Origin of the sequence: Algoriphagus aquimarinus (assembly GCF_007997215.1) — a bacterium.
GTDB classification, from domain to species: Bacteria; Bacteroidota; Bacteroidia; order Cytophagales; family Cyclobacteriaceae; genus Algoriphagus; species Algoriphagus aquimarinus_A.
Window position 1 is genome coordinate 57,672 of record NZ_VORW01000013.1, and the last position, 57,671, is coordinate 115,342.

Annotated in this window: 54 protein-coding genes (2 of these 54 cut by a window edge); 20 read left to right on the forward strand and 34 right to left on the reverse strand. The window is 40.7% G+C overall.

Annotated features, from left to right (window positions below; genetic code table 11):
* From ESV85_RS15855 to ESV85_RS15905, 11 genes are all read right to left on the reverse strand, one after another.
* Window positions 1-265, reverse strand: the 5' end (the start) of a protein-coding gene (locus tag ESV85_RS15855) for a YceI family protein (protein WP_223276020.1). 278 nt of this gene lie to the left of the window's left edge; the window shows 265 of its 543 coding nt (coding positions 1-265); it begins with the start codon at window positions 263-265; the stop codon falls past the left edge of the window.
* Between the two features lie 2 nt (window positions 266-267).
* Window positions 268-1,197, reverse strand: a complete 930-nt coding sequence (locus ESV85_RS15860) for a DUF5777 family beta-barrel protein (RefSeq protein ID WP_146919298.1) — start codon at window positions 1,195-1,197, stop codon at window positions 268-270.
* A 24-nt stretch (window positions 1,198-1,221) separates the two neighbouring features.
* A complete protein-coding gene (locus ESV85_RS15865; RefSeq protein WP_223276022.1) occupies window positions 1,222-1,671 on the reverse strand; it encodes a Rieske 2Fe-2S domain-containing protein in 450 nt (149 codons plus the stop codon).
* A 92-nt stretch (window positions 1,672-1,763) separates the two neighbouring features.
* A complete protein-coding gene (locus ESV85_RS15870; protein ID WP_146919300.1) occupies window positions 1,764-2,474 on the reverse strand; it encodes a VIT family protein in 711 nt (236 codons plus the stop codon).
* A 93-nt stretch (window positions 2,475-2,567) separates the two neighbouring features.
* Window positions 2,568-4,829, reverse strand: a complete 2,262-nt coding sequence (locus tag ESV85_RS15875; RefSeq protein ID WP_146919302.1) for a lipid-A-disaccharide synthase N-terminal domain-containing protein — start codon at window positions 4,827-4,829, stop codon at window positions 2,568-2,570.
* Window positions 4,822-5,574, reverse strand: a complete 753-nt coding sequence (locus tag ESV85_RS15880; protein ID WP_146919304.1) for a glycosyltransferase — start codon at window positions 5,572-5,574, stop codon at window positions 4,822-4,824. The genes ESV85_RS15875 and ESV85_RS15880 overlap by 8 nt, the downstream gene beginning before the upstream one ends.
* A gap of 79 nt (window positions 5,575-5,653) precedes the next feature.
* Window positions 5,654-6,424 carry a hypothetical protein gene (locus tag ESV85_RS15885; protein ID WP_146919306.1) on the reverse strand — a complete coding sequence of 257 codons (771 nt, stop codon included), beginning with the start codon at window positions 6,422-6,424 and terminating at the stop codon, window positions 5,654-5,656.
* Window positions 6,425-6,449: 25 nt separating this feature from the next.
* Window positions 6,450-8,885 carry a TonB-dependent receptor domain-containing protein gene (locus ESV85_RS15890; protein WP_223276023.1) on the reverse strand — a complete coding sequence of 812 codons (2,436 nt, stop codon included), beginning with the start codon at window positions 8,883-8,885 and terminating at the stop codon, window positions 6,450-6,452.
* Window positions 8,848-9,309 (reverse strand): PepSY-like domain-containing protein, encoded by a 462-nt coding sequence (locus tag ESV85_RS15895; protein WP_146919310.1) that lies wholly within the window; start codon window positions 9,307-9,309, stop codon window positions 8,848-8,850. The genes ESV85_RS15890 and ESV85_RS15895 overlap by 38 nt, the downstream gene beginning before the upstream one ends.
* A 59-nt stretch (window positions 9,310-9,368) precedes the next feature.
* Complete coding sequence (locus ESV85_RS15900; protein ID WP_146919312.1) at window positions 9,369-10,658, reverse strand: sensor histidine kinase; 1,290 nt, start codon at window positions 10,656-10,658, stop codon at window positions 9,369-9,371.
* A complete protein-coding gene (locus ESV85_RS15905) occupies window positions 10,655-11,329 on the reverse strand; it encodes a response regulator transcription factor (protein WP_146919314.1) in 675 nt (224 codons plus the stop codon). Before ESV85_RS15905 ends, ESV85_RS15900 begins: the two co-directional genes overlap by 4 nt.
* A 446-nt stretch (window positions 11,330-11,775) precedes the next feature.
* On the opposite strand from ESV85_RS15905, the gene ESV85_RS15910 reads away from it, so the two are divergent.
* Window positions 11,776-12,558, forward strand: a complete 783-nt coding sequence (locus ESV85_RS15910; RefSeq protein ID WP_146919316.1) for a glycerophosphodiester phosphodiesterase — start codon at window positions 11,776-11,778, stop codon at window positions 12,556-12,558.
* Between the two features lie 9 nt (window positions 12,559-12,567).
* On the opposite strand, the gene ESV85_RS15915 is transcribed toward ESV85_RS15910, so the two are convergent.
* Window positions 12,568-13,578, reverse strand: a complete 1,011-nt coding sequence (locus tag ESV85_RS15915) for a cytochrome d ubiquinol oxidase subunit II (RefSeq protein WP_146919318.1) — start codon at window positions 13,576-13,578, stop codon at window positions 12,568-12,570.
* Between the two features lie 11 nt (window positions 13,579-13,589).
* Window positions 13,590-14,930 carry a cytochrome ubiquinol oxidase subunit I gene (locus ESV85_RS15920; protein WP_146919320.1) on the reverse strand — a complete coding sequence of 447 codons (1,341 nt, stop codon included), beginning with the start codon at window positions 14,928-14,930 and terminating at the stop codon, window positions 13,590-13,592.
* Window positions 14,931-15,302: 372 nt separating this feature from the next.
* On the opposite strand from ESV85_RS15920, the gene ESV85_RS15925 reads away from it, so the two are divergent.
* Window positions 15,303-16,175 carry a geranylgeranylglycerol-phosphate geranylgeranyltransferase gene (locus ESV85_RS15925; RefSeq protein ID WP_223276024.1) on the forward strand — a complete coding sequence of 291 codons (873 nt, stop codon included), beginning with the start codon at window positions 15,303-15,305 and terminating at the stop codon, window positions 16,173-16,175.
* Window positions 16,176-16,251: 76 nt separating this feature from the next.
* Here ESV85_RS15925 and ESV85_RS15930 read toward each other — a convergent pair whose 3' ends face one another.
* Entirely contained in the window at window positions 16,252-16,971 is a 720-nt protein-coding gene (locus ESV85_RS15930; RefSeq protein ID WP_146919322.1) for a hypothetical protein, read from the reverse strand.
* Between the two features lie 326 nt (window positions 16,972-17,297).
* Here ESV85_RS15930 and proB point away from each other — a divergent pair, with 326 nt between their 5' ends.
* The 3 genes from proB (at window position 17,298) to purN (ending at window position 20,458) form a co-directional block, all read left to right on the forward strand.
* Window positions 17,298-18,380: a glutamate 5-kinase gene (gene proB / locus ESV85_RS15935; RefSeq protein ID WP_146919323.1), complete on the forward strand. Its 1,083-nt coding sequence runs from the start codon at window positions 17,298-17,300 to the stop codon at window positions 18,378-18,380.
* Window positions 18,373-19,614 (forward strand): glutamate-5-semialdehyde dehydrogenase, encoded by a 1,242-nt coding sequence (locus tag ESV85_RS15940; RefSeq protein ID WP_146919325.1) that lies wholly within the window; start codon window positions 18,373-18,375, stop codon window positions 19,612-19,614. Before proB ends, ESV85_RS15940 begins: the two co-directional genes overlap by 8 nt.
* A 286-nt stretch (window positions 19,615-19,900) precedes the next feature.
* A complete protein-coding gene (gene purN / locus ESV85_RS15945) occupies window positions 19,901-20,458 on the forward strand; it encodes a phosphoribosylglycinamide formyltransferase (protein WP_146919327.1) in 558 nt (185 codons plus the stop codon).
* Between the two features lie 57 nt (window positions 20,459-20,515).
* Here the strand turns inward: purN and ESV85_RS15950 are convergent, their stop codons facing one another.
* Entirely contained in the window at window positions 20,516-21,688 is a 1,173-nt protein-coding gene (locus tag ESV85_RS15950) for a dicarboxylate/amino acid:cation symporter (protein WP_146919329.1), read from the reverse strand.
* A 158-nt stretch (window positions 21,689-21,846) separates the two neighbouring features.
* Here ESV85_RS15950 and ESV85_RS15955 point away from each other — a divergent pair, with 158 nt between their 5' ends.
* Together ESV85_RS15955 and ESV85_RS15960 are read left to right on the forward strand one after the other, a co-directional pair.
* Entirely contained in the window at window positions 21,847-22,386 is a 540-nt protein-coding gene (locus ESV85_RS15955; protein WP_146919330.1) for a DUF4924 family protein, read from the forward strand.
* 123 nt (window positions 22,387-22,509) lie between these two features.
* Complete coding sequence (locus tag ESV85_RS15960; RefSeq protein ID WP_146919332.1) at window positions 22,510-23,220, forward strand: endonuclease/exonuclease/phosphatase family protein; 711 nt, start codon at window positions 22,510-22,512, stop codon at window positions 23,218-23,220.
* A 34-nt stretch (window positions 23,221-23,254) separates the two neighbouring features.
* On the opposite strand, the gene ESV85_RS15965 is transcribed toward ESV85_RS15960, so the two are convergent.
* Window positions 23,255-25,183, reverse strand: coding sequence for an IGHMBP2 family helicase (locus tag ESV85_RS15965; RefSeq protein WP_146919334.1), 1,929 nt, complete (start codon window positions 25,181-25,183; stop codon window positions 23,255-23,257).
* A gap of 63 nt (window positions 25,184-25,246) precedes the next feature.
* Here ESV85_RS15965 and ESV85_RS15970 point away from each other — a divergent pair, with 63 nt between their 5' ends.
* Both ESV85_RS15970 and ESV85_RS15975 read left to right on the forward strand, forming a co-directional pair.
* Window positions 25,247-25,852 (forward strand): ACP phosphodiesterase, encoded by a 606-nt coding sequence (locus ESV85_RS15970; RefSeq protein ID WP_146919336.1) that lies wholly within the window; start codon window positions 25,247-25,249, stop codon window positions 25,850-25,852.
* Window positions 25,839-26,294, forward strand: a complete 456-nt coding sequence (locus ESV85_RS15975; protein ID WP_146919338.1) for a hypothetical protein — start codon at window positions 25,839-25,841, stop codon at window positions 26,292-26,294. The genes ESV85_RS15970 and ESV85_RS15975 overlap by 14 nt, the downstream gene beginning before the upstream one ends.
* A 264-nt stretch (window positions 26,295-26,558) precedes the next feature.
* Here the strand turns inward: ESV85_RS15975 and ESV85_RS15980 are convergent, their stop codons facing one another.
* From ESV85_RS15980 to ESV85_RS16000, 5 genes are all read right to left on the reverse strand, one after another.
* Entirely contained in the window at window positions 26,559-27,098 is a 540-nt protein-coding gene (locus tag ESV85_RS15980) for an inorganic diphosphatase (protein ID WP_092899840.1), read from the reverse strand.
* 90 nt (window positions 27,099-27,188) lie between these two features.
* Entirely contained in the window at window positions 27,189-28,274 is a 1,086-nt protein-coding gene (locus ESV85_RS15985) for a hybrid sensor histidine kinase/response regulator (protein WP_146919340.1), read from the reverse strand.
* Entirely contained in the window at window positions 28,267-30,369 is a 2,103-nt protein-coding gene (locus ESV85_RS15990) for a 7TM diverse intracellular signaling domain-containing protein (protein WP_146919342.1), read from the reverse strand. Before ESV85_RS15990 ends, ESV85_RS15985 begins: the two co-directional genes overlap by 8 nt.
* Entirely contained in the window at window positions 30,366-31,052 is a 687-nt protein-coding gene (locus ESV85_RS15995) for a hypothetical protein (protein WP_146919344.1), read from the reverse strand. Before ESV85_RS15995 ends, ESV85_RS15990 begins: the two co-directional genes overlap by 4 nt.
* 4 nt (window positions 31,053-31,056) lie before the next feature.
* Window positions 31,057-33,324, reverse strand: a complete 2,268-nt coding sequence (locus ESV85_RS16000) for an Rv1355c family protein (RefSeq protein ID WP_146919346.1) — start codon at window positions 33,322-33,324, stop codon at window positions 31,057-31,059.
* A gap of 210 nt (window positions 33,325-33,534) precedes the next feature.
* Between ESV85_RS16000 and ESV85_RS16005 the strand changes: the two genes are divergently transcribed.
* Entirely contained in the window at window positions 33,535-34,008 is a 474-nt protein-coding gene (locus ESV85_RS16005) for a response regulator (protein WP_146919348.1), read from the forward strand.
* Window position 34,009: 1 nt separating this feature from the next.
* On the opposite strand, the gene ESV85_RS16010 is transcribed toward ESV85_RS16005, so the two are convergent.
* Genes ESV85_RS16010 through ESV85_RS16020 form a run of 3 tightly spaced genes read right to left on the reverse strand, consistent with a single transcriptional unit; the run spans window position 34,010 to window position 37,207 of the window.
* Window positions 34,010-35,221, reverse strand: a complete 1,212-nt coding sequence (locus tag ESV85_RS16010; RefSeq protein ID WP_146919350.1) for an alanine dehydrogenase — start codon at window positions 35,219-35,221, stop codon at window positions 34,010-34,012.
* Complete coding sequence (tsaE, locus tag ESV85_RS16015; protein WP_191322032.1) at window positions 35,211-35,642, reverse strand: tRNA (adenosine(37)-N6)-threonylcarbamoyltransferase complex ATPase subunit type 1 TsaE; 432 nt, start codon at window positions 35,640-35,642, stop codon at window positions 35,211-35,213. The genes ESV85_RS16010 and tsaE overlap by 11 nt, the downstream gene beginning before the upstream one ends.
* A gap of 8 nt (window positions 35,643-35,650) precedes the next feature.
* Complete coding sequence (locus tag ESV85_RS16020) at window positions 35,651-37,207, reverse strand: bifunctional response regulator/alkaline phosphatase family protein (protein ID WP_146919354.1); 1,557 nt, start codon at window positions 37,205-37,207, stop codon at window positions 35,651-35,653.
* A 59-nt stretch (window positions 37,208-37,266) separates the two neighbouring features.
* On the opposite strand from ESV85_RS16020, the gene ESV85_RS16025 reads away from it, so the two are divergent.
* From ESV85_RS16025 to ESV85_RS16050, 6 genes are read left to right on the forward strand one after another with little or no spacing between them, the layout of a single operon-like run.
* Window positions 37,267-38,499 (forward strand): HD domain-containing protein, encoded by a 1,233-nt coding sequence (locus tag ESV85_RS16025; RefSeq protein WP_146919356.1) that lies wholly within the window; start codon window positions 37,267-37,269, stop codon window positions 38,497-38,499.
* A gap of 17 nt (window positions 38,500-38,516) precedes the next feature.
* Window positions 38,517-39,539, forward strand: coding sequence for a UDP-3-O-(3-hydroxymyristoyl)glucosamine N-acyltransferase (lpxD, locus tag ESV85_RS16030; RefSeq protein ID WP_146919358.1), 1,023 nt, complete (start codon window positions 38,517-38,519; stop codon window positions 39,537-39,539).
* 39 nt (window positions 39,540-39,578) lie between these two features.
* Window positions 39,579-40,973, forward strand: a complete 1,395-nt coding sequence (locus ESV85_RS16035; protein ID WP_146919360.1) for a bifunctional UDP-3-O-[3-hydroxymyristoyl] N-acetylglucosamine deacetylase/3-hydroxyacyl-ACP dehydratase — start codon at window positions 39,579-39,581, stop codon at window positions 40,971-40,973.
* Complete coding sequence (gene lpxA / locus ESV85_RS16040; protein WP_146919362.1) at window positions 40,970-41,749, forward strand: acyl-ACP--UDP-N-acetylglucosamine O-acyltransferase; 780 nt, start codon at window positions 40,970-40,972, stop codon at window positions 41,747-41,749. Before ESV85_RS16035 ends, lpxA begins: the two co-directional genes overlap by 4 nt.
* A gap of 2 nt (window positions 41,750-41,751) precedes the next feature.
* On the forward strand, window positions 41,752-42,372 hold the full coding sequence (locus ESV85_RS16045; RefSeq protein WP_146919364.1) for an ATP-binding cassette domain-containing protein: 621 nt from the start codon (window positions 41,752-41,754) through the stop codon (window positions 42,370-42,372).
* Between the two features lie 59 nt (window positions 42,373-42,431).
* Window positions 42,432-42,908: a hypothetical protein gene (locus ESV85_RS16050; protein ID WP_146919366.1), complete on the forward strand. Its 477-nt coding sequence runs from the start codon at window positions 42,432-42,434 to the stop codon at window positions 42,906-42,908.
* A 55-nt stretch (window positions 42,909-42,963) separates the two neighbouring features.
* On the opposite strand, the gene ESV85_RS16055 is transcribed toward ESV85_RS16050, so the two are convergent.
* Window positions 42,964-45,351, reverse strand: a complete 2,388-nt coding sequence (locus ESV85_RS16055; protein ID WP_146919368.1) for an endonuclease MutS2 — start codon at window positions 45,349-45,351, stop codon at window positions 42,964-42,966.
* Complete coding sequence (locus ESV85_RS16060; RefSeq protein ID WP_146919369.1) at window positions 45,351-45,701, reverse strand: DUF4296 domain-containing protein; 351 nt, start codon at window positions 45,699-45,701, stop codon at window positions 45,351-45,353. Before ESV85_RS16060 ends, ESV85_RS16055 begins: the two co-directional genes overlap by 1 nt.
* 106 nt (window positions 45,702-45,807) lie before the next feature.
* Between ESV85_RS16060 and ESV85_RS16065 the strand changes: the two genes are divergently transcribed.
* The 4 genes from ESV85_RS16065 to hemN all read left to right on the forward strand — a co-directional run bounded on the left by ESV85_RS16065 (window position 45,808) and on the right by hemN (window position 50,080).
* Window positions 45,808-46,686 (forward strand): DUF58 domain-containing protein, encoded by an 879-nt coding sequence (locus ESV85_RS16065; RefSeq protein ID WP_092899874.1) that lies wholly within the window; start codon window positions 45,808-45,810, stop codon window positions 46,684-46,686.
* The gene (locus ESV85_RS16070; protein ID WP_146919371.1) at window positions 46,679-47,575 is read left to right on the forward strand and encodes a hypothetical protein; all 897 of its coding nucleotides are present in this window, start codon (window positions 46,679-46,681) and stop codon (window positions 47,573-47,575) included. The genes ESV85_RS16065 and ESV85_RS16070 overlap by 8 nt, the downstream gene beginning before the upstream one ends.
* A complete protein-coding gene (locus tag ESV85_RS16075; RefSeq protein ID WP_146919373.1) occupies window positions 47,556-48,599 on the forward strand; it encodes a vWA domain-containing protein in 1,044 nt (347 codons plus the stop codon). Before ESV85_RS16070 ends, ESV85_RS16075 begins: the two co-directional genes overlap by 20 nt.
* A 122-nt stretch (window positions 48,600-48,721) precedes the next feature.
* Window positions 48,722-50,080 carry an oxygen-independent coproporphyrinogen III oxidase gene (gene hemN / locus ESV85_RS16080; RefSeq protein ID WP_146919375.1) on the forward strand — a complete coding sequence of 453 codons (1,359 nt, stop codon included), beginning with the start codon at window positions 48,722-48,724 and terminating at the stop codon, window positions 50,078-50,080.
* On the opposite strand, the gene ESV85_RS16085 is transcribed toward hemN, so the two are convergent.
* The 8 genes in view from ESV85_RS16085 to ESV85_RS16120 are tightly spaced (at most 55 nt apart) and all read right to left on the reverse strand, a layout consistent with a single transcriptional unit that may run on beyond the window.
* Window positions 50,077-50,778, reverse strand: coding sequence for a sulfite exporter TauE/SafE family protein (locus tag ESV85_RS16085; protein ID WP_146919377.1), 702 nt, complete (start codon window positions 50,776-50,778; stop codon window positions 50,077-50,079). The genes hemN and ESV85_RS16085 overlap by 4 nt on opposite strands.
* Complete coding sequence (locus tag ESV85_RS16090) at window positions 50,779-51,204, reverse strand: FixH family protein (protein WP_146919379.1); 426 nt, start codon at window positions 51,202-51,204, stop codon at window positions 50,779-50,781.
* 25 nt (window positions 51,205-51,229) lie between these two features.
* A complete protein-coding gene (gene ccoG / locus ESV85_RS16095; RefSeq protein ID WP_146919381.1) occupies window positions 51,230-52,642 on the reverse strand; it encodes a cytochrome c oxidase accessory protein CcoG in 1,413 nt (470 codons plus the stop codon).
* A 55-nt stretch (window positions 52,643-52,697) separates the two neighbouring features.
* Window positions 52,698-53,633, reverse strand: a complete 936-nt coding sequence (locus ESV85_RS16100; protein ID WP_146919383.1) for a cbb3-type cytochrome c oxidase N-terminal domain-containing protein — start codon at window positions 53,631-53,633, stop codon at window positions 52,698-52,700.
* Window positions 53,630-53,815, reverse strand: a complete 186-nt coding sequence (locus tag ESV85_RS16105) for a cbb3-type cytochrome c oxidase subunit 3 (protein WP_146919385.1) — start codon at window positions 53,813-53,815, stop codon at window positions 53,630-53,632. Before ESV85_RS16105 ends, ESV85_RS16100 begins: the two co-directional genes overlap by 4 nt.
* A gap of 11 nt (window positions 53,816-53,826) precedes the next feature.
* A complete protein-coding gene (gene ccoN / locus ESV85_RS16110) occupies window positions 53,827-55,956 on the reverse strand; it encodes a cytochrome-c oxidase, cbb3-type subunit I (protein WP_146919387.1) in 2,130 nt (709 codons plus the stop codon).
* Window positions 55,949-56,140 (reverse strand): cbb3-type cytochrome oxidase assembly protein CcoS, encoded by a 192-nt coding sequence (gene ccoS / locus ESV85_RS16115; protein ID WP_146919389.1) that lies wholly within the window; start codon window positions 56,138-56,140, stop codon window positions 55,949-55,951. The genes ccoN and ccoS overlap by 8 nt, the downstream gene beginning before the upstream one ends.
* A 1-nt stretch (window position 56,141) precedes the next feature.
* Window positions 56,142-57,671 carry the 3' portion of a heavy metal translocating P-type ATPase gene (locus ESV85_RS16120; RefSeq protein WP_146919391.1) on the reverse strand. 900 nt of this gene lie beyond the right edge of the window, so only the last 1,530 of its 2,430 coding nucleotides appear in the window; its start codon lies off the right edge, out of view; the stop codon is at window positions 56,142-56,144.

Consider the following 57,671-nt stretch of genomic DNA (forward strand, 5'->3'; position numbering starts at 1 on the left):
ATTTCTCACTTTCCAGGTAGTTTTCATTGAAATGCTCCTGCATTAGCTTGTTTGGAAACTGGAAATCAGTGATCCGCATCTGAACAGCCATTTCATTGGTTTCCGCATTGATGATAGCGGCGGTTTTTGAATTATCAGCTTGAATATTTTCCAGGAGAGTTTCTGAAAAGAATGACACACTTCCCTTAGTGGTGGAGAATATATGCTGCGCAAACAGGCTAAGGCTAGAACAGCTCAGCAGGAGTATTAGGGCTAGTTTTTTCATTTTTATTTCTTTTTGTTATCACGACTCAAACTGAAAGTCCTGGCGATATTAAATCCATAAAATATATCTGCATTTTCCCAGGTACCCGTATTCAATGCTATAAAATGCCTGTCCACCATTCCTCTGGCATTGGTGAAATGTAGCTGGAAAACGTGCCCCCCTGTATCAATATCCACTCCCAGAGAAAGTGAGTTATGATAGGGATAAGGAGTCCCTGTTGCGAGTTGATAGGCGTTCCGATCTGTGAAATTGTAGTAGTATTCCGCAGACAAGGTGACTCTATTGCTTACTTTATACCTTCCACCCATTCCCAAGGAAAAGAGGTCATTGTCCATGTAAGGATTCTCCACCTTGTTGATATGCAAAAAGGTTGGAACCAATTGCATGGAAATCTTCTCACTGAATTTTCTTCCGATCAGCAGTTGGCTGGTGTAGGTAAGTCTCTCCGAATTCTTGTAGAATTTCATTTGACTTTCCGAATTCATCACATAGCCCGTAGCCATGGTATTCAGGTCCATACTTCCATAGGCGGAAAGTGTAAACGGGAAAACATTTGACTGTCTGAGCAATTTGTATTTGGTATAGAAGTCGTAGGTTTTCTCTTCCGAGCTTCTCCCCACTCCCACCAGCAGTCTATCCGTGATTCCATATTCTAAACCCAGACGAATTCTGGCTTCATCCAGCCCAAAGAAATTGGAAATAAAGCCACTGTTTACAGAGCCAAATCTATGGGAAATCCAAAAGTTCAGATGGTTTTTGGAAATAGTCTCCATCGTTTGTCCATTGACCAGACGTGTTGCTTTGAAGGTAGCCTGTGTATAGACTGTTTCCTTTGGCAATTCTTCATTCAACATCTGCAACAAGTCATCCTGCCCGTAGGCAGCATGGACACTAAATAGCACAATAACCAATGCTATAATTTTCTTTAACACGTTCATGTCAGTTTATCAAAAGGATCAAGCAAATACATGAAGTGAGGTTCCGGCCAACTCTGCGTTATAGGCTTTGATGCCTTTCTTTGCTTCAGAGTTAAGCCCTTTGCCTTCCAGGGTATATCTAGCACCATGTTCTGTGCAATAGAATTCATCGTTTTTATAGATCACTTTGGATTTATTTTCATGTGAGCATACTTGTGTAACTGCCGCAAAAGCATCAGTAGAAACTCGTGCTATCACGATCTTATTGACAACGAGATAGCTTCCTACATTCAATAGTTTAGCATTGGCAGCATCACTGAGATCCAGTGTAAAATCCACTCCACCGGAACCTGGTGTTCCAGCTGGTGGATCTCCAGCTTCATTGATACAGGAAGACATAGCGGATGCACCGCAATAAATTGCAAGTAAGGAGGCGCCCTTAAATCCCATAGATTTAAGGAATTCCATTCGTGAGATTTTCTCGGTCATGAGTTCTAGTAGTTAGGTTTAATTATAAGGGTAGATATAGCAAGTGAGTCAATACTCACTTGGGGTAATATAGATAGGAGTCAAGTAGCGTTTTATGCCAAATTCACTCCAAATAGGTATCCAATCAATGCAGTAATCCCCATGGCTACAGTTCCCCAGAAGGTGATTCGGAGTACAGGTTTGAAGATGGGTGAACCGCCGGTTTTGGCAGAAATAGCTCCCAGAAATGCTAAAAATAAAATCGCAGAACCGTAAAGATAGATTTCCATCTGCGCAATGGGCATGAATAAAACTACTACTAGCGGTAGAACCCCTCCGACTGTGAAAGAAGCTCCAGAGGCCATAGCTGCCTGAATCGGGTGAGCTTGGGAGACTTCATTGATTCCCAATTCATCCCTGACATGTGCTGCCAGCGCGTCTTTTTGAGTGAGTTCCAAGGCGACAAGTTGGGAAGTTTCCTTACTCAATCCCCGCTGTTCATAGATAGAAGCCAACCTCTGAAGTTCTATCTCGGGCATTTCTTCCAATTCCTCCTGTTCTCTCTTGATATCAGCAGTTTCTACGTCAGTCTGAGAGCTTACGCTTACATATTCTCCAGCGGCCATAGAAAGGGCTCCAGCTACAAGTCCGGCCAGGGTTGCCAAGATTATTGGGTCCCTCAGGTCAGAAGCTGCCGCCACTCCAATAGCCAAGCTAGATGTGGATAATATCCCGTCATTTGCACCCAGCACAGCAGCTCTTAGCCAATTGCTTCGTTGGACAAAATGCACTGCCAGATAATCGTCCTTTATTGCTGCTTTCATTTCTTGAATTTATTTCTTTTGACTTTATAACCAGCCTAATAATTACCCTTTGCCTGAATCTTAAGAATATCTTAAGCCTCTCTTAAGCTATCCTTAAGATCCCTTATGAAACCGGACAATTCTCCATCCATCTACTCGCTGCAACTCTTCCCAGCTACCCAAACTTTTTAGGTCTGGAAGCTCTTTTCTTTCCTTGGAAATCCATATCGAATTATCCGGGGCTTTTTCAACAATCCAGGTGGAATCTGATTGTAAATTGATCAAACCAGACTTCCAATTTTCATTTTGCTGAAACTGCGTTTCCCGGTTCAAACTTTCATCTCCATCATAAACTGATATCACTTTCAAATTCGAATTAAATAACACGGAAGGCAGACGCTTATTGTAAATGATGACTTCTTTCGTTGCTGGCTCATTTTGAATAATCCATTCAGTCACTCGATAGGTATCATTTGTCAAACCAGGATTTTGGCTCATAAAATAGGTAGACATACCTGTCAGCCCCATCGTGAATATAAAAGCAGAAATCACCGTACGATCCACTCTTCGGATATCAACCTTCTGCATGGCAGCTAGTAGAGAAACTGTAATAAACCAGATAAAGTAAAACTTGAAATTCAATGAGATCTTTGGATCTATCAGATGCAAAGAGACCAAAACAATCAGCAGAAGCACATGAAATCCCAACTGCCATCGCTCCCATGTTTTTTGCTGCGGATCAGTAAGCTTTTCCCAATAATAAATCGCCCCAATCGCCAACCCAGAATACACCGGCAAAATATAAAGCACCAGTTTGGACTGACTGAGGGAGAAAAATAGCAAGGGTAAAAGCACCCACATTACCAGCAAAGCACTTTGAGTGTTGAAATCAGCACGTTTGAGTGGGATTTTTCGCAGCAAGATCAATATCCAAGGGAAAGCTGTTCCCAGCAGAACCACTCCATAAAACCAGAAAGGTTGTCCGCGATGGAAGGTATCTGTGGCAAAACGATCTATGGTATGCTTGAACAGGAAGTAATTGAGAAAGCGGTCATCTTCTACGTGCAAGAAGACAAACCAACTCAATCCAAATCCCAGCATCAATGCTATTCCGGCCAGATGAAGCTTCATTGAGCCCATTTTCTGCTTCATCACTAGGCCTTGATAAATCCAGATCAAAAGAGGGACAATCAACACCACGGGGCCCTTGGTCAAAAAGCCTATTCCCAGAAAAACATAACATAGAATCAGCAGGTACCCTTTCCTTTTCTCCAAAAAGTCAAACCAGAAATATAAGGCCGCCAAGACGAATAGCGCCAGAAAGGTATCTGTGGTCAATGCCCTACTGCCAATAATCAACGCCGGAAATGAAGCATACAGCATGGCAGATAGGAAGGCCGGATTGGATCGCTTGAAGAAGATTAAGGCAAGCTTATACACAAGCCAAATCTGAAGAAGCACTGAAATCTGCAATAGAAACCTAGCCGAAAACGGAGAAATCCCTAGAACTTTATAGCTCAATGCAGTTAGCCAATAAGTCACTGGTGGCTTATGATAGTGGTAGATCCCCATGAGTTGGGGATGCAACCAATCGCCTGTTTGCACCATTTCTTTGGAGATTTGGGCATAGCGGGCTTCACTGGATTCGGTTACAGACCATGCTCCTAAGTTGAAAAACAACACCATGCCTACAAAAACCAACAACAAAGTCATTCTCATGCTTTTGATCCGATCGAGGAAACTGAGTTTTTCTTCATTTGCTGAACCAAAATGTATCATCAGATTTCTCACATACACCAAGATCCCAAACGCCTGACCAATGAAAAGCACAGAGTCTTTTCGAAGTATTGCGTATGAAGCGATCAGTACAGCACCTACCAGACTGATGTACCAAAAACTCAAAGGAAACTGGGATTCTTTGGTTCGCTCAGCATCGAGCCACTGTACCACAAACCTCGTCGTGAAAATAACCTGACCTAATGTGCCCCAGGTGAGCAGCATGCCACTGATCTCCGGATTGTGCACCAAACTGCGGAAGTCATAGTGCGCGTGTAAAACCAAGTACCCCAGAAACAATAAAGGAAGCAACATAAAACTCCAGCGAATCCATTTAGGGAAAATCTGCCAGGCGTTTTGAATTTTAAGGTTTCGGATATAGATAAAATACCCCACTAATTGACCTCCGACGATCACCAGATCCTGGCGAAATGTCCCATAAACCAACAGAAGAAAGGAAGCAACCAAACTGAGTTGCCAGAAAATCACTGGCGACAATACCTTCCCTGCTTTCTCAGACTTGACCAATTGTATTAGAAACCGGGCTGAAAACAGCCCCTGAGCTAGAAAGCCAACTCCCAGTAATACCCAACTATTCATTGATTACTGCTTTTGGACTTGTGATTGAATTCTCAGTAATGGTGTAGTCTACCTGGCGTTTCTTCAACCATCGAAGTGCTATCGTGTCTAGCAAGGGTGATAAAAGTCGATTCCATACATTAAACTTGGATTTACCGGTAATTCTAGGGAAATGTTTAACGGGGATTTCTATCACTTTTTTGCCTTGAATCAACGTCAGCGCAGGAAAGAATCTATGCATTCCCTTGAAAAAAGGCATATCCAAAGCCACCGACCTGCGCATAATTTTCAGCGGACATCCCGAATCATGAACACCGTCGTGCAGCATGGAATCCCGAAACCAATTAGCAAAAGTCGAAGACATTTTCTTCACAGCACTATCCTTCCGCCCTGTTCTCCTGCCCGTCAGCAGATCGTAGTCTGGGATCATCGCTTCCAGTTTGAGAAAATCCAAAGGGTCTGTCTGCAAATCAGCATCAATATAGCCCACCCATTCACTGGTAGATTTCTCGAAACCTGCCCGAATTGCTGCACTTAATCCTGCATTTTTCTCAAAAGAAATAAAATCAACATGCTCATAGTAAGCAGCAGCTTTTCTGATTTCACTTAAGCTCTTATCCGTAGAACCATCATTGACCAATAATAGATTAACCTCGAATTTTGACTGATTGATATACTCTTCAAAAGCTGGCAAAATCCTTACTATCCCTTCTTCTTCATTGAAAATGGGGATGACAATAGTGAGTCCGTTAGATTTTTTTTTCATTTGTTAAAACAATTTTACTGTTCGAAGCACATAAAAAGCTTGAATGGAATAACCTTTTTTTCCAGTGGGAAGGCTTTGGCTATTCAGTTTCATTTTCTGTTTGGTTTAAGATAATCGATCCTCTGTGAGAGATATAAATTAAAATACTAATGATAGCCAATGAGACAATTGAAGCATTCAATGTACCTAAATCCAAGCCTCCTTTTGCTAGTGGTTTAGTTAAAAAATCTCCGAATGTGGCACCAAAAGGTCTGGTAAATATAAACGCAACCCAAAAAAGGAATATCTGATTGATACGTGTAAATCGATGAAGTAAGATTACAACCAAAATGATAGCCGCAGTGACAAAAGCTCCATGGAGATAGCTCAGCCCCAAGCTGTCAGTCAGGAAATCACCAAAAGCGGTTCCGAGACTGTTGGAAAACAAGATAGCTATCCAGTAAAACAGTTCTTTTCCCCTCTGCTGAATTGGAAAGACAGCAAGTGACCCGAATTTTTTAAACCAGGCTAACAAAACTAAGATTAGCCCTGCGAATAAGATGATGCTACCAACGGTATATCCCAACTGCAGGCTTCTATCCATAAAGTCAGAAACCTCTGTACCTAGGGTAGTCGTGGAAATAATAACCAGCCAATAGTAAACAGGTATGTATTTCTGAGAAGATAACTGTATTAATAATACCACAAGAAAGAATCCCGCAGTAATAACTAGACCAGCGAGGTAGCCAAGATTCAGCGTCATCGAGAGGAAGTCGCCCAAAGTCTCTCCTAGTGTCGTAGCCACAATCTTCATCAGCCAGAAAAGGAGGGTGATTTCGGCTACCTTATTAAGGTTTTTATATACAGTCATGGCTAAATACTTATCGTTGCCCCTATCAAAACTTATAACTATAACCTACCCGAAACACCTGCGTCTCGTAATAATCGGCGCTAGTGTAGCTGAAGTCATTTCCTTCAATTGTCTTCTTGATCACCATCGTATTCAGCAAATCAGTGGCGTTGAAAAACAACTCACCATTTCCTTCCTGGATCACTTTTTTCAATCCCATGTCGAGGGTGAATCTTCCTTGAATTTTGCCCTGAGGAATAATATCCGGAGCCAAATAAATGGCTGTCAATTGCCCAGTGAAATTTTCGGCAAATTTGAATTTCGAATTCCATTTTGCATTGCCAGAGAAAATCTCCTGTTTGTCAGCAGTAAAGATATGTGGTTCTGGATAAAGATTCTGTACCGCAAATGCATCAATTTGATTGTGATATCCATTCAGATTTAGGTCAAAAGAATACCAATCATTTACATCCTGATCCCAGATCAATTCAAATCCAGTATTGTAGCTTTTCGCAGCATTCTGGAAGATGGCATAGATCAATTTGCTGTCTCCATAAGTAGAAGAAATTCTGGTGATCGTCCCATCTACCTGGCGATGGTAGACAGCGGAATACAGTGAGCCGGTACTCCAGCCCGTCTTCCATCCCAGTTCGTAGGAATTAGTAAACTGAGGTTTCAAGGCTGGATTACCCACCTTGATAATCTCCGCATCATCGTACTTCGGAAAGATCCGAATATCCACTTCATTGGGTCTATCTACTCTTCTATTGTAGGACGCAGTGATCTTATTCATCCCATTGATTTTGTAAGAAAATCGGGTATTAGGAAATGGCTGGAAGTAATTGTACCCATCACTTTTATAGGTCGGATGATTTGGGTTTACATCATAGTTTAGCTTGATGTATTCCAGTCTCAGCCCAATTTCCGCTTCTAGTTTTTTCGACTCAAACACGTAATTACCATATACTGCAGGAATGATTTCCTTGTAAGTTGCTGCTCCACCGGCCAGAGAATCAATCGGAGAATTTTCTCCTGGAAAAAACTGCATATTGGTTGGAATCCAACGTCTTCTAAACTTCAGTCCCGTTTCCAACCTACCAGTCTTCATAGGCTTCACATAGTCAAGCGTGACGTCCACCACATTCTCATCTGAGAGCAATTTGAAAGCATCTTTACCTGAAGAGGCTGGTAAAATATTGGTAAAGAAATACTGCTCATCCTCTCGATGAAAAGTATAATTTAACCCTGCTGAAAGGCTGTGACCAGGATCTGCAAAGTTATGTTTGAAAGCTGCCGTAGCCATCACAGTGGTCTTGAGCTCATCTTCTAAGAACTGCCAAAGCCTCAATCGCTCTGAATAATCTCTATTGAAAAAAGGCTGATCGCCTCTGTCAATGATCTTTTCACTTCCAAAAAGCCCTGAAATACTAAGTGAATTTGACTGGTCTATTGTCCAATCCATCCCTGCACGGGTGGTCAAAAAATTGGTGTTTCTGTTTCGTTTAAGTTGCTGATTGATGACTGTTCCATCATTATAAGTTCGGGTGACGAACTCATTTTTATTCAATGTCTGCGTATAGAGATTATCTGCCGAAAGGAATAAATTCACATCCTTCTTGCGATAATTCAATGCTAGCGAAGGATTGATTTTTGGCGTGCCTTGATATTGAGCTCTAATATCCGGGAGGTTTGCTTTTTTCTCCCAAAGTGCTCCTACACCAAGCGCGAGGCCAACTTTCCCGTTGAACCCCTCCTGCTTCTCTTTTTTCAGAATAATATTGATGATGCCTGCATTTCCATTTGCATCAAACTTTGCAGAGGGATTATTGATGATCTCTATTCTCTCCACTGCGGAGGAAGGAAGATTGTCCAAACCAGTTTGATTACCAAATCCAGTCAAAGCAGTCTGCTTCCCATCGATCAAAACTGCTACGCGGTCATTTCCTCGAATCTGAACTTTACCATCCTGGACGGTTACCCCAGGAAGATTGGACATAGCCTGAAGAACGGAGCCTCCACTCTGGCTAATATTCTGACCTAAATCATAGGTTTTCTTATCCATTTTGGCACTTACAGCTTCAGCCTGCCCCACTACTTCTATAGCAATCAAATCTTGGAAAGATGCAGTCATCTCAATCTCACCCAGATTCAGAAAGGCAGAACTTGATCCCACAAAAATAGCCTTGCTCACTGTCTCAAACCCAATGAAACTCGCTTCCAGTTCATAGTCTCCTGGAGCCACATCCACTAAGGTGAAAAGTCCCGATTCATCGGTAATAGCACCAGTCACAAAACTGGCGTCTTTGGCTGTTTTCAGCACTACATTAACATAGGACAAGTCCTCCTGAGAGGTCTTGTCCGTGATTTTTCCTGATACTTTTACTTTTGCTTCCTGAGCCAAAAGAGCCTGAGATAGCATTATAAAAGTGATCAGCAAATAGTTTTTAATCTTCATCATCTTCTTCGATTGCTTTCTTTTCAATTAGTTTACCATTGGCATCGAATACCAATTCCCACTCTTCCTCGCCTTTTTCCACCGCCAATTCATAGACGGTGCCATCAGCTTTTTCTGAAATCTCAGCTTCCTCGATTTCGTATCCGGCAAAATCCTTTGCTAAGGTTTGCTTGATAGCTTCAGGGATATCAGCTTTTTTAATTTCGTGTTCAGTTTCTTGCCAAGTTCCGTCAGCTAAAAAATTAGCAGAATATTCATTTCCTTCCAGTTTAAACTCGGCCTCCCATTCAGTAGCAGATTCCATGTCCCAGCTTACTTTTTTTGCAGCAGGGAATTTGTGAGAAAAAGCAGTTTTCACCGCATCAGGCACTTCTTCGTCGGAATGTTCCTGAGCACAGGCGCCTGTCGAAAGCAACAAGCCAATCGATACAATTGTTAGGTACTTGTTCATATGAAATTTGGGTTAAGTGAAAATGATTACCCAAAAGTTGCATGAGATTTAGAAGACATTTAGAATTTACGGAAGCGCACAGAAAAAATGTGGAAATGATCCAAAAAATCATAGTTGATTCCCCATCCATTTTGCTTGCAGATCTCTTTCGCTATGGCAAGACCCAACCCACTGTTGGTCGTCTCGGTGGTAGATATGGAAAATCGCTTGAAAAGAGACTCATCTTTCAGTCGCTCCACACCTGAATTCAAAAATGAAATTCCATTTTCGTCAATTCTAACAATGATATGGCTTGAAACAGGACTATGACGGATAGCATTGGAAAGCAAGTTATTGACAAGTGTTTCCGCTAAAAAAAGACTACACGTTACTCTCGCTATTCCACTGATTTCTTTTTTATAAGTCAATTCCCTCTCTGAAATATAATCCTGAAGCAACTCTTCACTTTTCTCGACTTTCTCAGAAAAATCTATTTCCGAAATATCAGAAAATTTACTGTTGTCGATTCTTGCCAACAGAAGCAAATTCTTGTTTACCCTTGTAAGCCTGGCAAGAGGAATCTGTATAGCATTTACAAGTTCTGATTGCGTCGCACTAAGTTTTTCATCCTGAAAAAGCATTTCCAATTTGGATTTCAGCAACGCAATTGGAGTTTGCAATTCATGTGAAGCATTTGCCACAAAGGCTTTTTGCTGATTATACGCGTTGATATTTTCAGCAATCAACTTACTGATGGTTTGATTCAGTTCTTCAAATTCCTCGATATCACTCGTTTCAAATTCCACCCCTTTACTCAAGCTCAAGTCAAATGATTTTAATTTTGTAAGTGTATTGTCAAATGGCTTCCAAACGCTCTTAGAAATCTTACGGTTGAGTTGGATAAAACCAAAAACCAGAATTCCATAGAGTAAAACAGTCACCAGACCAATCGCAAAAATAGTCTCGTAAGCTTCCTCCACGTTGGTTTCAATATTCAATAAATAAAACTTTTTATCAATTTCAATCACCGTTTGCAAACCGCGAAATCGATCCGATTCTTGTTCATATTCATTGTACTTCGTCACTTCATATGTACTATCTGGCCTAGCTATATTCTCTGTTATCGGCCTAATGGACGAGTTCGGCTGCAGCGTATTCCAGGTATTCAGAATCGTCTCTAGGTCGTGCCCAGACACATGAGCTTGCTCAAATCGGTTCTCGATCCGCTCCATAATGATCTCATGATGATCGTCAATCTCCGTCACCCAAATCCAATCCACCACCCAAAAATAAATTGGTATGCTTACCAACAAAATGATCATCGCATAGATGGTAAATGCCTTGAAAGGTTTATCGAGCAGTTTCGTCATATTTCCCACTTATAGCCAGTTCCGTAGATTGTTTTGAGGTAGCCAGCATACCCCTGCTCATTGAGCTTTTTCTTGAGGTTTTTCACATGGGCATAGACGAAGTCATGACTATCAAACATGTCCGCCAAATCCCCTGAAAGATGCTCAGCCAAGGCACTTTTTGATAAAACCCTGTTTTTATTACCTATAAAAAACAGTAATAAATCATATTCCTTTTTGGTCAAAAGAATGGGATTCCCTTCTATTTGAACAGTTTTCGAAAGTAAATCAATTTTTATCTCGTTTTGGATAATCAGGTTGGAAGGATCAAATTGTTTCCTGCGAATCACGGAATGAATTCTCGCAGCCAACTCCGAGTGGTGAAATGGCTTGGCCAAATAATCATCCGCACCGATATTCAAACCTTTTATTTTGTCCTCCAAGGTATCTTTGGCAGAAATGATAATCACGCCATCCTGCTTATTCTGACTGCGCAAATGCTCCAGAATGTCAAATCCATCCCCTCCAGGCAGCATTAGGTCCAGCAAAATGCAATCGTATTGATACAGACTCACTTTTTCTTTAGCTGTCGCAAAATCACCTGCAGTTTCACAGCGGTAATTTTCGCCAGAGAGATAGTGCACAATATCACTTGCCAACTCCATTTCGTCTTCGATCACCAAGATTTTCATAGGCCTCAAAGTAAGCATTGAATTTGGAAGGAATTTAGCAGAAATAAATATTCAATGATCAATTTTCAAATTCATCCCGATAATTATCGGGACAAGAAAGCTCCGGAAGAACGATTGATTTGTAGTAAAACAGGATGAAGAGATATTCTTTCCACCGAAAAGTCGCGAAGATCGCGGAGTTTGTCGCAGAGGATCTTTAAATAGAAACCTTTGCATAGTTCTTTGCGCCTTAGCGCCGTGGCGGGAGATTAATTTTCAATGTTCATATTCAATGATCAAGTAAAAGCCCTCCTTAATCCGTTGCGCCGCCGCGCCGTCGCGAGCAAATTCCCGCCGCATACGCACCTCAATGATTATGTTTTTGTGAATTCTGACAACAGGGACAGTTCATATCACTCGATTCTTTATTTTTGGAAAGCTAGTTGACATACTTTAAACCTTACCTCATGAAAACCATTCTATTCACTCTCCTTACTTTTTTGGTAGCCAGTTCTACCTCCTTTGCTCAGAAGTCTTTTCATAAGAATAAAGTAATCGCTCACCGTGGTGCCTGGAAAGCTCAGGCAAATCCACAGAATTCTATTGCTTCTCTCAAAGAAGCTGTGAAGCTAGGCTGTGAAGGTTCTGAGTTTGATGTCTGGATGACGTCCGATGGAGTTTTGGTGGTAAATCACGATGCGGATTTCGAAGGAATGGAAATCGAAACCTCTACCTACAAAGAGCTTTTGACCAAAAAACATGAAAATGGAGAGAAGCTCTCAACGGTAGAAGAATACCTAAAAGCAGGCAAAAAACAGAAAGGAACAAAGTTGATTTTCGAGATCAAGCCTTCCAAAATCTCTGTGGAGAGAAGTAAAGAAGTGGCTGAAAAGTCTGTACTAGCTGTGAAGAAAATGAAAGCACAGAAGTGGGTGGATTACATCACTTTCAGTTACGAAGGAGGTTTGAAAGCAATAGAAATGGATCCAAAAGCGAATGTGGCTTACCTCACAGGAGACAAAACACCTGCAGAACTGAAGGAAGCTGGATTCTTCGGCTTCGACTACAATATCAATTTGCTGAAAAAGAATCCTCAGTGGATCAAGGAAGCTAAAGAGCTTGGCTTGACAGTGAATGCCTGGACGGTAAATTCTGCTGAAGATTTGATTTGGTTTCTAGATCAAAATCCAGATTTCATCACTACTGATGAGCCCGAGTTACTTTTTAAAATTATTAAGGACCGGGAGTAAATTTGATTTTCAGAGTTCAGCTGGTCTTCGCTGAAAGCTATAAATAAGATAAAAGAGGGATGGAAGAATCAGCAAACTTCCGAGAAGCAACGCCCAACCCAATGTTTCGATTGGAAGTCCCATCGCGGCTGAGTTGAAAAGACTGAGGTTTTCACCTGATTTGACAATGATAAAATCAGGGAAGTAGTGATAGCCAAATGAGCCTAAAATCAGTGTAATCTGAAAACCAGCCAAGAGCCGACAAATGGTTTTATGTCCAGTTCGGAGATATTTCCAGAGAATGACTAGGCATACCGTAGCCAAAATCAAAAAGCTCAAGCTGACCCAATCGGTAAATCGCTCTTTGGTCAGACTCAATCCATCTATCTCCGCAGCAAGAAAAACCAGACCACCAGAAATGAAGGTCAGGAAAGTCAAAACCTTGGCTCGCTGAATAAACAGCGCCTTGATAGCTTCATCCTCCACCTCGCCTATTAAAAACACAGCTGCCAAAAATCCACAAATCGCCACAGTAAAAATCCCCACGGAAATACTGAATAAATGTAGCCAGGATCCTATGTAAGCAGAATAGAAATCCGGTGCATTTGGGTCTATTTGTCCCGAAACCATAGCTCCCGCAATCACCCCTAAGAAAAACGGCGTGATAAAACTGGAATAGGTGAAAATCAAATTATAAACCCGCTGCATGTCATCCTTCACCGCATCGTAATGACGAAAAATAAAGGCTGTTCCTCTACCGATAATCCCCAACAACATCAGCACAAGCGGAATATGCAAGTGCACAGAAAGCATGGTGTAAATAGGCGGAAATCCGACAAATAGAATCACAATCGCGATAATTAACCACATGTGATTTGCTTCCCAGATGGGCCCGATGGTAGAGTAAGTAATCGTCCGAACTTTCTCCCGCACAGCTCCGGGAGTAATCAACTCCACTATTCCAGCACCAAAATCAGCACCTCCAAGAAGCAAATACATCAGTATCGCAAGGCAGAGAAAAGCAATCACTACATACAGCATATCGGTAGAATTTAATGTTGGGTGGAAGATTGATTTACTATGGGCTGTTCGCCTTCCATGTTTGGCAGACTTTTGATTTGCCTATAGAGCAAAAAACTCACTATAGCCGAAAGAGAAACATAAACAGCAGTGAAAATCATAAAGGAAACCTGTATCCCGGGAATTGGAGTCAGCGCATCTTTTGTTTTCATAAAACCATAGATAATCCACGGTTGTCTACCCAATTCTGTCACTGTCCAGCCTGCCTCCACGGCCATGAATCCTAGTGGTGTAGCTAATACAAATAGCCAGAGAAACCAGCGTTTTTCCTGCCAGTATTCCTTTTTCCAAGTAGAAAAGAAATACAAAACACTCAAGCCCATCATAATCATACCCAAGCCAACCATGATCTGGAAGGCAAAATGAGTGATCATAACAGGTGGCTGCTCATCCTCTGGGAATTGATCCAGGCCTATCACTTCTTTTTCAAAATCACCGTGTGCCAAAAAACTCAGTGCGCCTGGGATTTTAATTCCATAATTCACTTCCTTATTCTCCACATCCGGAATTCCCCCTATCAAAAGAGAAGCACTTTTTGAAGTTTCAAAATGCGCTTCCATCGCAGCTAGCTTGGCGGGCTGTCGCACGGCAATATCCTTAGCAGAAATATCTCCGGAAATAGGCTGCAGCAAGGCAGCAATACCTCCATAAACTATCGCGATTCGAAAAGCCTTCCAGTGAAACACCTTGTTTTTGCCATTGATTAGCATCAGCGCGTGAATTCCCGCGACTGCAAATCCTGTAGCTGCAAAAGCAGCCAGTGACATATGCAGCGCCTGGGTAAACCAAGCGTCGTTGAAAAGTGCGGCGATTGGATCGATATTAATGTACTTCCCATCTACATAATCAAAACCTGTGGGGCTATTCATCCAGCCATTTGCAGCTACCACCAGAATACCGGAAGCCAAACCACTTAATCCGACTACAACTCCAGTAAACCAGTGAAACCACTTATTGAACCTATCCCAGCCATATAGATAAAAACCTAGCGCGATTGCCTCAATGAAAAAAGCTGTTCCTTCCAGCGAAAATGGCATTCCGAAAATCGGCCCGGCATAAAGCATAAACTCCGGCCAAAGCAATCCCAACTCAAAGGAAAGCATGGTACCGGAAACAGCACCGGTCACAAAGAAAATCGCAACGCCCCTGCTCCAGGCCTTGGTCAATTCTTTCTGATGATAATCGTTGGTTTTTAGGTATTTGTAGTGGGAAGTCGCCATAAAAAACGGCATCACCATCCCGATACAAGCAAAAATAATGTGGAAGGCCATAGAGAGGGCCATCTGTGAACGTGCTGCTATAAGATCATCCATTTATTCGATAGAAATTTAGGTCGTCGACTGTGCACTTATGAAGAGGTAAAAATAGCCCCAAAAGATCAGGAATAAAGGATAAATCCACTTTAATAGACTATAATCATCAAGCTCAGAATTCGATAAATAAGCTATTAGCACTTTAGTCATAATAGATCTCCGCCCCATCGGTCGATCAATGGTCAATTTTAATTTATAGCTTCACTTCGCTCAGCTTGACTGAATTAATCATCATCCTATAATAAAATTTTTCAGTAAACCACCTGCGCTCTCTGCGTGTCCTTCGTGCCCTCCGCGGTTAAAAAGCTCTTTAATTTCCACATACCTAGCTATTTCCCTAGATGTGAATGGAATTGAATCTATTTTTGACGTATGAACACCCTAACTGTGGACAGAACGATTTCCATCCGAGGACTTTTTCGGATCAGCAGACCAATCAATCTACTGATGGTGGGGTTCGCGCAGTTAATGACGGCTTATTTTTTGGTCAGAACCACCAATTCAGGCCTGCCAGTCTTCCAAGACTACAAGCTCTATTTGATCGTGATTTCTACGATTTTGATCACCGCAGCTGGCTACATGATTAATGATTATTACGATGTGAAAATCGACTATGTCAATCGACCGCAGAATGTAGTGGTAGGCAAAGGCATCAAGAGACGCGTCGTTATTTTACTTCACACCATTCTGAATTTCACGGCAATCGGCCTGGGATATCTTGTCAGCCCCACCATCGCTTTAATCAATTTCGGTGCGGCATTTTTACTTTGGGTGTATAGCAACCAACTTAAACGAGAGCCATTCATAGGAAATTTTACAGTAGCCTTACTCACAGGCGTTTCCATCTACCTGATTGGTTTTTACTTTCAAAAATCAGAGCTCCTAGTACTTACTTACTCCATTTTTGCTTTCTTCCTCAATCTTATTCGGGAGATCATCAAAGACATAGAAGATCGACAGGGAGATAGAAAACACGGTTGTCGGACATTGCCGATTGTAATCGGTTTTCGCAGAACAAAGGCAGTTATTTTCCTGATTGCTGGAGTGTTTGTTTGTGCTATTCTGATCGTAATGTTCAAGCTAGATCGTCCAATTATTTTCTATTATTTCGGAGGATTGGGAATATTTTTCATGTACTTCATGTACAGAATCTATGTGGCTGATCGCAAAGACCATTTCACACAATTAAGTGCAATTGCTAAAGTATTGATGTTGGTGGGGACGCTGAGCATGGGGCTTTTATAACTTCATTATTCTACATTCAGCATTCCACTATCATTATTGAACAGATCTATTAGGAGACAAACCCCTCTCCCATATTTCAACTTCGATCTTTTCTTAAGAGTATATAATAAAGAGTTAAGCGATTTGAAATGATTTTCCTTTCAAAGTCATAAGACTCTCCGTAAAGCGTATAGTCATTACTAATCGATGAAAAATTATGACTCCTAGTAAAGGAAAATCCCAGTCTCCAATACTCCAATGAGAATCCATATTGATAATTAGTATGGTATTTTTTTGGGATAGTCTCTACCGCATTCAATGCATCCACTATTTCTTGTGTCCAATCAATTCCATCAGGAATTTCTTCAAATTGAGGGGTTGAAGAAAAACTGATCACTGGAACTATTGCCCCAATCACATTGAATTTCAAACGATTTATATCGAAAACTTTAAACGAAGCTCCAATAGGTATCTCTAAGTTTTTACTCACAAAGGATGTTACCTTTCTAGAGTTAAAAGGTAACCCTTGAAGTGGCGCAGTCACAATTATTGTTGCATAAGATTTAAAGTACTGAGCTCCGATGGTTGCTTGAAAATTTTTACCAAGTGAATGGGCATATTGAACATAAGGCATCAATCTAGGTTCTTCAGCATACAAATTCCCTTCAAATACCGACAAAGTATCTATCTGAATGTAAGAGTTATTGAATTTCTCTTCGCTTGAAACTATTCCAAACCCTACTTTTAATTCCTGACTACAGGCCAATAAAGGAATCAGGAATACAAACACAAAAAACAACGAAAATCTATAAATCATAAATAAAAGAATTGAAAGACAATTAGATAGGTTTTACGCTAGCACCAATACTCAATATGAGCTAAGAATAGTGAGTATAAAAGAATACCAGCAATCTTAACTTTAAAAATTAAGCTAATGATTTTTTCAAAAGAACTAACCAAATAATATAATAGGTGTTTTGTTCATTTCATTCCCCCATAAAAAGAGTTGATTACTATTTCAGAGAATATTGAATGAAGAATGAGAAATAATGAATGAAGAAGTTCGCACCATAAACTGTACTTCCTCGTTCATTTTTAGCTATTCCACCCCATCTTGCCTATTTTCAGGCAAATTTTTCAATCATGCTAGACAGCAAATTACTTGTAATCAAGATCGGGTCAAATGTCCTGACTCAGGAAAACGGACTTCCTGATGTGGAGCGTATGGAGAAACTTGTGGCTCAAATCCAGTATTTGACTTCACTTGGAAAGAAAGTAGTGTTGGTGAGCTCAGGTGCAGTAGCGTTTGGGAGACAGGCCATTCCACTTCCAGAGAAACTCAATCCTGTGATCAAAAAGCAAATTTGGGCTTCAACAGGACAAATCCGCCTGATCAATCAATACCAAAACTTCTTCGAAAAGCATAAGCAGCCCGTTGCTCAGATCCTGGTGACCAAGGAGGATTTTCGTGACAGAAAGCATTTCCTGAACATGAAGAACTGTGTGCAAGCCTTGCTTTCACAGGGTATTTTACCCATCATCAATGAAAATGATACGGTCACGATCACCGAGTTGATGTTCACGGATAATGATGAACTGGCAAGCCTTGCCGCTGCGATGATCAATGCAGACACGATGATGTTACTGACAAATGTGGACGGGATTTTCACTGGAAACCCCTCTGATCCAAGTTCGGAACTCATAGAAAAAGTATCTTCCAGCATGCCAGAAGTGTCTAATTATATTTCTGCTTCCAAGTCATCCTTCGGGCGCGGTGGCATGCTCACTAAATACGCGATGGCCAAGAAATCGGCTGATCTCGGCATTCAAGTGATTATTGCCAATGGCAAGCGAGAGAATGTCTTGGAAGAGTTTGCTGACAAAAGCTTGCGATGCACTTGGTTTGAACCTCAAAAAGCAAAGCACGGCGCGAAGAAATGGCTAGCTCACGGCGAACAGTATTACGTGGGCGAAGTCACCATCAATGAGGGTGCAAAAAGCTCGCTAACTGCCGAAGTGATTCGTAGTCTCTTGCCGATAGGAATTATTAAACTCGAAGGAGAGTTCTCCAAGGGAGATATCTTGCTGATTCGCGATGAGTCAGGACACAAAATCGGTCTGGGTCGTGCGGAATATTCTTCCAAAGTAGCCAATGAAAGGATTGGCCAAAAGAACCAAAAAGCATTAATCCATTACGATTACCTATATATTTTCGATCATGACTGAGTACCAACATATATTTGAAGGAGTAAAAAAAGGAGCTAGAAAACTGACTGGACTCAGCAATGAGAAAGTCAATCAAGTCCTGCATAACCTGGCGATTTTAGCGGTGGAAAACACCTATTTTCTCCTAGAAGAAAACCAAAAAGATCTGGATCGAATGGATCAGGACAATCCTATGTACGATAGGCTTTTGCTGACAGAAGAGCGAATCCAAAATATCGCTGGGGAAATCATCCAAGTGAGCGCTTTACCAAGTCCTTTGCATCATGTGCTGGAGAGCAAAACCCTAGAAAACGGGCTTTCTCTTGAGAAAACTACTGTACCTCTCGGCGTGATTGGAATTATCTACGAGGCTAGGCCAAATGTAACTTTTGATGTATTCACTCTGGCTCTGAAATCCGGTAACGGACTGGTGTTGAAAGGCGGTTCTGATGCAGATTACTCCAATCGCGCGATCATGAGCTTGATTCATCAAGTCTTGGAGAATAATGATTTGCCTACTTCAGCATTCCAACTTTTGCCTGCCGATCGAGCAGCCACTAAAGCACTTTTGGAAGCAGTTGGCTTTGTGGATGTGATTATTCCACGTGGTTCTCAGGGATTGATCAATTTCGTGAGAGAAAATGCAAAAGTGCCTGTGATAGAAACAGGGGCAGGAATCGTGCATACTTATGTGGATGAATCTGCGGATTTGGAAAAGGCTAAGGAAATCATCTTCAATGCCAAAACCCGTAGGCCTAGCGTCTGCAACTCTCTTGATTGCCTCGTGATTCATGAAAGTCACTTACCTGTCTTAAATGACTTAATCCAACCTATGCTGGAAAGAAAGGTTCAGGTTTATGCGGATGAGAAAGCCTATGAAGCTTTGAATTCCAGTGAACTGATTTCAAAAGCTGATGAATCACATTTCGGAACAGAATTTCTCGGACTCAAACTAGCTATCAAAACCGTAGCAAATCTGGATGAGGCACTGGATCATATTGAAGCCTATTCGTCCAAGCATTCTGAGGCGATTGTAGCAGAAAATCAGGAAACCATTGATCGATTCCTGCTAGAAGTAGATGCTGCGGCTGTTTACGCAAATGCATCCACAGCATTCACGGACGGCGCACAATTCGGACTTGGAGCCGAAATCGGCATCAGCACTCAGAAACTCCACGCTCGTGGCCCAATGGCTCTAAAAGAACTATGTAGCTATAAGTGGATTGTGAGAGGAAATGGGCAGGTTAGAAGTTAGTTGTCAGTAATCAGTTTGCAATGATCAGTTTGCAGTTTGTCACCCTGAGCGGAGTCGAAGGGCCAACCCAAAATTCGCTGCGCCTCCCGTACAGCTGTCGGGAGCGCCGCCGCTAGAGACTTTAAAAACAAGCTGCACCTTCGCGCCTCCGGTAGCTATCGGGAGCGGGAGAATTCAGAATTTGAATTTTAAAACCTTCGAGGTTAGAAAAAAACCTCAAAGGTTATCTACCTATACGGGAGATATGCCTTAATTTCGCATCAACCCACCAAAATCGCATATTCCCTTGAAACGTCTCGCAATCTTAGCCTCTGGATCTGGCAGTAATGCTGAAAAGATCATAGAGCATTTTCAGAATTCCGAAATAGCAGAAATTGCACTTGTTGCCTCCAACAAGGCTGAAGCTTTTGTGCTGGAGCGGGCAAAGAAATTCGGCGTTCCTACTTTTACTTTTTCCCGAAAGGAAATGGACGCAGGTGTTTTACTGGAGAAATTACAGGAAGAAAACATCGATTGGGTGATTCTAGCAGGTTTTTTACTCAAAATCCCAGTTGAGTTGACGAGAGCTTTCCCTGATAGAATGGTGAATATTCATCCGGCACTTTTGCCAAAATACGGAGGAAAAGGAATGTATGGAAGCTTCGTCCATGAAGCTGTAAAAGCTGCTGGAGACGCCGAGACAGGCATCACCATTCATCTGGTCAATGAGAATTACGACGAAGGAAGAATAGTTTTCCAAGCCTCCACCCCAGTCACTTCAGAGGACACTCCAGAGTCCATCGCAGAAAAAGTGCATGCCTTGGAGCACAAGCACTTTCCTGAGGTGATTGAAGGATTGTTGTAATAACCGACTTACAAGTCCATAGCAAGGATTCTTTTCGGGATTTTTAAATCTGCGTTTTTACGCCGTCTTTTCCCGTGTAATTTTATCCACTACCAAAGCGATGGCGCCATCACCAGTCACGTTGCAAGCTGTGCCAAAACTATCCATGGCAATATAAAGAGCGATCATCAAACCGATCATTTCCTCACTGAATCCAAGCATGGATTGCAGTACTCCAATCGCCGCCATAATCGCTCCTCCAGGCACTCCAGGAGCAGCTACCATCGCGACACCCAGCATAAAAATAAATCCGACAAACATCCCAAAGTCATAAGGAACGCCTTCCAGAATCATCAAAGCCATGGCACATGCCGTGATTTTCATAATACTTCCAGAAAGGTGAATCGTAGCACAAAGCGGAATCACAAAACCAGCAACCTTTGGAGAAACTCCATTCTTTTCTGTCTGCTCCAAAGTAACCGGGATCGTCGCTGCAGAGGACTGCGTTCCCAATGCTGTGAAATAAGCCGGCATCATGGTAGCCAACAGTTTAAATGGGTTCTTCTTCACTATCGCACCTGTGATCACATACTGCAGGATCAACAGAAAAATATGCATCGCGAAGATCACCCCGATGATATTGAGGAATACAGAAAGGATAGAATAGACCTGTCCGCTGTAAGCCATATTTGCAAAAATCCCTAAAATAAAAATCGGCAAAAGTGGTACGATTACATTCTCGATCACCTGCATGATGATTGTCTCAAAATTCTTCACCACTTTTTTCAACATGGAATTTTCCTGATAGGAAAGTCCCAAGCCAATCACAAAAGCAAGTACCAAAGCTGACATCACATCGATCACAGCAGGGATAGTAATGCTGAAATAAGGAATTAGATCCTTTCCCCCCTCAGTGATTTCCGCAGCTTCATTCACATGAGAAGCTAATAAGGAAGGGAAAATAGTAGAGGAAGTGAAATAGCTCATAAACCCAGAGAATAACGTGGATCCATAAGCGATAGCTGCAGTGATGAGTAACATTTTACCAGCACCTTTTCCTAGGTCAGAAATGGCCGGCATAATCAGCCCAAGGATGATCAAAGGAATCACAAAGTTGAGGAATTGGCCAAAAAACGCATTGAACGTAGCAAAAATCCTGTTGATAGATTCTGGTAGGTAAAGGCCGAAAACTATACCCAAAACGATGGCTACAAAAACTTTGAAAAGAAGATTGGAGAATAATTGCTTCATATTTTAACTGGAATTCTGACTTTTTACAAGCTATTTACCCTTACTGGATATGATTTTGCTAAGATAGAAGGAAAGCAGTCTTTCAGCCTAAAGGCCGGCGAATTATTAACAGCTTTACTACTTCTTCCCTACCTTTGCCGATCTAAAACCCAGTACAAATGCAGTCAGTAGCCGAAAACAAGAAGTCAAACAACATTGCCGAATACATTATTTATATGTACCAAATGGAGGATTTGATCAGATCCTACCAAGGAAATGAAGATGAAATCAAAACCTTCGTAGTAGAGAAATATCCCGTTTCGGAGGAAGAAAAAAACAAAATAGCCGATTGGTATTTAGATCTTCTAGCTCAAATGAAGGATCAGGGTATTCTGGAAAAAGGACATCTGAATGAGCTGAATATGTTAGTTTCAGAACTTGCACAAATCCATTGGAACCTGCTCAAAACTGATCCTACCTACTTTGAAGCATATGGAAAGGCGAAGCCATTTATCATAGAAGCCGTGATGCAAGCTGAAGGACAAGATTTGGGAAATGAAATCCAGATCTGCCTCAATGGAGTTTACGGCTTACTGCTTTGCCGACTACTAGGTAGAAAAGTGTCTGATGAGCAACTGAAGTCTGCAGATTCCTACGGCGATATTCTTAGCACGCTGAACTATCATTATAAAGTGAAGAATACGATTTCGAAAAACTGATGAGAATTATCAATTCTCAATGTTCAATTGTCAATATTCAAAAATCTGTGACTCCATCACTTTATTGGGAAGAATTAGGTTGAAATAACTTGTCCGCCGTGGCGGATTGAAAAATTGAAAAATTTGAAAATTGTCACGTGGAATTGCAATGGTGCTTTTAGGAGAAAATTCAACTTTATAGATGAATTTGATGCTGATATCTATGTAATTCAAGAATGCGAGAATCCCTTAGAAACTGGCCATCTAGACTATATAGAATGGGCGAAAAATCACCTTTGGGTTGGAGACAGCAAACATAAAGGGCTTGGGATTTTCGTGAAAGGTGACATAAAACTAGAAAAACTTGAGTGGCCTACTATTTACAAAGACCATTCAGTAAAGCATTTTTTACCCTGTCTCATAAATGGAAACACACAGTTTATCGGCGTTTGGGCTCATTCTAACAAATCACCGAATTTTGGCTACATAGGTCAGTTTTGGAAATTCATCCAATTGCACAAATCAAAATTCAATGAGATTGTTATTGCTGGAGATTTTAACAGCAATGTAAAATGGGATCAATGGGATCGCTGGTGGAATCATTCAGATGTTATTCGAGAACTGAAGGAGACTAACATTGAAAGTTTATATCATACCTACTTCGAAGAACTACAGGGGAGCGAAGTACAACCCACATTTTTCCTTCAGAAAAATCTAAACAAACCCTACCACATTGATTACATTTTTGGTAGCCCAGCATTCAGAAACAACCTAGAAAAAATAGAGATGGGCAAAGTTGAGGACTGGATTAAACATAGTGATCACCTTCCCATGATTGCCGAGTTTTCAAGTTAGAATTTTTCAATCTTCAAATTTTTCAATCTTCAAATCACTCCAAAAACTCCCACACGCTTTTATACCCATCCTGCTCCTCGAAGTACTTCAGCAATTTATCAAAAAATGGATTTTGGGCAAGGGTGCTGCTATCTCCGATCAGCACCAATTTACGCTTCGCCCGGGTCAGGGCTACATTCATTCGCCGAGTATCAGCGAGGAATCCTATTTCCCCTTTCTCATTGGATCGAGTAAGGGAAATCATCATCAGATCCCGTTCCTGACCTTGGAAACCATCTACTGTATCGATGGTGATCTGTTCTTTTACTGCTTGCAAACTGGGATAATCTTCTGAATCAAAAATCAATCCTCGCAATCTCCGAACCTGAGCCCCATAGGGTGCGATCAGGCCAATCGTCCAATCATTTTGCAGGAAATTGTCTACGCCGATTCTCTCCACAAGATCATTCAGGTATTTCGCCGCAAAGAGCGCTTCTTCAGGATTGAAGGTACTTAAGCTCTCGAGCTCCTTCTGATCTGAATAGCCTGCACCCGCGGTATCTATCCATTCTAAGGCACTTTCTTCTGATGGGAAAACATGGGCTTTAGCACTTTCATCAGCTATCAGTTTCCCCTGGTAAAACTGCTCATTGGAAAAACCCATAATCACTTCAGGCATCCTGTATTGCACTTGCAGCATTTGGGCAGCTTGGGGTTTTCTGGCGATCACTTTCTCAAAAAGCGTCTCTGCAAGTCCATCTTTTGCGGCTTGATAAGACTTAATCGTAGGTGGAAGTTGGCAGTGATCGCCTGCAAATACGACTTTCTTTGCCTTCAAAATCGGAATCCAAGTTGCTGCTTCCAGTCCCTGCGCTGCTTCATCTATAAAGACCACATCAAACTCCATCCCTTTCAGATTGTAGGACGAAGCACCCACAAGTGTACAGGCAAAGACTTTTGTCTTCTGATAAATATCGTATTGTATGTATTCCTCCAGTGACTTGGACGCTTCACGCAGTCGGGAAACTTCCGCATACATCATCTTGCGCTGGACACGCTCCGCGTGCCCAAAATTGCGCTTGTATTGCTTGGCAATTTTCAGCTGCTGGTCAGTTTCTTTGCGAAGCTTCTTCAGATCTCTGTAGCTGGCATGAAAAGCTGTTTTGGCATCCAAGGTCTGATTCAAAATCTTCTCCTCCACACGTGCTGGATGGCCAAGACGCAACGTTTCAATTCCCCGATCTATCAGTTTTTCTACCAAAAGATCCACTGCAGCATTACTAGGAGCACAGACTAAAATCGATTCTCCGGCGATCACCGAATCTTGGATCGCTTCGATTAGGGTAGTTGTCTTTCCAGTTCCCGGAGGTCCGTGAACCACCGCTACATCTTTCGCATTGGCGATCAGCTCACAGGCTAGGTTTTGGGAGAAATTGAGATTGGACTTTGGTGCAAGTTGCTTTACGGAAAATTGAGGAGCCTTTTCCCCCAAGAGAATTTCTTTGAACTCTTCTACCCTCTTGTTTTCAGTAGAAATCACCCGCTTCAGCGCAAATTCCATTTCTCTATAGCTGGCCTCATCAAAAAGCAAATCCACTCCCAGTTTGCTTCCATGCATCCATTCCGGCAACTCATCGGCCTGCAAGGTGACCGTCATGGTATTTTGCTTCACAAAATTGATCACTCCTTTCACTCGATCCTCAGAAGAATTATACGACTCATGAGTGCTGAAAAATGACACAGACTTACCAGAGTTAAAGGCTGATGCATAATTGGAATCTGAGCGCTCTACTTCTACCAGCAGACGCTCACCCATCCCAATTTTGCTCTTTTTCAAATGAACAGGATGCCAAGTGATGCCAGCCTTTTTCTTATCTGCAAGAGAGGAATTCAGAAATTTCTGCTTGTATTGGGCAAGATCTTCCTGCCATTCCAGCTTTAAAAGTTTCAGACCTTTCTTTAATTCCTCCGTGACTTTGTCCATCAATGCGTATTTTAGCCCGAAACTAATGAAAACCTCCCGTGTTTTCCCAACCAATCGATTTCAATGAACTATCTAGCACACGCATATCTTTCTTTTGGTCAAGATGAAGTGCTTGTGGGAAATTTCATGGGAGATTTTGTGAAAGGGAAAATGATGAACACGTTTCCAGAGGAAGTCCAGAATGGGATTAAACTCCATCGGGCAATAGACAAGTTCACGGATACGCATCCACTTGTACGGGCAGGACAGAGTTATCTGAGACCAAAATTTGGGCATTATTCTACCGTCATCACAGACATTTACTTTGATTATTACCTGTCAAAAAACTGGGAGAAATATTCACCTATTCCTCTTGAGGACTTTATCCAAAAAACCTTTAGTACGCTGAAGCATTACCGCCAACTTTTTCCAGATCGCTTCGCAAATATGTTTCAATGGATGGTGCAGGATAATTGGCTTTTGAAATACGGAGAAATTAAAGGAATCGAACAAACGTTCACAGGAATGTCCCGAAGAACCAGCTTTGATTCCAAGATGGAAGTAGCACATTTAGCCTTATTGGAGAAAGAAGCAGAATTTCAGGTGATATTCTTCGCTTTTTTCGAGGATTTGGAGACTTTTGCACGAGAGAAATTAAAAGAAATCCAAGAATCCAATGCTGGTCATTAAGCCTAAAGTATCCACTTACATTTCATTGAGCCTAGTGCTACTCATTCTCATCTCGGGTTTAGTGTATATCCTCAGAGATTTTGCCTACACAGGAAGTTTCGGGATTTGGTTTTATCTGATTGCCTGTACGCTGATCACTTTGGTGATCCTGATGCTTCTGGTAAAAATGCTTGCTGGATATAGATTTATAACAGCAGGGAGAGATCAGATCATCGTCAAACTACCCTTGAGAGGATACACCAAAACTTATCCAGTTGCTCAGATTCTAGCTTGGGAGGAGGAAATCGTGAAGGCTAATAAGAAGGAATTTCGCCAGGTGACCATAGCTTTTACAGATCAACAATCAATCTCAGTATCTAATCACGAACATGAGGCCTATTCAGACCTAGTCGCATATTTAGCTAAAAAAGCGGGGAAACAGAAGGTGAAAGGGAAGAAGTGAGAAGATATGATGTCCGATGCATGATGCCGATGCTGCTGAAATTGAAAATGAAGTAAGTGGTAAAAGGTGAAAAGTGGGAAGTCTTCTCCACCGTTCGTATATCACGAATGGTCATGGACAGTCCAGCTTCTGGAGAAGCAGGACAACAATTGAAGTAGTAACACGAGCTATATTTCCAAACGGCGCTCTCCGCGTAACCTTTGTGTGCTTTGCTGTAAAATCACTAAAAGCAAAAAAGCCTGAGATCAATCTCAGGCTTCTTGTTTATCGTTTCGTTCGGAAATTCTGATCATAAAGATCAACGCTTTCTCGGATGATTCGCATCGCATCCTCTTTGCCTAGGAAGTCTTCTACTTTTACTTCTTTGTTTTCGAGCTTCTTGTAATCTTCAAAGAATCTATGAACTTCCTTCATCAAATGTGGAGGAAGATCGTCAATATCATTGATGTAGTTTACCGATTGATCGCCAGCTGCAACAGCAATGATTTTATCATCTGCTTCACCACCATCAATCATTCGCATCACTCCGATCACCTTTGCCTCCACCAAACACATAGAAGGAATATCAATCTGAGAAATGATCAGGATATCCAATGGATCATGGTCTTCACAGAAAGTCTGTGGAATAAAACCATAATTTGCTGGGTAATGCACCGCAGAGAAGAGCACACGGTCAAGCATAAGCATGCCAGTTTTCTTGTCCAACTCGTATTTTCCTTTGCTACCCTTAGGTATTTCAATTACTCCTGTTACGAATTCAGGGGCATTTTTCCCGATGTTGACGTCATGCCAGGGATTAATCATAATATCTTGAATTAGTTAATAAAAAGTGAAGCTTCTCGCAAAGCACTTGCAAAGATAGGATTTAGCTTGAAAATGACCAGTAACCTGTCATTATTTCATATTCGGCAAAGTGACTTTGAAAGTAGTCCCAGAACCAAATACTGATTCCAAATCAATTTTTCCACCCATTTGCTCTACGGCTTCTTTGACCATATAGAGCCCCAAACCGGTCCCTACATTTCTCTGGGTAGCACGTGTGAATAAATTGAATACATCTGCATGATGCTTCTCCTCTATCCCTATCCCATTATCTTCCAAGACAATAACGGATTCGGATTCGGCTACGTCCACTCTTAGGCTAATTCTTTTTTCGATTTGATCTACTCGCTGAAATTGTACAGAATTGCTAAAGAGGTTATTGAGTATTACTCGGATTTTCGCATCATCAGAGGAAAAAGCATTTTCTTGGTTGATCTGAATATCGATACGAATATCTTTTATGTCAAATTTAGCTCTGTAAGCAGCTAATTGTTGATCTACAATATCGTTAAAGTTGATTTTCGTAATCTTATTATCAATTTTAGTCGATCTATAGAAGTCAAGCATCTTATAGATAAAATCATCCAGCTTTCCTGTGGCACTATCAATCATGTCAAAATACTCTGCAGCTTCCGGGTCTTTCAGTTCCATTTTAGCCAGTTTGGACACGCCTGAAATACTCATCAACGGACCTCTCAACTCATGTGATAAGCTATACACAAATTGATTCATCTCCGAATGTAGCTTTTTGAGTTTCAGATTCTTATCCTTCAACTCGCGGCGCATGAAGAAAATATCCGCAGCATTTTTAATAGAGTTTTTTATCTGCTCGATATTCCAAGGCTTGTCAATAAATCTATATACCTCACCCTTGTTTATAGCATCTATCACTGACGCTATGTCCGAATATCCCGTAAGCAAAATCCGAATCGGATCAGGATTAAACTTCACCAATTCCTCAAAAAACTCCGTTCCCGTCATTCCGGGCATTCTCTGATCAGCAATTACTACGTGAACTTCTTCCTCCCTTGCAATTCTTAATCCTTCGTCTGCATCAATAGCAGTAAAAATTTTAAAATCTTTTCTTAATGTAGCTCTGAAGGACTTAAGGTTATTATCCTCATCATCTATATAGAGGACATGAATTTTATCATTCATAGCGTTGGGTACTTTGATGTATAGGAAGAGTTATTTTAAAGGTAGTACCCTGGTTCTCTTCCGAAATTACTTCCAGCGTTCCTTTGTGATTCTCAATAATAGAATAAACTATTGAAAGACCCAAACCTGTTCCTTTACCTACAGCTTTTGTGGTGAAGAAAGGTTCAAAAATTCGTTTTTTGACATGCTCAGGCATACCCGGACCATTATCTATAATTTCAATCGTTATAGAATCTAATAAAGATCTGGTTCGTATTTCTATAATAGGGTCATTAATGGTGTCAATATGATCAGCCAAGGCATGAACTGCATTGTTGATAATATTCATAAATACCTGATTGATTTTACCCGCCAGACATTCGACTAATGGCAACTCGCCGAAATCACGGATGATTCGAATTTTCGTTGGCATCGTACTATTTAGCAAGATAATCGTGCTGTTGATGCCATCATGGAGATCAACTTTCTTAACATCTTGCTCATCCACACGTGAAAAAAGACGTAATCCTTTCACAATTTCAACTGTCCTTCTAGCGCCATCATCCATTCCCTTCAGCAATTGTTCCACTTCATCAAGCACATAATCAAGCTCTAAATCTTCCTCTAGTTGCTTGGCTGCTTTTTGTGAATCGAGCGTAAATTCTTTTGCCCCCGTGGCTCTATAAAACTCTATAACTTCCATTATGTCCTTAATATCACGTTTTAAAGGCATGATATTAGAACTCACAAAGTTGATCGGGTTATTGATTTCGTGAGCTATACCAGCTGTCAGCTGACCAAGAGAAGCCATTTTCTCTTGATTTACCAACTGGCTCTGCGTATTCTGTAGATTACGGAGTACTTGCTCCAACTCATCAGTTCTTATTCGGACTTTTTCCTCTAGCATCGCATTTTGCTCGCGAACCAGTTGATCATTTTTGTTCAAGGCATCTACGAGTTCTAGCTGCTCTTTCTCTTTTTCTTTTTTCAAAATATTTATTTTGTCAGCTAGCGCAAAAGAAAGTAAAAGCGCTTCACATGCTGAACCAAAAGTAAATACATAATTAGTGAAAAAATTATTTGATATAATATTCAGATCAGTAAGTAAGAAAATGATCATACTTAAAATCAATAATGACCATGAAATCAAGAAAAACTTAGCTGGTCTATACCCCTTTCTATAACTATAAATCGATATAAATAGAAGGTAGAAAGGTACTATACCTAGAAAAACTTGCAATACACGTACTCGAGAATTAATCGATCCGAGATCGAAAAAGAAGGCCAAGAAGACCAGAATATATACACCTATTATACCTAGACCTGCCAGCCATAAATTTTTATTAAACTCTTTAATTATCAAAAACTTAAGGGAGTAATAAATCCCCACCATATTTACTAAAACTGTAAATAGGAAATAGGAATTTTGCTTCAAAAATAGGTTGCCTGGCCAAAGATATACATCAAGATATCCTGCTATAACCCCCTGAGTCATACCTACTACCAAAATGTAGGTAATGTATATCCCATATATTCCATCCTTTGTAGAAAACCAAAGGAATAGATTGTAAAAAAACATAGCTATTACAATACCGAAATATATCCCAAACAACACATTCCTCTCATCAATTGTAAGCTGAAAATCGTTTTCATCTACCAGATCAATGGGAACAGTTACACTTCCAAAACTATTTACCTTAACGTAATAGGTTAGCCCCTGCTCTTGAGAAAGCCATGTGGTATTAAAAAAACTCCCGTAATCATCCTTTGTAAAATTCATTCTACCGAGAGATGCTACTTTTTTTGCATTGGCATCATACACTTCAATTTCCGTTAACATAGGATTATTAAAGCTCAGCAAAATCTCATCGGTCAAAAATATATCCTCGCTAATTATCAGTTTTATAAATAGAGACTTCTCGAAATGTCCTAAAGAAATATACTGATTGGTGATAGGTAAGAGTGAGTCCGGATCGTAATTGATAAAAGAGTTAATATCATCAACTGCATCCGATTCAATAACATATCCTAAGTAGTCAAAATCCTGTTCACTAGACTTACTAGAACAAGAAGATAGGAGAGCAAAAAAAGAGATGTATAAAAATATTTTTGTCATTCTATGTAAGATGTATATTCAAGCACTACTTTTCTACCGCGATAGTTTTCCTCAATTACCAAGCGATCGTTTTCCCGAATCATTGCTACAGATTCTCTAAATTCCGGAGAAGTTAACGGAAGGTTTATTGCATCATATAATTTCATAGCTGTGGCAATCAAATCCAGCTTGGGATAATAAAAAGTCCCATTGTTACCTATTTGGCTCAAAATTTCATACCCCGTTTCATGCCCAAGCTTGACAGTAGTAGGTGCCAACAGTGCATAAAGAGAAGTAAGTCCTAATTTAGGCGCTAAAGCTAGACAGGCTTTTGACATAAATATAGCCCCTATTCCTAATCCTGTAATTTTTCTTGAGTTCCATAGCCCACAAATCTCTCCAGTCCCAGCATCAATATCTTCACTAATTATACCTCTAATTGAAATATCGAGGTCTTCTATGGCTTCTTCTATTGGTAGTTTAAATTGAGAATTAGCTTTATGAACCCTTGCTCCACCATAGATCAAACCATCCTCCATGGACTCCACTATTACCACAATTACATCAGGATTCTTCACCCAAAGATCATTGGCTGAGGTAACCTTTTTCACCCCTATACTTTCAAGAACCTGTCGATGTCCTTCTATAAATTTTTGACACCTTTCTGGATCATCCACTGCCTTAAATGCTATAAGTTTAAACATAGGCTTATAGAATAATCAAACTTTCAGAAACATCTCTTCTAAAGGAGCGCATAGAAGGATCACTTGCTCTATTGATTCGTACCATAAACATCTCTTCTTTCTGATTCTCGAGATTAAATATAGTATTGAGTTGGCTTTTAAAAAGTATAATCTGCTCTTTTTCCGCGGAATTAAATCCAGTACTTTCTTCTCGATTCACTCTATGAAAAATAAATAAAGACGCAGATATAGGCTGAACACTATAGCCAGTAAGATTTGCTTTCATCCAAACTCTCTGAAGAACAGCACCAGACTTAAGAAATGCCTCAGGAGTATACTCATCTGCCTCTAGCATCATGACAGCTCCAGCTGTAAGTACAGTTTGATCAGAAATTTTTGTTAACCCATAACCCAAATCATTCTTTCTAAAGAATTCCACCGTTCCTGGATCGCGAACAAGTCCGATGGCAGCTCTTTCAACGTTGCCCATTTCTAAAGTAGCTATGTCTATACCATCTTTAGTATCTCTAGCATCTTTGTCGGACCAGCGTATCTCATTCATAAAATCTGCGTAACCCTGCTCATGAAGTAAGCGAAGTCTATCCATTCCACCTAGAATTGGTGCAAGCTGCTCTAACACTCCCAAATCATCCTGAACTTCTAGCGTTACTCCTAGATCTTCAGCTAATAATTTAAACTCTTGGATTTCCTCAGGACTTATTAGCTCTCTTTCTTCATTTTTCCTATTAGTGCACCTCAAATCAATCCCTTTAGCAAGGTTAGCATGCAGAACAGTGTATGGACTGTCTATTTTAGAATAGAACAAAACAGAGGCTATCAAATCTTCATCAAATTGAGCGATTTGATAATGGATACTCAATTCAAGCCCCATATTTGCCCCCGTCAATCTGATAATCTCCAATGCAGCGCCAAAAGCGAGCAAAGATCCAGTACCTAAATAGTCAAGGAGTGATTCACTTTTATCCTTATCATGAATCAAATGTAAAACCCCTTCTTTATCAAAAATCCACTTCCATGGTTGGCTATTACCTCCTGAAGGAGCAGTATTCGCCTTTTGTATCAAATATTTTAACTCTTCTTCACTTAACTTATACGTTGATTTATATTTCCCAGCAGGAAGATGTTGAACAAAATCCTCCGTAGCCTTAACTGACTTCTTTGAAACTAAAGGAATCTCTTCACTTTCTTTTTTAATTAATTCATCAAGATCCACATAGTATCTTCCTGACTCAATTTTTTCACCAAGTAGCAATTTACGAGAAGCATGAGAAACTGTAGCTCCTCCTAGATACACAGCGGACGCCAGCTGCGGCCATGAAGCAATCGTTTGATTCACCTCTAGAAGCGACACCTTCATTCTAGTAGAAACAGTGCTAATCCCTGTAATTTTTAAAGCCATTGGGACTTTCTGCTTACTAGTCAGTCCCTGAAGATCAGTAAATTTAAGATCACCAATTAATCCGTGAAAAATAGCTCTATTTGGCTCTAAGTCAAACCTTTCTACATCTAGCATACCTCGGTCTGAGGTCTCCATTAATACAGGGATACGCTTAGCCTTCGCCTTTTCCCTAGCTAGCGCTTTAATATCTAAACTATCACACTCATCTATTAAAAGATCTAGGTCTCCTCCTCCACTAAGAAAATCACCTATATTCTCTTCACTTATACCATCTCTAAAAACTGTGATTTTCAAGTATGGATCAATTTCAGAAATCTCCCGAGCTGCAATGACTACTTTCTCCACTCCAAGGTCTGTTACTCCAGCCTTTATTCTATTGAGATTACTTAATTCCAAGGTATCGAAATCTGCAAGTCTGAGTTCACCACAACCTCTCTCTAATGCGATTGCAAAAGCAATACTCTGCCCAACAGATAATCCAATTATCCCTATTTTTTTCTTCCTAAGTTCTTCCTGCTCTTTGGAAGTAATTTTATAATTATTTCTCTGGGTCCTTACAAGAACAAATTCTTCTTCCGGAAGCAATCTTACCAAGATATTCTTCCAAGGAAAGAAAACCCATGCTCCATACTTTTCTCTATCATTTTCCCTAAAAAAATCAGAAACAAGAGCAGCTAATTCTAAATCAGAAAATGATTTTGCGGGATTCTTTGCTTTGATCAACTCAGCCATCTGACTATTTAGCTGATCAACAGCACGTACATAAGGTGAATCAAGTAATTCCTTTACCTTAAGAATATCCTGTAAATCATTTAACTGATAAATAATAGGAGAAATCTGACGGTGGAAATCAAATTGTGAACTAGGAAGCATTTATATTATCGGGGGTGACAAGACTGAGTAAAGTTAGTTTTTTCAGTTATAAGTCCAATTATTTAGTTTTTATTTTACTCATCCTTAAATATAGTATTTTGAGTGATTATCAACAGCTTATTAAATACTAATTAAAGAAGGGTAAGTTTATTTTTAAGAAAAGAGTCTTTAAATTGTAATGTATCAATCGATTTTAATCAAATTTGTGGAATGGAAGGCACACCGCAGGAAAAAATCAAAATCCTTTACGTAGATGATGAAGAAAATAATCTTCAAGCATTTAAGGCTACTTTTAGAAGAGATTATGCCATTTTCTTAGCAATAGACGCTAATACCGCTCGTGAAACACTAAAAACACAAGTAGTCGACATCATAATTACCGATCAAAGAATGCCAGGGGAAACTGGTGTGGAATTTTTAGAATCTATCATCCCTATTTATCCAAACCCAATCCGGATTCTATTGACGGGATACACAGATATTCAGGCTGTTATTGATGCGATTAACAAGGGGCAAGTTTATCACTACCTGACTAAACCTTGGGAGGAAGACTACCTACGAACCGTCATAAAAAATGCTTTTGAAATCTATCAGCTTCGTCGAGAAAATGAAAAATTGACTCAAGCCTTGATCAAATCAAATGATCAGCTGGAGTTTATCCTTAGACAAAATCTACTTTCCTAAGTTAATATCTAGCAGCCAGTAATAACTGCAATTCCTTATGGCTGATACCAAACTTCCTACCCATATAGGCGTTCGTCAAACTCCCTCTATAAGTATAGACTCCCCTCAAAAACCATTTGTAATTGAATATCATTTCTTCGGCACCGCCTAGGTCTGCCATTTGAAGGATGATCGGGGTAAAAATATTACTCAAAGAATAAGAGGCCGTTCTTGCCACACGCGAAGCAATATTAGGAACGCAATAATGAATAATATCATGAACTTGGTAGACTGGCTCATCGTGAGAAGTCATTTTCCCTGTCTCAATGCATCCTCCCTCATCAATAGCTACATCAATGATGATACTTCCGTGCATCATATTGGCTACCATTTCTTCAGATACTACAATTTTATTCCTGCCTTTTTCGGCTCTTAAAGCACCGATTACCACATCTGCCTCAGACAAAGCTTGATTTAGACTGAAATTATCAATGGTTGAGGTATAGATCTGCTGACCAAGTAGCTGCTTGAGTCTTCGAAGTTTATATATATGATTGTCAAAAACCTTAATGTTAGCACCTAAGCCCAATGCAGTTCTGGCGGCATATTCGGCAACAGTTCCTGCTCCGATGATCACTACTTGAGTCGGTGGCACTCCAGTCACTCCTCCCATAATCAACCCCTTGCCATTATTTTCACTGGAGAGGTATTCAGCAGCTATCAGCATCACGGTACTTCCTGCTATCTCTGACATTGCTCTCACCACAGGCATTCCTCCTACTTTGTCTTCCAAATACTCGAAAGCAACCGCAGTGATTTTTTTCCTATTCAGTGTTTGGATAAACTCCTGGTCCTGACCTTCGAGCTGCAATGCTGAGATCAGGCAACTTCCCTGATTCATGTATTCTATCTCCTCCTGCGTAGGCGGATCAATTTTAAGGACAACATCCGACTCAAAAACCTCTTTCTTTGAACTGGTCACTTTTGCGCCAGCATCAGAAAAATCCTGATCTGTAAACTTAGATTGCAGGCCTGCTCCAGCCTCCACTACTACACTAATACCGTTGTTTGAAAGCAAACCAACAGATTCAGGAGTAATAACAATTCGCTTCTCTTGAGTGGAGATTTCTTTAGGCAAGCCAATTACCAACGAGTGATCTCTATTTCTCACCTTGGCTGGTGATTCTTTTGGGATCATTCCCACAGCAGTAAGTTGATCTATTTCAGCTGGCATCTTTAATGTGTTGTAAGTTCAGGGTTCGTTGTGTTTCGGAATCGTTGATGATCCGAACAAGAAGAAAATTCTCAGGCAAAAATGCAGCTATTTTTTCAGCCCATTCTAACCAGCAATAATTTCCACTATAAAAATACTCTTCTATTCCGATATCCAAAGCTTCTGTAGGATCATCCATTCTATAAAAATCAAAGTGGTAAAAAATTTCACCACCTTGATTTTCATAATGATTTACAATACCAAAAGTAGGACTACTCACTTGGTCCGTGACTGAAAAGGCTTTGGAAAGAGCCTTTATAAGCGTGGTCTTACCCGCACCCATATCGCCTTGAAATATCCATACTCTTTGATCAGCAGCTGTTTCAATCACAACTTGCGCCGCTTTATCTATCTCGTCTAGCTCGTAAGTGAACTGTGTCAAATGCTCAATTATTTTGGTGACAAATGAACGATCGGAATGATCATTTCCTCCAAAGATACACCTCCGTGCTGAAAAGTGTCCTTGTAGAAGTTCACATAATAATTGTAATTATTCGGGTATGCAAAGAAATAATCCTCAACGGCAAATACATATGTTGAGGAAACATTTAATCTCGGCAACTTCGCGTCTTCGGGTTTTTTGATTTCAAAGACTTTGCCTGCCTCGAAATTCAAGTTCTTTCCTTGCTTGTAGCGAAGATTTGTAGTCACATTTTTATCTCCGATGATTCGGTACGGCTTGTTTACTCTCTTGGTCCCATGATCGGTAGTGATGATCACTTCTGCTCCAGCGTCATGAATCTTTTTCAGTAGCTCAAATAACGAGGAATGCTCAAACCAACTTGTAGTCAAAGATCTATAGGCTGATTCATCAGGAGCCAATTCACGGATCATTTTCATATCCGTTCTCGCATGGGAAACCATATCCACAAAATTATAAACCAATACGTTCAAGTCGTTCTGAAGAAATGTATGAAACTGCTCTAGGACAGCTTTTCCTTGATGCGTTTGAATAATTTTATTGTAGCTGGACTTTATAGGAAGTCTGTTTTTCTCTAAGTTGATTTTCAACCACTCTTCCTCAAAATTATTTTTTCCCTCATCAGAATCTTCGTCTTCCCAGAATTCGGGATGGAATCTAGCCATGTCCATCGGCATCATACCGCTAAACAGTGCATTTCTAGCAAAAGCTGTGGTCGTCGGCAAGATGCTGTAATAGGTACCCTTGTCTTTGATATTGAAGTAGGGTGAAATAATTGACTCTATATCTTCCCATTGGTCCAACCTGAAATTATCGATCACAATAAAGAACAATGGCTTCTTCTCTTTGATATGGGGGAAAACTTTTTGCTTCATCACCTGATGAGAAAGCAGAGGCTTAGACTGATTTTTCTCATCCATCCAACTCAAATAATTTTCTTTGATGAATTTGGAGAAATTTGCATTCGCTTCAATTTTCTGTGATTCCAGCACTGGAAGCATGTTTTTGTTTTCAGTATCATCGATCTGCATTTCCCAGTAGGTCAGCTTGCGATAGATTTCTGCCCAATCTTGATGATCCTCAGCATCATCAAAGGCCATACTGATATTCATGAAATCCTGCTGATAACTTTGCGTAGTTCGCTCGTCGATCAATTGCTTATTCTGAAGTAACTTCTTTACCGAAAGCAAGATCTGGCTTGGATTGATAGGCTTGATCAGATAATCGGCAATTTTGCCTCCGATAGCATCATCCATAATGTGTTCCTCTTCACTTTTGGTAATCATCACGACAGGCACCTGAGGCTTCATCTGCTTGATTTGTTGCAGTGTTTCTAGACCAGTCATGCCCGGCATCATTTCATCGAGAAAGATGACATCGAAATTTTTCTGCTCAACTTCCTCTATAGCATCTACACCGGAATTAACCGTAGTAATTTCATATCCCTTTTGTTCGAGAAAAAGAATGTGTGGTTTGAGCAAGTCGATTTCATCGTCTGCCCATAGTATCTTGAATTTTTGAGACATCTCAGGTTCCGTTTCTTTTAAAATTATAATTACTTTTGAGCCAAACAAAAAAGGCGTCCTTGAAAAGCCAGAAGATATTAAACGACCCGGTTTATGGATTTATCACGATCCCTAGCGAGTTGATTTTTACGATTATTGACCATCCTTACTTTCAACGCTTGCGGAGAATAAAACAACTGGGCTTGACTGATTTTGTCTACCCCGGTGCTCTCCATACCCGATTTCATCACGCGATTGGGGCAATGCATTTGATGAGCATTACGCTAGACAATCTACGAATAAAAGGCACTGAAATCACAGATGAAGAATATGAAGCAGCATTAATCGCTATTCTTTTGCATGACATTGGGCATGGGCCTTTTTCACATGCCTTAGAATATAGCCTCCTCAAGGGCGTACCCCATGAAGAGCTTTCTCTTTTGATTATAGAACTCCTTAATCAGGAGTTTGGTGGCAAACTAGACCTTCCTTTAAGAATATTTAAGAATAAGTACGAGCGTAAATTCTTTCATCAACTGGTATCCAGCCAATTAGACATCGATAGACTGGATTACCTACAACGAGATTGTTTTTTCACTGGAGTCTCTGAAGGAACTATAGGAGCTGACCGCATCATCAAAATGATGGATGTGAAAAATGACCAAGTGGTAATAGAGGAAAAAGGAATCTATTCTATAGAAAATTTTCTGAGCGCCCGCCGACTGATGTATTGGCAAGTTTACCTACACAAGACTACGGTAAGCGCAGAAAAAATGCTAGTTAAGCTGATCCAGCGTGCCAAGTTCCTTCGTCAATCTGGAGAACATTTTACAGTGACCGAGGAATTTGATTATTTCTTGAAGAATGACGCTACATTATCTGATTTCCGAACTAATCCAGATCTTTTGCGCTTGTTTCTCGAAATGGATGATTTGGATATCTGGGGAGCTGTTAAGCTTTGGAAAAACCACCCCGATTATGTGCTAAGGAATATTTCGCAGATGTTTTTGACTCGAAATCTATTCAAGATCAATTTGACTAATGAGCCATTTTCAGCTGAAGAAATCGCACATTTAAAAGAAAAGACAATTACCAAGCTTCAGATACCATCAGAAGATCTGGACTATTTCTTTTCTCACGGTGCTGTGAGCAACTATGGTTACCTAGCCAAAGACAGAATTAATATTTTGACAAAAAAAGGAAAGGTAATTGATGTAGCTCAGGCAGCTGACTTACCGAATATAAAAGTCATGAGTAAAATCGTGGAGAAACATTACGTATGTAAGGCTAAAAGCCTAAATTTAAATTATTAACTCCGTTTATATTGTTTATGGAATTTACCCTCGGACAAGTTGCTGCAATCCTACAGGGAAAAGTAGAAGGCGATGAAAACCAAAAAGTATCTCGCTTGGACAAAATCCAAGAAGGTAAGGCTGGAGGAATAAGTTTTTTAGCGAATGAAAAATACACTCCTTTCATCTATGACACAGAGGCTACAGCAGTAATTGTATCCAACAACTTTGTCCCTACCAAAACCCTGAAAACTAATTTGATCAGGGTTGAAGATGCCTACACCGGATTCACCTTGCTTTTGGAAGCATATGCTGTGATGATGAAAAGTAGCATAGTGGGTATCGAAGAACCTTCCTATATGGATCCTAGTTCTCAGATAGGTGAGCAAGCCTACAGAGGAGCATTTTCATATATAGGAAAAAATTGCAAAATCGGAGCATCAGTAAAACTCTACAGTCATGTGCACATCGGTGATCGGGTGCAGATAGGTGACAATACTATTATTCATTCCGGAGCAAAAATCTGCGCTGACACGATTATAGGTAATAATTGTGAAATACATCCTGGGGCGGTAATCGGTTCAGATGGATTTGGTTTTGCTCCTCAGCAAGACGGTACCTACAAAGCAATCCCACAAATAGGAAATGTAATCCTAGAGGACAATGTCAGTGTAGGTGCAAATAGCACCATAGATTGTGCTACCATGGGATCTACCCTGATTAAAAAAGGCGCGAAAATAGACAATATGGTTCAAATCGCCCATAATGTAATCATTGGTGAGAACACAGTCATTGCTTCACAAACTGGGATTTCAGGCTCAACAGAAATAGGGAAAAACTGTGTAATAGCAGGCAAAGCTGGAATTGTAGGTCACATAAAAATTGCAGATAATACTACAATAGGCGCCAATACAGGCGTTAGTAAGTCCATCCCTAACCCGGGCACAACCTTGTTTGGATACATTGGATTTGACATGAAAAATTTTCTCAAGTCCTATTCGCTTTTCAAAAAGCTGGGCACAATAGAAGACCGCATAAGAGAACTAGAAAAAAAGCAGTAAATTTGCAGCCTTTAGCTTGCTGAACGGTTCAAAAATCAGATGAAAGTAAAACAACACACCATTAAAAAACAGGTGGAATTATCCGGAGTGGGTCTCCACACGGGAGTCATTTCTAACATGACATTTCTACCTGCACCCCCAAATCACGGATATAAGTTTCAGCGTATTGACCTGGAAGGCAGGCCAACTGTGGATGCAGATTGCGACCTGGTTGTAGACGTTTCCAGAGGAACTACCTTGGAGCAAAATGGCGCTCGGGTTTACACGGTAGAGCATGTATTGGCAGCTTTAGTTGGATTAGAGATTGACAACGTCCTTATACAGCTGGATGGTCCAGAACCTCCTATTATGGACGGATCTTCCATTCAGTTTATTGAAGTTTTAGAAGAGGCAGGTTTAGAAGAGCAAAATGCACTTCGTCGATTCTACGAAGTACAAGAAAGTATACAGTACAAGGATACCGCGCGCGAAGTAGAAATGGTAGCTCTGCCTACTGATAACTACCGAGTGACTGTGATGGTGGATTACAACTCCCCAGTATTAGGTAGTCAGCATGCTTCTATTACTGACATTGGTCAGTTTAAGTCAGAGATAGCTTCATGTCGTACCTTCTGCTTTTTGCATGAGCTAGAAATGCTTTATAACTCTAACCTAATTAAAGGTGGAGATTTGAACAATGCCATCGTAGTGGTGGATAGAGTTGTAGAGGAGAAAGAATTGGTTAACCTGGCTAAAATGTTTAACAAGCCAAAGGTTGAGGTAAGGAAAGAAGGCATTTTAAACAATGTGGATCTTCGCTACCGCAATGAACCTGCAAGACATAAATTACTAGATGTAGTCGGAGATTTGGCTTTGGTTGGAAGACCACTTAAAGCTCAAATTTTGGCAGCTAGACCTGGGCATGCAGCTAATGTAGCCTTCGCTAAAAAAATAAAACGTGCTATGGAGAAGTCCTCGACTTCGCACATTCCATATTACGACCCAAGACTTCCTCCAGTAATGGATATCAATCAAATCAGCAGTATTTTACCTCATAGATATCCATTTCAGTTACTTGATAAAATCATCTATTTAGATAATACTGTAGTAGCTGGAGTGAAAAATGTAACTATTAATGAACCGTTTTTTATGGGTCATTTCCCCTCTAATCCAGTAATGCCAGGTGTATTACAAGTAGAGGCTATGGCTCAAACAGGCGGTATATTAGTATTGAGTACAGTGGATGATCCAGAAAATTACTGGACTTATTTTCTGGGAATCGAAAACTGTAAGTTTAGAAAAATGGTTCTTCCTGGTGATACTCTAATTTTTAAATGTGAACTTTTGGCCCCGATAAGAAGGGGTATAGCAAAGATGCGTGGTGAAGCTTATGTAGGAAATACGCTAGTATGTGAGGCCGTAATGACAGCAAGCATAACCCGAAAAGAATCATGATCAGTCCTTTAGCTCATATTGACCCAAAAGCAACAATAGGGAAAAATGTTCATATCGATCCATTCACTATGATCGGTGAAAATGTCACTATTGGTGATAATACTTGGATCGGACCTAATGTTACCATTTTTTCTGGTGCATCAATAGGGAAAAACTGCAAGATTTTTCCAGGTGCTGTTATAGCAGGAATTCCTCAGGACCTGAAATTCCAAGGTGAAGACTCTACCGTAATGATCGGTGACAACACTACTATTAGAGAGTGTGTGACGATCAGCAGAGGAACTGTAGAAAAGCAAACTACTGTCATCGGAAGTCACTGCTTGCTAATGGCTTACGTCCATGTAGCTCACGATTGTGTAATAGGAAGTCATGTCATTATTGCTAACTCTGTACAGATAGCAGGTCATGTTTCCATCGACGATTGGGCTATTGTAGGCGGATCAAGTGCAGTGCATCAGTTCGTGAAAATCGGAATGCACGCCATGATATCTGGAGGTTCATTGGTAAGAAAAGACGTCCCTCCATTCACTAAAGCTGCGCGTGAGCCACTTTCATACGCAGGTGTTAATTCACTAGGACTTCGAAGAAGAGGCTTTTCAAGCGAATCTATTTCCCACATTCAAGAAGTATATCGCTATCTTTTCCTTAACAGCATGAACAATAGCCGTGCATTGGAAGAAATCGAAGTAAATCTACCTGCTACCAAAGAAAGAGATGAAATCTTGAATTTCATTCGCTCATCCGAACGTGGTGTGATGAAAGGATACATCAATTAACTATGCTTAAAATCCACTTAGAAGAAGCTTCAAAGCGCTTCCAATACGAATGGATTTTTAAAAATCTAAACCTTGAGCTATCTCAAGGCAATTCCCTAGCTATAACTGGAAGTAATGGATCAGGTAAATCTACTCTTCTGAAATGCCTAAGTGGCTCTACACCTATTTCTTCAGGAAAAATAGACTACATACTTAACGGAAAACCAATCTCAGAAACTGATTGGTTTTCCTATTTGAGTATTTCTGCACCATACATGGAAGTGCCGGAAGAATTCAGTCTGGAAGAACTCCTCAATTTCCATTTCAAATTCAAAAAGCCGTTAAACGGGATTTCCTCTAAAGAAATCATCGAGCAGCTCTACCTTACTCAGCATACTTCCAAAGCCGTAGGGCAATTCTCCTCTGGAATGAAACAGCGACTTAAATTAGGCTTGGCGCTTTTTTCTGATGTCCCTTTAATACTACTTGATGAACCCACTTCCAATCTTGACAAGAAAGGAATAGAATGGTATCAAGAGATGATGAGTGAATATGGTAAGAATAGAATTTTGGTGATTTGCTCCAATGAGCCGAGAGAATACACTTTTTGTGAACAAAAAATCACGCTTGAAGACTTTAAGTAAACACTTGCTTTAAACTTAAATTCCTATCTTTAATTCTACAGGAATTAATTATTAAAACCATGAAATCAAACTTTTTCAGATTATTCATCCTGGCTGTTGCCATGATTGCAATTCAAAGTTGCGGTGGAGATGATCCTACGCCAGATCCGCCTCAGAAAACAGCTGAGGAGATTGCAATTGAAGCCCTAACTGGAACGTGGGGATTGACCGGAGGAGGAACTGTACTTCGTGATGGAACCGCAGTCACAGACTTGTATATTGGATTTGAATTGGAATTAAAATCAGGATCAGCCAAAACTTTCACCTCTAAAAACAACAATGACCTTTTCGACGCATCAGGCACTTGGAGTTTTGCAGGCACCAACTTCGATAAATTCATGCTTTCTGGTATCAAACCGGCAGCTGGAAGAGAAATCTCTTTTACTCGAAATAATGACAATCTGATATTGACATTTACTATACCAGCTCCTAATGCCAGAATAAATGGCGTATCGGCCGTAGCAGGAAGCTATACTTTTAACTTGCGAAAGCAGTAGATTTAAAAACCACTCATACCAAACAAAAGGGAGCATTACTGCTCCCTTTTACTTTTTATTTTAAGGTCACTAAAGTAACCCCTGCTCCTCCCCGATCTGCATGCTCATCCTCCATATGCTGGACTTGGCTCATATCTCTCAGGAAATTTCTTGTCAGATCCCGGAGTATTCCGTTGCCCTTGCCGTGCACTATACGTAGATCTTTCAAACCAAGCATAAACCCTTCATCGACAAATGTCTGGATCAAGTGGAGAATCTCTTCACCTCTTTTACCTCTTATATCGAGGTTGAGAGAATAATCCATCATTTTCTCATTGGTATTGTATCCACTTCGGGACACAGCAGCTTTCTTTTCTTTCTTGACTTCTCTTTGTGATATTTTCTCCAATCTCAAAAGCTTAACCTTCGATTTGAGCTCTCCGATAGAAACCTCCAGCTCATTGCCTTTAATACTCAGCACTTCGGCTACGGCCCCATTGTCTTTCACTCTCACCCAATCTCCTACTGCGATCTTCCCGCCTAAGACCTTAATCTCCGGTGCTTTTACAATGTTCTTCTCAGGCTTTACTTTTTCCTTGAATTCTTCCAGATCTTTACGAACCTGCTTCGTAGCTTCCTTCTCTGCCTTGCCTTCTTTGATCTCACGAATAGTCGCCTCAATCTTCTTATTAGCCTGATCTAACAGTTGCTTTGCCTCTTGCTTGGCTTCTTGGATATAGCGCTTTTTGGTATTCTCCATCGTCTCCTTCAGCTCATTATATTCCTGAAGTCGGGTTTTCAGCAAGTGCTCCTTAGCTTTCACATCTGCCAGCAAAGTAGCATATTGGTTTTTCTCATTCTCCACCTGTGTAAGCAATCTATCATAGCGAACTCGCTCCTCACCGATTTGCTCTTTGGCATATTTCAAAATCTCCTTTGGGATACCGATTTTCGAAGCAATCTCCAGAGCGAATGAAGAACCAGGCTTACCAATTTCAAGCTGATAGAGCGGCTCCAATTTATCCACATCATAGCGCATAGCACCATTCACCATTCCCTGATTCTTATTGGCGATTTGCTTCAAATTACCATAGTGTGTGGTGAGTACGCCGTATGCTCCCAGCTTATTCAGTGCCAAAAGAATTGATTCAGCGATCGCACCACCAAACTGCGGCTCCGTTCCTGTACCAAATTCATCAATGAAGAGAATGGTTTTTTTATTGGAGAAAAGCGAGAAATGCTTCATGCTCATCAAGTGAGAACTGTAAGTACTCAGGTCATTCTCCAGGTTTTGCTCATCTCCTATATCGATAAAGAAATTGTCGAAAAGTGAGCTTTTGGAATCAGGATGAACCGGAATCAATATTCCGCACTGCAGCATATACTGAAGCAAAGCCACTGTTTTTAGCGTTACTGACTTTCCTCCGGCATTTGGCCCTGAGATGACTAGCAATCTCTCATGACCGCTTAGCTTCACGTCAAGGGGGACAATTGTTTTCCCTTGAGTCTTTAGCGCCATCTCCAAAATAGGATGCCTTGCCTTAGTCCAGATAAGTTGCCTTTCCTTGGTAATTTCCGGTCGACAGCTATCTGTCTTTTGAGCAAATTTTGCTTTGGCTCGAATAAAATCCATCAAGCCAAGAAAATTAGTCGCCTTTCTTAAGGCTGGTATAGCCGGTCTGATTTTATCAGTCAGCTGAGTCAGGATTTTGATTATCTCCCGACGCTCCATGTATTCGAGATCTCTGATCTCATTATTGATATCCAAAGCTTCCTCTGGCTCCATGAACACAGTCTGTCCGGTAGCAGATTCATCATGAATAAAGCCTCGAAGTTTCCGCTTGTTTTCAGCAGCTACGGGAATCACTAATCTACCTGATCTCACTGTAATTGCGGAATCCTCTGGCGTTAGCCCTTTTGCTCTGGCTTCTTTGAAGACCCGATCCATTACTTTGCGCAAGCGGCTTTCCTCATAAATAATCTGACTTCGGATCAGCTGCAAATCCTTGCTTGCGTTGCTTCTCATCTTGCCCTTTTCATCGATAATCAACTCGATGGCTTTGAGCAAGCTCATATCGAGATCCATCAGCAAGCCTAACAATTGGCTTAATACAGGATAATCTTCTCCTCTTTTCTGGAAAAAGGAAACACAGCTTCTCAGTGTTTCGAGAGATAACTTAATCTCATAAAAATCCTCAACGTCAAGAAAAGCATTTTCCAACTTGGCTTTCTCTAAATAAGGATTCAGATTGGTAAAATTGGAAGAGGGAAAAAGCTCACCTGAAATCAGGATCTGGCGAAATTCCTCCGTCTGATCAAGCAACCTGGTGACCAGATTATAATCAGAAGAAAACGCCAAGCGGTCAACATACTGCTGCCCAAGAAGAGATGTACACTCCGTCTTGAGTAGTTCTTTAACCTTTAGGAAATTTACTTTTTGTTCGAGATTGCGTGGGTATAGCATTAGAATTGGTCTAAAACTCCTCCGGAAGATTCCCTTACTACTAAGGAATCAACCACACGAGAATAAATCTGCTCCATCTCAGCAGGATCTTGAAGGTAATACAACATGCTTTGTGTGAAAACTGAATCGCTCACTTGATGTTTAAGAAAAACATCTTTTTCGAGTAGACTATATAGCACCTTAGAAGAGTCGTAGGAAACAGGAATTGCTCCCGTAAGCCCCTCAGTAATATGAATATCTATCAGCACCTCTACCATCTTATCCTCAGACAATAAACCCGCTGGCTTATTGCCAGATCCACAACTTCCTAGGGAAAGGAGACAAAAACTTAGTATCAAAAATCTTTTCACAGGGCAAAATTAGGTTTTTTTAACGGAAAATCTCCCCACCCTTCATGTAACTGAAATTTTATAATTCAGCTTAGAAGCATAACTTAGGCCGTTCAAATCACCAGTCATGAACGAATTATTCAGCAAGCTCAGAAAATACGAAGTCATGATCCGCAAGGTGGCTAATAATCACCTGCAGGGAGAATACCAGTCGCTTTTCAAAGGATCGGGATTGGAGTTTGATGATCTCCGTCCTTACCAGTATGGAGACGACATTCGTACGATTGAGTGGAAAGTATCTGCTAAGGGACACGGAACTTTTGTAAAAACGTTTCGCGAAGACAAAGAACAATCAGTTTTCTTTCTTTTAGACATCAGCGGTAGCCAGGATATTGGGCAGCCGGGAAACAAAAAGATCGATCAAGGAAAGATCATCGCAGGTGTATTGACTTTGGCAGCAGTATTTGAAGGAAGTCAAGTAGGTCTGATCAGTTATTCGGATCAAAAGGAAAAACTGATCCTACCATCGAAAGGCAGCAAACAAGGCGTGAAAATGATTCGTGGAATATTCAACCATGAGAACAATTCTTTGAAAACAGATCTGAACTCTATGTTCATGTTTGCATTGAATTTGATAAAGAAAAGAGCCGTGATCGTGATCATTTCTGATTTCATTGACGAAGGATACGAGAGGCCTTTCAGAGCGCTTGCCGAGCGTCATGATGTCGTGGCTATACAGCTTACAGATCCTCGTGAGTCGGCTTTGCCTTCATTGGGGATTATTCCTGTTTTTGATAAAGAAAAAGGAAAAACTACCTGGGTGAATACTGCCTTTGGAAGCTTTTCTAAAAAAATTGCAGATACCTTTACTTCCGAGCGAGAGCATTTAAAAACTATTTGCAAAAAGAACCAAATAAACTACCTAGCTATCGATACCACTCAGGACATAGTAGGTCCACTTCTAGAGCTATTTAAGTACCGAAACAAAAGCATGAAACGTGGGTAAAGCGCTCAAAATCTTTTTATTTCTTCTGATTCCAGTCCTGAGCAATGCTCAGCAGATCACTGTGAATGGCTATTTCATGCAGGATTCAGCCAAGCTAGGTGAGCGTGTGGGTTATGTATTAAAAGCTTCCTACCCGGAATCGGTTCAGATTATATTTCCAGATTCTACGTTCGATTTTTCGCCGTTGGTTTTACTGGAAAAGAAAACATATATATCTCATACTCAGGACAGCATCACTCAGGATAGTACGGTATATTATTTGTCTAATTTCTCTCTAGACCCAAGTTCTTACTTGACTTTACCAGTATATGAACTGGCACGATATGACAGCATAGTTTACTATCCTATGGAAGCTGAACTCAAATTGAAACTTACGTTAGATAGTATTCCTGAGCAGTTAGTATTTCAGGAAAACAACATCTATCAGCCGCTTGAAAAGTCTTTCAATTGGATCATCATAGGAATTATTATCGGTGTAGTTCTACTTCTCATAGGAGTACTTTACTTCCTTTTTGCAGATAAAATCCAAGAATACTGGAAAGAAAGAAGAGAGAAAAGACGCTGGACTCAATTTGAGAAAAGATGGAAAACTCAGACTGCTCTGCTATCAGAAAATCCGTCTATTGAAGCAGCCGATGAAGTCATTGGACTTTGGAAAGGCTATATGGAAAGCATCACTAAGCTTCCGGTAAGAGAATGGACATCTAGCGAAATCGGAGAAAGAATGGATAATCTAGAGATCTTCAAGGCTCTCCGAGCAATCGATTTGATTATTTACGCAGGTGAGTCTTCGAAAAGTGAGGAAGCTACTACCTATTTATTAGAAGTGGCAAGAGAAAATTATCAGGAAAAACAAACCAAAATCACCCATGAGAGAGCAGCTGTCTGAATTCTTTAGCTGGTCTTGGTTTCAGCCTGAGACCTTTAAAAGCTACGAATGGCAATATCCGATTTTGCTGAATCTTATCTGGATTATCCCAGTGGTCATGCTTTTCCGGACATTCGTCAAATTCTTGAAAAACCCGGTTCTGGAGCTTTCCCTGCCTAAACGCGTAGCAAATAACAATCCTTGGACATATTTACGTCTCATACCTGCGGGCTTCTTTTACCTATTTCTGATCATGTTAGTCGTGGCTTTAGCTCGCCCTCAGCGAAGTAATGAACGAGTGGAGCAATTTACAGAAGGTATAGACATCATGTTGGTGTTAGACATTTCGGAATCCATGGACTTACAGGATTTCACTCCCAATCGCCTAGAAGCTGCCAAAGCTACCGCTATTGAGTTCATCAATGGCAGAGTTGGAGATCGAATAGGAATGGTGGTTTTTGCGGGTGAGGCTTATTCCCTAGCTCCTTTGACCAATGATTATGAATTACTCACTGACCTTGTCAATGAGATTTCTTTTAGTATGATGGAAGCAAAAGGAACAGCTATAGGTTCTGCATTGGCATCAGGTACAAATCGAATGAAAGAATCGGAATCTGCATCGAAAGTCATGATTTTATTGAGTGATGGTGAGAGCAATGCCGGTAATGTTGACCCACTTTTTGCTGCCAACCTCGCATCTGCCTTGGATATTAAGATTTATACCATTGCGATGGGCAAGGATGGACTGGTACCCTATGGAACGGACTTCTTTGGACGACCTCAGATGGTAGAAAGTTACTTGGATGAATCCACTTTACGAGAGATAGCTAAAATTGGAAATGGAGAGTTTTTCAGAGCTTCTGACGCTGGAACTTTATTGTCGATTTTCGATAGAATTGACACCCTGGAAAAAACCGAAGTGATCGAAAACCGCTACAAGGAAACAGCCGATTATTATAGAACTTACCTATTCTGGGGTTTGATGTTCTTCTTTGTTTGGCTAGGTCTTAAAAGCAGTTTCTTGAACAATTTCTTGCTGGACTAATCACAAGTAAGCAGAACTTCAGATTTGAAATTGCCAGAAGATGATATTAGTCACATTTGCGGCTTTCACTCATCATCTGAAGAAATGTGAAAACAAGTTTAGTTTGCATAAAGCAATTTCTTATGCAACTACCAGCCGAACTAGTTAATAAATACAATAAACAAGCCCCCCGATACACATCCTATCCTACAGTACCTTTGTGGGAAAATAACCTGGATACTTCAGAATGGAATGAACTTGTAAAAAAAGCATTTCAGGATTTTGGGCAAAAAGAAGGTATATCCATTTATATTCATTTGCCCTTTTGTGAAAGCTTGTGTACCTACTGCGGATGCAACAAGCGGATCACGAAAAACAATGGCGTCAAAGACCCATATATTCAAGCCCTTTTAGCTGAATGGAATAACTATAAGTCGGTCTTTACCGGAAAGCCAAAAATTGCCGGGATACACCTCGGTGGGGGAACCCCAACATTCTTTGAACCATCCTATCTGCACCACCTGATCTCATCCATACTTGATGGTGCAGAAGTCACAGCTAACGCTGAATTTAGCTTTGAAGGCCATCCAAACAACACAACCTTTGAACACCTCAAAACTCTCAATGACCTAGGCTTCGATCGTGTCAGTTACGGCATTCAGGATTTTGATGTACAAGTGCAAACAGCGATTCATAGAATCCAGCCATTTAAAAAAGTAAAATATGCAACTGATTCCGCACGAATCTTAGGCTACACTTCCATCAATTATGATTTAATCTATGGTCTACCACATCAAACAATGGAAACCATGGGAGACACTTTCAGTAAGGTTTATGAATTGAGACCGGATCGCATTGCGTTTTATAGTTACGCGCATTTACCTAGTGCATTTCCTGCTCAGAAAAGCTTTGAAAAATCCCTTCCAAGTGAAACAGAGAAGAGTGAATTATATGAATTTGGAAGGTCACTTTTGGTGAAAATGGGATATGTGGAAATTGGGATGGATCATTTCGCTCTACCCAATGATCCTCTTACTCTGGCCAAAAACAACGGCAGCTTGCACAGAAATTTCATGGGCTATACCACTTTGCCATCTAAAATCCTCATTGGCTTAGGAGCCAGCAGCATTAGCGATGTGTACTACGCTTATGCCCAAAATGAAAAGAACATTGGTAAATATGAGTCCTTGGTAACACAAGATACTTTTGCAATCCAAAAAGGACACATTCAAACTAAGTTGGATATAATTGTTGGAAAGGTGATCCAAAATTTGATTTGCAGAAAACAGGCTAGAATCCCCCAAGAAGTTTCAGAGAGACTTTCTGATGATCAGTTAACGACCCTCAAAGACATGGAAAAGGATGGGCTTCTATCTATTAATAGAGTTGAAATCTACGTGTCTGAATTAGGTATGAAAGTTATCAGAAATATCTGCTCCCAATTTGATCTTAGGCTAGCAGAAAATCAAAGCAAAAAAGCCCTATTCAGCAAAACGATTTAACGACACATGGTAATCTCAAACTGTGCACTTCCATAATCAAACACTTGAAGATCTGGGCTGAAGAACATGCCTAAGCCAAGCCCCCGGAAAATAAAAAGTATTCCTATTAGTGCCCCTAGGTAAGGTATTGCTTTCTGAAATTTTTGTCTGGCTTGAATAGAAATCAAACTACCTGAATACATCAATAATAGCAGCATGGGAATTGTTCCTATCCCAAAAAAGAACATATAAGTAGCTCCTAATAGTGGGCTTTGAAATGCTAAAGCAGCTACGAGAGCCATATAAACCATTCCGCAGGGCAGAAGTCCATTAGCCAACCCAGTTGCAAAAAAAGCAAAGGAGCCACCAGCTTTGAGAAAACGATTCAATTGCCGTTTGATCCAAATTACAATTCCTGACAGAGCTGGGATCGTTAAAAACCGATCAGCATTTTTATAACTAAGTGCCAAAATTACTATAAGGACACCCATGGTAATTGAAAATCCTTGCTGCACTCCCGCCAGTGATAAAGTAAAACCTAAACTTCCTACGATCAAGCCGAGCATGGCATAAGTGATGCTTCGGCCAATATTGTAAAGGATTTTATGATAAAAATAGGAGGAATTGTTTTTACCTCCCACAGCCAGTGCAATCGGTCCACACATTCCAATACAATGAAATGAGCCAAGAAAACCTAACAAAAAGGCTGTCCAGAGCATTTAGATAGTTATTTTTTTCTCCTCATAATAATCCACTCCATCCACATTCCAGCTGAGTTTCACTCTCCAATAGCCCGATTTCAGCTGAGTGAGTGAGACCGATGTTTTGCCGATTTCTGTGACGCTCACTGCTAGTTCCTGATCCAGTGATGAATCAGATGGCCTAAACAAGTGCAACATAGCTTCGCTGCCGATTGGCAGGTCTAATAGCACTGATTTATTCTGAGCATCATAGGATATTATCTCCTTGTTCAGACTTGATGCCTCATTAGTTTGGTCAATTCTGTCCTGATACTTTATTTCTTCCTCGTAGTAGTTTTCAGTGACCAACTCTATACCGTCCATTCTCACCGATATCACCACCAAAGTCATGATCAGTGCTACAAAACCTATAATTGTCAGCAATATTCCTTTTCCCCAATCCATCTTTCCCTTCTTTAATAAATTAGATTTATTTTATTGGCGCAGTGAAATTCGTTTCAATTTGATCAATTTCCTCCCCATTATGAAATAGAGCCAAATCCACTTTCTCCTGATTTATTTTCACTTCATTTTGATCCCTTACCAAGAAGAACCTGCCTTCATACTTTGACTGCGGCTCCAGTATCAGATGTTGAGCACCTATGATTTCTACCTCCATCCCTTCAGCAAGTGACTTCAATTCTACTTCCTGCGATTCAAAAGTTTTATTGATCAAAGTGATTTGATACAGATTAGTAACCATTCCATCTTCCCGCTCTTGATACGTCATCCCAGGATATCTGGTCACAGTAGCAGAAATATCATCTCTCGTGGCTATCAGTGATACAAAGACCACAGTCAACAATACCAGTACTGCGATATAACTCTTTACTTTATTCGTAATCAGCTTTTGAAAACCTTGCTGAATGCTATTTTCGGAGGCGTATCGGATTAAGCCAGTTGGGCGGTCTACTTTCAACATTACCTCATCACAGGCATCAATGCAAGCCGTACAGTTTACACATTCCATCTGAATGCCATTTCTGATATCTATTCCAGTAGGACAAACCTGCACGCAAAGTGTACAATCCACGCAATCCCCTTTGTTTTCATTCTCCTCCTGATTTTTACGAATAGGTGATCTAGGTTCGCCTCGAACGTAATCATACATCACGTTGATTGAATTATTATCCAACAATACACCCTGCAATCTTCCATATGGACAAACCACCAAACAGGCTTGCTCCCTGAACCAGGTGAACACAAACATGAATATTGCAGAAAAGGCGATCAACCCCATAAAACCCGCCATGTTGGCTGAAGGCGGCTGAGTGACAATCGCATACACTTCCTTCACTCCTATCAGATAGGCCATCACCAAATGTCCTATCATCAATGAAATAATTGCGAAAACCGTAATCTTACTTGTCTTCTTTATTACCTTTTCGGTATTCCAGGCTTGATCGTTTAGCGCTCTTTGCTGATTTGCATCACCTTCTATTGCGTATTCTATTTTCCTAAAGACCATCTCCATAAATAGCGTCTGAGGACATGCCCAACCGCACCAGACTCGTCCAAACGCCACCGTGAAAAGGATAATAAAAACGAAAAAAATCAGCAGAAGGAAAATGAGCAAATAGGTGTCCTGAGGCCAGAAAACAGCTCCAAAAATGATGAACTTTCGCTCAAAAATATTGAATAATAACCATGGCCTTCCATCCACTTGGATGAAAGGCCCAGCGAATAAAATTGCGAGAAGGAACCAGGAGAAATACGTTCTATACTTGTAAAATAAACCTTTTATCTTCTTTGGGTAAACCCAGTTTCTTTTCCCATCATCCTGGACAGTCGCCAACGAATCGCGGAAAGTATCTGGATTCAAATGTGGATTCTTCTTTGCCATAATAGATACAAGGCTTTAATTCTACCGGGAACATTTGTCCCCGGTAGTTAAACGTTTATTCGGCAGGCGTCACCACAGCAGTAGTATCAGCCGCAGTAATTGATTCGGCAGGTGCTTCATTCTCATTAGTAGAGCCACCTGAATACAACTCACCCTGCGGATCCTTAGGAGCCGCTGGGGTAGTCCCTTGCAGGCTGAGAATATAACTCGATACCTCTTGGATTTCTTTAGGATTCAATTGATCCTCCCAGAAAGCCATACCTTTTTCTATCACTCCGTATTTTACTACTGCAAATACATCTTTGATGTCACCTCCATGAAGCCAATACTTATCTGTAAGATTCGGGCCTACTCCGCCGCCGCCGTCAATAGCGTGACAGGCCGCACAGTTTGCTTCGAAGATAGTTTTACCAGCTCCAAGTGCAGGGCCAGAATCATCTAAGGTCACATTAGTCTCATCTATACTAGCATCAGCGGTAAGACTTCGAGATTCAGCAGCGATAGCTTCTATTCTTAATTCTTCTTCATACTCTTCCACTCCAGTCATTCCAAAACCAAACACCGTATAGTTTGCATAATATCCTATGGCAAAAACAACAGTACCAATGAAGACATATTGCAACCAAGGCGGCATAAAATTGTCCAGTTCCTGAATCCCGTCATAAGAATGATCTGCCATCAATTTCTCCTTGGCTTGCTCTTCTTCTATATCTCCAGTGACAAATTTCTCTTTGAATGAATCCCACCATGATGTCTCTTCTGCCAACTGAGGATTTTCCTTACGGAAAACAGCTGAAATGAATGACATCAGGTAAATCATCAATATCAATAGTAGAATAATCACTCCTATAATCACGCCTATAATGATCAACAGTGCCATTTGATTAGAATCCATTGATAACATTCCCGTAGAGGAAGCTTCAGTTTGTGCCCATACCGAAGGGGAGACCATCAGCCCAATGAGGCTAAAAAGGGTTAAGTGTTTTTTCATGGCTGTTTGTCGGTTAATTCGTTGTCATCATCCATCGGTAAGGAACTCATGTGATCTATGTATTCCTTTGGAATTCTAATCGCCCAAATAGCGATACCTATGAAAAACAGGACAAATATGACTAGAGAAATAATCGGAAATATTTCTATGTCTTCGATCGATCTTAATACTTCTTTGTACATGATATATCTGATTATTTACTAGTTGATTCTCCTTTAATATCTGTCCCCAAACGCTGTAGATAGGCAATCAAGGCTACTATCTCCGTATTTGGCATCACAGCTACTCCTGCATCTTTTAGAGTGGCAGCAATCTTTGCAGCTTGTGCTTCTAAGTCTGCGGATGCCTGCTGATCATATCCCTCTGGATAAGGAACTCCTAGCTTCTGCATTGTTCTGATTTTTGCTGGTAAATCAGAATAATCAAGTTCCGTAGTTTTCAACCAAGGGTATGGTGGCATCAATGAACCTGGAGACATACTTCTCGGATCTTCCATATGGAAATAATGCCAGCTGTCTGGATATTTACCTCCTATGCGATGCAAATCTGGACCAGTCCGCTTGGATCCCCATAAGAACGGATGGTCATAGACAAACTCTCCTGCTTTGGAATATTCACCATAGCGCTCCGTCTCAAATCTAAATGGACGAACCATCTGAGAGTGACAACCTACGCAACCATTTTCTATGTAAATATCTCTTCCCTCTAGTTCCAATGCAGTATAAGGCTTCACTGAGCTAATAGTAGGAATATTGGACTTCACCAGAATAGTAGGAACAATCTCTACTATACCACCAATGGAGATCGCTATGGTAGCTAAAACCGCAAAGAATACAGGCTTTCTCTCCCAGGCTCTATGCCAAAATTCACCTTTAGGATTATAGTTCCTAGCAAGTGCTGGAGCCTGATCTTCTTCCTCTTCCGCGAACTGTCCTTGCTGAGCAGTCTTAATCATATTGTACCCCATAAGGATAGCTCCACTCACATACATTAATCCGCCAAACGCTCTCAACATATACATTGGTACCAATTCCACCACAGTTTGAAGGAAGTTGCCATAAGCCAATTTGCCCATCTCATCAAATTCTCTCAACATCAAGAATTGAGTCAACGCGGCTACATACATAGGAAGTGCGTAGAATATGATCCCCATCACACCTAGCCAAAAGTGAATATTGGCAAGCTTAGTCGAATATATCTTAGTTCTAAACAATCTAGGCCACATCCAGTAAAGCATACCGAAGGTCAAGAAACCATTCCAACCAAGTCCACCTATGTGCACGTGTGCAATAATCCAATCCGTATAATGCGCAATGGCACTTACACTTTTAAAGGAAAGCATAGGTCCCTCGAAAGTGGCCATACCATAAGCTGTGATCGCCACAACCATGAATTTCAGTACTGGATCTGTAGCCACTTTATCCCATGCGCCACGCAAAGTCAGCAGGCCATTCACCATACCACCCCAAGAAGGAGCTAAGAGCATCACTGAGAAAACTGTCCCAAGCACTTGGGCCCATTCAGGCAAAGCAGTATACAATAAGTGATGCGGTCCAGCCCACATGTAGAGAAAAATCAAGGACCAAAAGTGTACAATGGAAAGCTTATAGGAGTAAACCGGTCTATTAGCTGCTTTCGGAAGGAAATAATACATCAATCCTAGGAAAGGAGTAGTCAGGAAAAATGCAACTGCATTATGTCCATACCACCACTGAACCAACGCATCCTGAACCCCTGCGTACGCAGAGTAACTTTTCATAAAACTAACAGGTAGCTCTAGGGAATTGAAGATGTGTAAAACTGCAACAGTAAGAAATGAAGCTAAATAAAACCATATCGCTACATACATATGTCGCTCTCTTCGCTTCAGAATAGTAGCAATCATATTCACCCCAAATGCCACCCAAACCACGGCAATGGCAATATCGATTGGCCACTCTAATTCAGCGTATTCTTTGGAGGAAGTAAATCCCAAAGGAAGCGTAATTACCGCGGCTACAATTATCAGTTGCCAGCCCCAAAAGTGAAACCAACTGAGACTTTTGTTCCACATGGCAGCCTTGAGAAGTCGAGGCATGGAGTAATAAACCCCTGCAAAAATTGCATTACCAACAAATGCAAAAATCACAGCATTGGTGTGAAGCGGGCGAATACGCCCAAAAGTGGTGTAGGGATTTCCTAAGTTGGCTGCAGGTAAGAATAACTGTGTGGCTATTAATACGCCGACTAGCATCCCTATTACTCCCCAGATAATAGTAGCGGCTCCAAAATACTTGACAATTTTATTGTCATAGTAGAACCTCTCCAGAGTAGTGTCATTCATAGGATTTTTGTTTTGTTGATGGATTCTTTTTGGTTGATTTTTTTGGAGGATTCTCAAAGAGAATTCTCACTGAAGGAGTATAATCATCGTCAAACTGCCCACTCTTCATCGCTTTGAAAAACAAAAAAAGAAAAGTACCCGCCAGTATGAGACTAATCGCAATTAATAGAAAGATGACTTCCATATTAGCTAGGTTTTGGGTTAAACAGACCTCTTCTCCAAGCCACTGCATTAGTAGCTAGCGAAGTAAAAACAACTACCGAAATACTGCTTAATGGCATTAAAATAGCACATATCACAGGACTCAATAGACCTTGAACAGCCAGTGAAAGTCCGACTGCGTTATAAAGAAAACTTAGAATAAAGCTAGCCTTAATGATCAATCTACTTGATTTGGCAAAGCCCAAAAATGCTGGAATCATTCCAAAAACGTCGGAATCCAAAATAGCGTCACTGGCTGGTGAAAAATGTCTCACCCGATCTGAGACAGCCACACCAACTTCACTTTCTTGCAAAGCCCCTGCGTCATTCAATCCATCTCCGATCATCAATGTATGCCGAGAAATGTTAAGATTCTTGATATAGGAAAGTTTATCTGAGGGACCTCGTTTAAAATTAAAACTTATGCCCTCCCCCAATTTCTCTTCGAGCGAGGATTGCTCATGTGAATAATCTCCAGAAAGTACATGTAACTGATAGTCCGACTTGAGACTTTTCACCACATGCTCAGCTGAGCTTCTCAATCCTGATTCTATATGAAAATATCCAATCTCTAACTCCTCAATAGTTAAGTACACTAGGTTGCCTCCTTCACTTTCTACAGTAGATCTATACCCAGTGAATTCTGAAGATCCCACTCGAATTACCTGTCCTTTGAAAATTGCCTCTATACCTCCGCCCTTAATTTCTTCTACATGTTCAAGCACTATTCTATCTTGCAAGCCCAACCAATAATTGATACGATTACTTAAAGGATGTGTGGAGCGTTCCACCATTGACTTCAAAATCGCAAGAGTTTCCGTAGAAAGAGACTCTCCATAATAGGTGATTTTAGCATTTGCAGGATCAGTCAATGTTCCTGTTTTATCAAATACTACGGTATCTATCAATGCCATTCGCTCTATGACACTGGCATTTTTCAAATAGAATTTACATTTCCCAAAGATCCTCAGTGTATTCCCTAAGGTAAAAGGAGTAGACATCGCCAGTGCACACGGGCATGCAACTATAAGAACCGAAGCAAATGTTTTAACAGCTACCGAAAAATCAAAAAATGACCAATACGCGAATGAAGCAAAAGCAATCACCAAAACTACCCAGGTAAAGACTCCGCTTATTTTAGATGCCAAGGGCTCTAGCAAACGATCTTTGTTCTTAGCAAAAGATTCATGATTCCAAAGATCTGTCAAATAACCTTGAGAGGGTGATTTCTGAATAGTGAGCAAAATAGGTTCACCTTTTTGGCGACCTCCAGCATAAATCAATTCACCCTTTTGCTTGATTACAGGGATTTCTTCTCCGGTAATAAAGCTATAATCTACATTTGCCTGAGGACTGAGCAAAAGCGCATCCGCAGGGATTAATTCCTCATCCCGAACCAAAATCACGTCGCCTACCTGCAACTTAGAAAGGGGTATAACCTCTTCACGATTATGAGACATTATCGTCACAGCTATAGGGAAATAAGATTTGTAGTCCCGATCAAATTCCAGTGT

Coding starts and splice junctions, on each gene's coding strand:
- ccoS (WP_146919389.1), bottom strand. CDS start 56,140: ATGGAAGTCATCTTTCTATTAATTGCGATTAGTCTCATACTGGCGGGT.
- ESV85_RS15885 (WP_146919306.1), bottom strand. CDS start 6,424: ATGACTGTATATAAAAACCTTAATAAGGTAGCCGAAATCACCCTCCTT.
- ESV85_RS16010 (WP_146919350.1), bottom strand. CDS start 35,221: ATGCCAGCTGAAATAGATCAACTTACTGCTGTGGGAATGATCCCAAAA.
- ESV85_RS15915 (WP_146919318.1), bottom strand. CDS start 13,578: ATGCTGTATGTAGTGATTGCTTTTCTCTGCCTTGCGATACTGATGTAT.
- ESV85_RS15980 (WP_092899840.1), bottom strand. CDS start 27,098: ATGATTAATCCCTGGCATGACGTCAACATCGGGAAAAATGCCCCTGAA.
- ESV85_RS16020 (WP_146919354.1), bottom strand. CDS start 37,207: ATGTCTCAAAAATTCAAGATACTATGGGCAGACGATGAAATCGACTTG.
- ESV85_RS16075 (WP_146919373.1), top strand. CDS start 47,556: ATGAGAGAGCAGCTGTCTGAATTCTTTAGCTGGTCTTGGTTTCAGCCT.
- ESV85_RS16045 (WP_146919364.1), top strand. CDS start 41,752: ATGCTTAAAATCCACTTAGAAGAAGCTTCAAAGCGCTTCCAATACGAA.
- ESV85_RS15990 (WP_146919342.1), bottom strand. CDS start 30,369: ATGACAAAAATATTTTTATACATCTCTTTTTTTGCTCTCCTATCTTCT.
- ESV85_RS15920 (WP_146919320.1), bottom strand. CDS start 14,930: ATGGATGATCTTATAGCAGCACGTTCACAGATGGCCCTCTCTATGGCC.
- ESV85_RS15875 (WP_146919302.1), bottom strand. CDS start 4,829: ATGAATAGTTGGGTATTACTGGGAGTTGGCTTTCTAGCTCAGGGGCTG.
- ESV85_RS16005 (WP_146919348.1), top strand. CDS start 33,535: ATGGAAGGCACACCGCAGGAAAAAATCAAAATCCTTTACGTAGATGAT.
- ESV85_RS15950 (WP_146919329.1), bottom strand. CDS start 21,688: ATGAAGCAATTATTCTCCAATCTTCTTTTCAAAGTTTTTGTAGCCATC.
- ESV85_RS15865 (WP_223276022.1), bottom strand. CDS start 1,671: ATGACCGAGAAAATCTCACGAATGGAATTCCTTAAATCTATGGGATTT.
- ESV85_RS16000 (WP_146919346.1), bottom strand. CDS start 33,324: ATGCTTCCTAGTTCACAATTTGATTTCCACCGTCAGATTTCTCCTATT.
- ESV85_RS15905 (WP_146919314.1), bottom strand. CDS start 11,329: ATGAAAATCTTGGTGATCGAAGACGAAATGGAGTTGGCAAGTGATATT.
- ESV85_RS15995 (WP_146919344.1), bottom strand. CDS start 31,052: ATGTTTAAACTTATAGCATTTAAGGCAGTGGATGATCCAGAAAGGTGT.
- ESV85_RS16035 (WP_146919360.1), top strand. CDS start 39,579: ATGAAAGTAAAACAACACACCATTAAAAAACAGGTGGAATTATCCGGA.
- ESV85_RS15930 (WP_146919322.1), bottom strand. CDS start 16,971: ATGATTTATAGATTTTCGTTGTTTTTTGTGTTTGTATTCCTGATTCCT.
- ESV85_RS15895 (WP_146919310.1), bottom strand. CDS start 9,309: ATGAACAAGTACCTAACAATTGTATCGATTGGCTTGTTGCTTTCGACA.
- hemN (WP_146919375.1), top strand. CDS start 48,722: ATGCAACTACCAGCCGAACTAGTTAATAAATACAATAAACAAGCCCCC.
- ESV85_RS16105 (WP_146919385.1), bottom strand. CDS start 53,815: ATGTACAAAGAAGTATTAAGATCGATCGAAGACATAGAAATATTTCCG.
- ccoN (WP_146919387.1), bottom strand. CDS start 55,956: ATGAATGACACTACTCTGGAGAGGTTCTACTATGACAATAAAATTGTC.
- ESV85_RS16085 (WP_146919377.1), bottom strand. CDS start 50,778: ATGCTCTGGACAGCCTTTTTGTTAGGTTTTCTTGGCTCATTTCATTGT.
- ESV85_RS15925 (WP_223276024.1), top strand. CDS start 15,303: ATGAACACCCTAACTGTGGACAGAACGATTTCCATCCGAGGACTTTTT.
- proB (WP_146919323.1), top strand. CDS start 17,298: ATGCTAGACAGCAAATTACTTGTAATCAAGATCGGGTCAAATGTCCTG.
- ESV85_RS15975 (WP_146919338.1), top strand. CDS start 25,839: ATGCTGGTCATTAAGCCTAAAGTATCCACTTACATTTCATTGAGCCTA.
- ESV85_RS15910 (WP_146919316.1), top strand. CDS start 11,776: ATGAAAACCATTCTATTCACTCTCCTTACTTTTTTGGTAGCCAGTTCT.
- ESV85_RS15985 (WP_146919340.1), bottom strand. CDS start 28,274: ATGAATGATAAAATTCATGTCCTCTATATAGATGATGAGGATAATAAC.
- ESV85_RS16090 (WP_146919379.1), bottom strand. CDS start 51,204: ATGGATTGGGGAAAAGGAATATTGCTGACAATTATAGGTTTTGTAGCA.
- ESV85_RS15970 (WP_146919336.1), top strand. CDS start 25,247: ATGAACTATCTAGCACACGCATATCTTTCTTTTGGTCAAGATGAAGTG.
- ccoG (WP_146919381.1), bottom strand. CDS start 52,642: ATGGCAAAGAAGAATCCACATTTGAATCCAGATACTTTCCGCGATTCG.
- ESV85_RS15940 (WP_146919325.1), top strand. CDS start 18,373: ATGACTGAGTACCAACATATATTTGAAGGAGTAAAAAAAGGAGCTAGA.
- lpxA (WP_146919362.1), top strand. CDS start 40,970: ATGATCAGTCCTTTAGCTCATATTGACCCAAAAGCAACAATAGGGAAA.
- ESV85_RS16055 (WP_146919368.1), bottom strand. CDS start 45,351: ATGCTATACCCACGCAATCTCGAACAAAAAGTAAATTTCCTAAAGGTT.
- ESV85_RS15965 (WP_146919334.1), bottom strand. CDS start 25,183: ATGGACAAAGTCACGGAGGAATTAAAGAAAGGTCTGAAACTTTTAAAG.
- ESV85_RS16050 (WP_146919366.1), top strand. CDS start 42,432: ATGAAATCAAACTTTTTCAGATTATTCATCCTGGCTGTTGCCATGATT.
- ESV85_RS16065 (WP_092899874.1), top strand. CDS start 45,808: ATGAACGAATTATTCAGCAAGCTCAGAAAATACGAAGTCATGATCCGC.
- ESV85_RS15870 (WP_146919300.1), bottom strand. CDS start 2,474: ATGAAAGCAGCAATAAAGGACGATTATCTGGCAGTGCATTTTGTCCAA.
- ESV85_RS15955 (WP_146919330.1), top strand. CDS start 21,847: ATGCAGTCAGTAGCCGAAAACAAGAAGTCAAACAACATTGCCGAATAC.
- ESV85_RS15900 (WP_146919312.1), bottom strand. CDS start 10,658: ATGACGAAACTGCTCGATAAACCTTTCAAGGCATTTACCATCTATGCG.
- ESV85_RS16100 (WP_146919383.1), bottom strand. CDS start 53,633: ATGAAAAAACACTTAACCCTTTTTAGCCTCATTGGGCTGATGGTCTCC.
- lpxD (WP_146919358.1), top strand. CDS start 38,517: ATGGAATTTACCCTCGGACAAGTTGCTGCAATCCTACAGGGAAAAGTA.
- ESV85_RS15880 (WP_146919304.1), bottom strand. CDS start 5,574: ATGAAAAAAAAATCTAACGGACTCACTATTGTCATCCCCATTTTCAAT.